Raw genomic sequence first — 57,418 nt, forward strand, 5'->3', positions numbered from 1 at the left:
TGAGCTTGATGTCAGGATGCTGGGCTTCGAAAGTCTTGGACAACCGCTGCATGCGGATCATGTCACTGTTGTTGACGGTTGCGATGGTTACGGTCCCGGCGCTGACCAAGCCGCTGAGCGTCAGGCAGGTGCTTGCAAGTAGCAGTTTTGCTGAGGTCTTCATCGATCACTCCTCTTCTTCGCCCAGAGAGCTGCAGAAGGTCGGTTATTGTTTTTGTCTCTTCCGGAGGCAAGGAAGATGTGTACTGATTACAACGGGACGCAGGCGCAATGACAAATCCTGCGCCGCACTGCAACTGATACTATTTTGCACTCGCTGATCGCGACGAAAGCTTTCCCCACCACGCTGCAACAGCCAACAGCGCTGTTTGAGCGTAGACGATGAGGATCGGGGAGGGGTGAATCAGTACAGGTTCTGCTCGGTCAGGCGCTGAACGGCCAGACGGCGATAATGGGAAGGCGTCATGCCTTTGAGCTGCTGAAAGCGTCGGTTGAAGTTGGAAATATTGTTGAAACCGGACTCGAAACACACATCAGTGACCGGTTTGTCGCCGTCGGCCAGCAGCTCGCAGGATTTGCTGATCCGCAGGCGATTGACGAACTCGACGAAACAGCGCCCGGTCGCCTGCTTGAAGACCCGCGAGAAGTACGCTGGTTTCATGCCCAAGTAATCGGCAACTTCCTCCAGCGGCAGTTCCCGCGCGTAGTGGGCAAAAATATAGTCAACGGCGCGGTTGGTGCGATCGATACTGTGCTCGTCGGCCATTTGCGCGCAGGTGCTGCCGGACAACAGCTGGTAGTCGTCGCTGGCAGCCAATAATTCCAGGAGGATAAAGAAGTGCCCGAGGCGACTGATGCCCTTGGCGTCGGCGATTTTCTGCATCAGCTTCATGGCCTGGGCAATGGTGCGCCGGCAGCGGAATTCGATGCCCGACTGCGCGCGTTCCAACAGGGGCGCCAGGGTTTTGAGTTCGGCGAAGACCTGGTTGCCGCTCTCGAACAGCTCGTCGGTGAAATTTACCAGCATGTCGCGCTTGGGGATGACTTGATCTTCCTCAATCTGGCTGATCCAGTTGTGTGGCAGATTCGGGCCGGTCAGGAACAGGCTTTCAGGGTAAAAATTGCCAATGTAATCGCCGACGAAGACTTTGCCCGAGCTGGCGACGATCAGGTGCAGCTCATACTCTTTATGAAAGTGCCAGCGCACCAGCGGACACGGGAAGCCGTGTTCGCGATAGATAATCGACAACCCGTTGTGATCGTCCATCAGTTCGTAGGAAGGATCGGTGACTCTTGTTGTTTTTGTCATGCGGCGGCCGTTCAAGGAGTTGCCAAGTGACTAATGTGCCTTCGCCAGCGGCGGTAGGCAATGCCTGTCCATTTGCGGGATGCATGCAATGAAAACTGTCCTTCTGATCGGCATCGGCGCAGGCCATCCCGAACACATCACTGTTCAGGCCATCAACGCGCTGAATAGTGCCAAGGTGTTTTTTATTCTGGATAAAGGTTACGCCGACGATGACTTGCTGCGGCTAAGGAAAGAGATCTGCCAGCGTTACATCACCGATCCCGACTATCGGATGGTCGTCGTCCGGGACCCGCAGCGTGAAACTGATCCCGCATCCTATGAAGCCGGGGTCGAGCGCTGGCACGAGCAGCGCGCGGTGTTGTTCGAGCAGCTGATCGACGACGAACTCAAGGCTGATGAAGTCGGCGGGTTCCTGGTGTGGGGCGATCCGTCGATTTACGACAGTACGCTGCGCATTCTTGAGCGAGTGCTGAGCCGGGGGAAAATCGAATTCGATTACGCGGTCATTCCGGGCATATCCAGTGTTCAGGTGCTGGCGGCGCAACATCGCGTGGCGCTGAACCGGATCGGCGAGCCTATCCACATCACCACCGGCCGACGCCTGGCAGCGGAGCAGGGCGCGAGTGTGGACAACGTGCTGGTAATGCTCGACGCCCATTGCACCTTCGAGCAGTTTGTCGGCCAGGGCCTGCATATTTATTGGGGCGCCTACCTGGGCACTGCTGACGAGGTTCTGATTGGTGGCGAGCTGGACGACGTTTGCGAACGCATCAAGGACGTCAGGCAGAGGGCGCGTCAGGACAAAGGCTGGATCATGGATACGTATCTGCTGCGCAGGCTGGAATCTCTGAAATAGATAGACCGCTTCGCGAGCACGCTCGCTCCAACCGCTGCTATTCACGGCAGGCGATTCTTCGCTTCAATCCACTGCGCCATGTACTTGGTGCTTTTGTGGTGATGGTGGCGCAGCATCGCCCCCGTGAAATTTGCGGTTCGGTGTTCCTGCAGGTTTTGCCGCAGGTCGCTGATGTGCTCGATCAGGCTCGCGCAATGTTGTCGATGCTGATAGCGCGCTTCAAGCAGGTCCCAGCCGGCCTGCTGTGCTTCCTGCCATAGATTCCGGTGTTGATACAAGCGAATGGCTGCATCGGCCATCGCTGTGGCGCTGTTGGCGATGGTGCCGGGCCAGGGCATTTCGCCGTGCATGGCCTCGGCGCCGATTGGCGTGGTGACCGTTGGTGTTCCGCACAACATGGCATCGACAATTTTGCCCTTGATGCCCGCGCCGAAACGCAAAGGCGCCAGACAGACTCGGGCCTGGGACATGACCTGCAAGGCGTCCTCAGCCCAATTCATGATGTGGAAACCCTGAGCGGGATTGTGCAGCGCGGTGGCCTTGGGTGGCGTGTAAGCGCCGTAAATGTGCAGTTGCGCCTTGGGCAATTGCTGGCGAATCAGAGGCCAGACGGCGCTCTTGAGCCACAACACCGCGTCCCAGTTGGGGGCGTGACGGAAGTTGCCAATGCTGAGGAAGTTAGCCCGCTCCTCAAACGAAGGAGGGGCATCGATTCGCCCGTCGACCATCAGCGGACACCAATGCAACAGCGCCCCAGGCATGCCAAACCGGCCCGTGAGCAACTGGATTTCCACATCCGAGGTCATCAGGTTCAGATCGCAACGATACAGCGCTGCCACCTCCCGTTGCGCCAGGTCACTGATTGCCATTGCGGAATAGATCGTGGCTTCTGATGATGCAAAATAATCCGTTAAATCATCAGCTTGCGTACTGTTCTCAATAAACTGCTTGAGCTGTAAGTGACGGGTATTGCGCAGGCTTTGCAGGTCCGAAGTTTCCAGAATGCGAAGGGCGTCGGGACAATGCTTTTCGACGCGCCAGCCGAATTGCTCTTCGATCATGAATTGATCGAACAACACGATATTCGGGGCCAGTTCGCTGACAAAGGCGTCGAAGCTGCTGTTATTGAGCTCGATGCGTACGCGTGCAATACCCAGGGCGGTCAGATCCGCCACATGCTCGCCCTCTGTTGCCGGACTGGCGAAGGTAATGTCCCAGCCTTGTTCGAGAAAACAGTGGATCAGCTGCATCATGTGGCCGCTGGCAGCCGAAGATCGTGGTTCCGGCCAGACGTAGCCAATAATCAGGACGCGGACAGCTTCGGCGTTGTGGGCAGCCACTGATTGACGTGGATCAGGCTTGTTCAAGGATGTTTTTAACCTTGTCACGCAGCTGATCAATGGAAAACGGCTTGCCAATCGAATGCATGCCAGCCGGCACCTCAATGATTTCCGAGTAGCCGCTGGCGAATAACACGGGCAGCGCGGGGCGGAGCTTGCGAGCCTCGACCGCCAGTTCGGTACCAGTCATGCCAGGCAAGCCCTGATCGGTCATCATCAGATGGATTTTCTGATCTTCGTTTCCAAGAAACGTTAGCGCCTTGTCTCCATCTTCAGCTTCCAGCACTTTGTATTCCAGCTCCTCAAGAACGTCGACGATCAGCATGCGCACAATGTTGTCGTCTTCGACGACGAGAATGGTGCTGGCAGACATGATGGGTTTCCTTGAAAAAATGACGGTGGTCGAGGCGGAATAGTGTCGCCCGTTTATGAGTAAGTGAAACGCCTCCGGAAGTTCCCGCTGGCTATCAGAAACCTTCATTTGAGGGGGGGCACCCGTCTAATGGTGACATTCCTTGGCCATCAAGGGATGAAATCGTTACAAAAGTTCTGAAATTTCAACCCGATGTATCAGAAATGAGAGTCTTTTACTAAAGATTGCGGCAAACTCCCACGTTTTGATAAAACGCTTGGGACTTCTCATGATCCATTCGTCTACCGTCGATGAGCAACGTTTCCGTAAACTGCTGAGCCGCAATGTCAGTTTGCCGCTGGCCGTCGGTGCAATCAGCGCGGTGTTCTTTATCGGCTTGATCACCTATCTGTTATCCGTGATTCAGTGGGTTGAACATACTGACCGGGTGATCAACAACACCAACCGCGCGCTCAAGCTGTCCATCGACATGGAAACCGGTATGCGCGGGTATTTGCTGACCGGTGATGATCATTTCCTGGACCCTTACGAAGTTGCCAAGCCCGGAATCGCCGCCGAACTCAAGGGGCTGGAAGCGCTGGTCGCCGATAACCCGTCTCAGGTTGACCGTCTCAAGCGTCTGACCGCGCTGCAGGATGAGTGGAACAGATACGCGCTGGAAATGATCGCGCTTCGGCGCCAGAACGGCGACTACTCAGCGGCTGTACAAGCCGGGCGCGGCAAGCGCCTGACCGATGAAATTCGCAACGAATATGAGCAGTTTGTCGCGACCGAGCAACAACTGCGCCTGACCCGCAACGACGACGTCACGCGGACCACGATCCTTTCTACCGCGCTGTATCTGATATTTGTCTTGAGCGTCAGTGGCCTGCTGGCGTTTGTCGGCCGCAGGGACATGGTCGCCTTGTCCACCAGTTATGCCAACAACCTCAAGCTTCAGGAAACCAACGCCGAGCGCCTGCAGAAAGTCGCCTGGCTGCGAAACGGTCAGAGTGAGCTGGCCGAGCAAGTGCTGGGGCAGCTGACCTTGGGCATGCTCGGCTCCAACGTGTTGCAGTTTTTTGCGCAGTACCTGGGCGCTGTGGTGTCGGCGGTATATGTCAGTCAGGAACACGGCGGGCTCAAACGCGTGGCGTGCTACGGTTTTTCCCGGGAGCAGGAAAACAACGAGCATTCGATTTACAGCGGCGAGGGCATCGTCGGTCAGGCCGCTCTGCAAAAGCAGATCATCAAGCTTGAAGACGTTCCCGTTGATTACTTCAAAGTCACCTCCGGTTTGGGCGAGGGCTCGCCGCGCAGCGTGGTTGTGATTCCTACCAGCAACGATGATCACGTCAATGGCGTCATCGAACTGGGGTTCCTGCGTCCGTTGACTGAACAGGACCTTGAGTTCATGGAGCTGATCGCCGGCAACGTTGGCACTTCCATTGAAGCGGCGCGGTATCGTCAGCGTCTTCAGGAGGTCCTGGCCGAAACCCAGCAGCTCAATGAAGAACTGCAAGTGCAGCAAGAAGAGTTGCGCACCGCCAACGAAGAGCTTGAAGAGCAGTCGCGAATCCTCAAGGAATCCCAGACGCATCTTGAAACCCAGCAGGCCGAGCTTGAGCAGACTAATGAGCAGCTGGCCGAGCAAGGCCAGGCGTTGTCGGATCAGCGTGACGCGCTGGATCGTAATAACGAAGAGTTGCACATCGCACAGATCGAGCTTGAAGCCCGTGCCGATGAATTGCAGCGCTCCAGCAAGTACAAGTCTGAATTCCTCGCCAACATGTCCCATGAGTTGCGCACGCCGCTCAACAGCTCGCTGATCCTGGCCAAACTACTGGCCGAGAACCCGGCGGAAAACCTCACGGCCGAGCAGGTCAAGTTCGCCGAGTCGATCTATTCGGCGGGCAACGACCTGCTCAACCTGATCAATGACATTCTGGATATTTCCAAAGTCGAGGCCGGCAAACTCGATATGCGGCCGGAAAACAGCAGCGTGGCGCGTCTGGTTGAAGGTCTGCGCTCCATGTTCGAGCCGCTGGCGAACGACAAGAAGCTGGACTTCCATGTGGAGTTGCAGGCGGGCGCGCCGACGTTGTTGTACACCGACCGCCAGCGTCTGGAACAGATTCTGAAAAACCTGCTTTCCAATGCCATCAAGTTCACCGAAACCGGCATGGTCAGCATGATCGTGTCCCGGCAGCCCGGCGCCGGCATTGCCTTTACCGTGCGCGATTCCGGGATTGGGATCGCCGAAGAGCAACAGCAGAGCATCTTCGAGGCATTCCGTCAGGCTGACGGGACGACCAATCGCCGTTACGGCGGCACCGGGCTGGGGCTGTCGATTTCCCGGGACCTGGCCGCTTTGCTAGGCGGCTCGATCAGCGTGACCAGTGCACCGGGGCAGGGCAGCATTTTCACCCTGGTGCTGCCGGAGCAGTACGTTGAGCAGGTTCAGCTGGAATATGGCCAGGAACCTGTTGCGGTTGTGGCCTCGCCGCCCGTGGCCTGGGTTGCGCCGGTTCCGGCTGCGCCAGTCGCCGTGGCAGTGCCAGTGACACCGGTTGCCAGCTTTGCCGATGACCGCGACAAGGGCCCGTTCACCAAGCGCTGTATCCTGGTGATTGAAGACGAGGTGGCGTTCGCGCAGATCCTCTTCGATCTGGCCCATGAATTGGGTTATCACTGCCTCGTCGCTCACGCAGCCGACGACGGCTTCAATCTGGCGGCGCAATTCGTACCGGACGCGATTTTGCTGGACATGCGCTTGCCGGATCACTCAGGCCTCACTGTTTTGCAACGTCTCAAGGAATTGGCCTCGACCCGACATATTCCGGTCCATGTCATTTCTGTCGAGGATCGCCAGGAAGCGGCGATGCACATGGGCGCGGTGGGTTACGCCGTCAAACCGACCACCCGCGAAGAACTCAAGGATGTCTTTGCCAAGCTCGAAGCCAAGCTGACCCAGAAGGTCAAACGCATCCTGTTGGTCGAAGACGACGCCTTGCAGCGTGACAGCATCGCGCGCTTGATCGGCGATGACGATATTGAAATCACCGCAGTGGGCTTTGCCCAGGATGCCCTCGATCTGCTGCGCGACAATGTCTATGACTGCATGATCATCGACCTCAAGCTGCCGGACATGCTCGGCAACGACCTGCTCAAACGCATGTCCACCGAGGAAATCTGCGCCTTCCCACCCGTCATCGTCTACACCGGACGCAACCTGACCCGGGATGAAGAAGCCGAGCTGATGAAGTATTCGCGCTCGATCATCATCAAGGGCGCACGCTCGCCGGAGCGCCTGCTCGATGAAGTGACGCTGTTCCTGCACAAGGTCGAGTCGCAGCTTTCTAACGAGCGGCAAAAAATGCTCAAGACCGCCCGTAGCCGGGACAAAGTGTTTGAAGGTCGCAAGATCCTTGTGGTCGATGACGACGTGCGCAACATCTTTGCCCTGACCAGCGCGCTGGAACACAAGGGCGCGGTGGTGGAAATCGCCAGAAATGGCATCGAGGCAATCAGCAAGCTCAATGAAGTCGAAGATATCGATCTGGTCCTGATGGACGTGATGATGCCCGAAATGGATGGCTATGAAGCGACCACCGAGATCCGCAAGGACCCGCGCTGGCGCAAACTGCCGATTATCGCGGTGACTGCCAAAGCCATGAAGGACGATCAGGAGCGCTGCCTGCAGTCCGGCTCCAATGATTATCTGGCCAAGCCTATCGACCTGGATCGGCTGTTTTCGCTGATCCGCGTCTGGTTGCCGAAAATGGAACGTATTTGAGTTCCCGCGGCCAAATTTGAGCTTTCGACTTCATCACCAGGCTGGCCTATGCATCAGGATCGAGACACAGAGATAGAATTACGCCTGCTTATCGAGGCGATTTATCTCAAATACAGCTACGACTTTCGCGATTATTCCGGCGCGTCGGTCAAGCGACGGGTCAACCACGCGTTGCGTCAGTTCGACTGCTCGACCATTTCTGCCTTGCAGGAACGGGTGTTGCACGATCCCGCGGCGTTCATGCAGTTGCTGCAATTTCTGACCATTCCAGTCAGCGAGATGTTTCGCGACCCCGGGCATTTTCTGGCAATCCGTCAGGAAGTCGTGCCGTTGCTCAGAACCTACCCGTCGATCAAAATCTGGATCGCCGGCTGCAGCACGGGGGAAGAGGTCTATTCGATGGCCATTCTGCTGCGTGAAGAAGGCCTGCTGGATCGCACGATTATCTACGCCACTGACATAAACCCCACCTCTCTGGAGAAGGCTAAACAGGGCATCTTTTCTCTGGAGAACGTGCGCGCCTATAACCAGAATTATCTTAAGGCGGGCGGGCAGCGGGCGTTTTCCGATTATTACACTGGCGCCTATGAGTACGCGATTTTCGACAAGACCCTGCGTGAGAACGTGACATTCGCCGACCACAGTCTTGCAACCGACAGCGTATTCTCTGAAACTCAACTGATTTCATGCCGCAATGTATTGATTTATTTCAATAAAAAGCTTCAGGACCGAGCGTTCGGGTTGTTCCATGATTCGCTTTGTCATCGCGGCTTTCTGGTATTGGGCAGCAAGGAAACCCTGGATTTTTCTGCTTACAGCAAAAGTTTCGAAGCTTTGGTGAAACAGGAACGGATCTATCGCAAGTCATGAAGACAACTTTCAGCAGCGGCGAATCGACTGAACAAGTGTTACCCGTGGTTGACGCGATTGTCGTGGGCGCGTCGGCGGGTGGCGTGGAAGCCTTGTTGAAGATTTTCAGCGCAATCAAACCCGGTTTTCGCTTGCCGATTCTGACGGTATTGCATGTGCCCGAAGAGCGCCGCAGCCAACTGGCCCAGGTGTTCCAGGCGCGCTTGCCGATTCCGGTCAAGGAAGCCGATGACAAGGAAAGTATCGTGCCCGGCACGTTGTATTTCGCGCCACCGGGTTATCACTTGTCGGTGGAGGCTGATCTGAGCCTTTCGCTCAGTCAGGAAGATCGGGTGTTTTATTCGCGACCCAGCATCGACATTTTGTTCAGTTCGGCCGGCGATGCCTTCGGCGCCCGGCTCGCGGGTATTTTGCTGACCGGTGCCAATCCCGACGGCGCCGCAAGCCTGGCGTACATCAAGCAGGGAGGGGGGATGACCGTGGTACAGGATCCGAATCAGGCTCAGGCGCGCACCATGCCTGAAGCGGCGCTGGCACTGCACGAGCCTGACTATTTGCTGCCTTTGCATGACATCGGCGAACTATTGACCGAGCTGGAAAGAATCGCATGTTGAGTCATATTCAGGCCAAGCTGCTGATCGTCGATGACCTGCCAGAAAACCTGTTGGCGCTCGAAGCCTTGATCAAGCGTGAAGATCGCGCCGTATTCAAGGCGCTGTCAGCGGATGAAGCACTGTCTCTGCTGCTGCAACATGAGTTCGCCCTGGCGATCCTCGACGTGCAGATGCCGGGAATGAATGGTTTTGAGCTGGCAGAATTGATGCGCAGCACCGAGCGCACCAAGAGCATTCCCATCGTGTTCGTCAGTGCGGCCGGTCGTGAGCTCAACTACGCGTTCAAGGGTTACGAAAGCGGCGCGGTGGATTTCCTGCATAAGCCCCTGGATATCCACGCGGTCAAAAGCAAGGTCAACGTGTTTGTCGATCTCTATCGCCAGCGCAAGGCCATGAAGGAGCAGGTCGAGGAGCTTGAACAAAGCCGCCAGGAACAGGAGGCGTTGCTCAAGCAATTGCAGGTCACGCAGAACGAGCTCGAACGTGCGGTGCGCATGCGCGATGACTTCATGTCGATCGTCTCCCACGAAGTGCGCACGCCGTTGAACGGGCTGATCCTGGAAACCCAGCTGCGCAAACTGCATCTGGCCAAGGACAACATGGCCGCGTTCACGCTGGAGAAGCTGCGGGCTATGGTTGATCGTGACGAGCGGCAGATCCAGAGTCTGATTCGTCTGATTGAAGACATGCTTGATGTTTCCCGCATCCGCACGGGCAAGTTATCGATTCGTACCAGCCCATTCGATCTGGTGGAACTGGTCAGCAATCTTCTGGAGAGTTTTTCCGCGCAAATCGCTGCAGCCGGCTCGACCGTGAGTTTCACCGCTGACGATCCGGTAATCGGCGTCTGGGACGAGTTTCGCATTGAGCAAGTGGTCGCCAACCTGCTGACCAACGCCTTGCGCTACGGCGCCCGTAAACCGATCCGCGTTCGGGTGTACAGCGAGGAGGGTCAGGCCCGGGTTGATGTGCGCGATGAAGGTATCGGTGTCAGTCCGGAAAACCAGAAACGCATCTTCCAGCAATTCGAGCGGGTTTCCGCCAATCATGCGGTTCATGGACTGGGCCTGGGATTGTTCATCTCTGATCAAATCGTCGCGGCTCACGGCGGGACGATCAGCGTCGAGAGCGAGGAAGGCCAGGGCTCGCTGTTCCGCGTCTGTCTGCCGCTTTGAGGAATCAAGGCGTTGGGCAGATTAATCCGATATCCGCGCAACCTACGAGACGCTGCACGGTCGTAATGGCAGCTATTTATAGATCGAAGGCAATCCAATGAGCTCTGATGCAGAAAATGTCGTACTCATCGTCGAAGACGAACCGCTGATTTTAATGCTGCTCGCTGATTATCTATCAGGCGAGGGCTATCGCGTGTTGCAGGCGGAAAATGGCGAGCAAGCATTTGAAATACTGGCGACCAAGCCCCACCTCGATCTGATGATTACCGATTATCGGCTGCCAGGCGGGATTTCCGGCGTGATGATTGCCGAGCCGGCGGTCAAACTGCGGCCTGAACTGAAGGTCATTTTTATCAGCGGTTATCCCGCGGAAATTCTTGATTCCGGCAGCCCGATTGCGCTCAAGGCTCCGATCCTCGCCAAGCCGTTCACCATGGACAGTTTGCATTCCCAGATTCAAAGCCTGCTTTCCTGAGAAACTGTGTCGTGATGACGCCACTGACGGTCAGGTCAATGGCGTCGAAAGGCCCGCGTGTCAGGCTTCAATCATTTCCCGAACCTTGGCCGTCAAATGATCGAAGGCGAACGGTTTGGTGATCATTTGCATGCCGTCATCGAGGAAGCCTGCACGCACGGCGGCGTGCTCGGCATAGCCGGTAATGAACAGCACCTTGAGCCCCGGTCGCAGTTGGCGCCCGATTTCAGCCAGCTGCCGCCCGTTCATGCCGGGAAGGCCGACGTCACTGATCAATAGATCGATGCGCTGCGCGGACTCCAGGATAGGCACTGCGGCATCAGCCGCCCCGGCAACCACGAACTGATAACCCAACTCGCTGAGCACCTCACTGACCAGCGCACGGACCGCCGGATCATCTTCGACGATCAATACCGTCTCGCCAGCATTTGCCTGGGTGGCGTTGGGTTCAAAAGCAAGATCATCCTGGATTTGCTCGCCCTTGAAACGCGGCAGGAACAACTGCACCGTCGTGCCTTTGCCTACTTCACTCTTGATCGACACGTGACCATGGGACTGCTTGCTGAACCCGTAGATCATCGACAGCCCAAGCCCGGTGCCCTGACCGATGGGCTTGGTGGTGAAGAACGGGTCGAAGGCGCGGCTGATGACTGTCTCCGGCATGCCGTAACCGGTGTCGCTGACGCTGAGCACCACGTAGTCGCCGGGCAGCAGATTCTCATGGGCATCGGTAAACGACCGGTCCAGGCGCTGATTGAAGGTTTCGACCAACAGCAGGCCACCGTCGGGCATGGCGTCACGCGCGTTCAACACCAGGTTGAGCAGGGCGCTTTCCAGTTGATTCGGGTCAGCCTCGGCGGTCCACAATTGTTCATTGAGGCGCATTTCCAGGCGGATGCTTTCATTGAGGCTGCGGTGGATCAGCTCGCCCATGGAGTTGACCAGCTGATTCATTTGTACCGGCTTGGAATCCAGTGACTGCCGACGGGAAAAGGCCAGCAAGCGGTGGGTCAGGGCGGCGGCACGGTTGGCCGAGGTCACACCCAGATCGATCAGGCTGTCCAGGTCTTCGGTGCGCCCTCGGGCCAGGCGCCTGCGCAGCAACTCCAGACTGCCGATGATCCCGGTCAGCATGTTGTTGAAGTCGTGAGCAATACCGCCAGTCAGCTGCCCGACTGCTTCCATCTTTTGCGACTGGCGCAGCACTTCTTCGTTATGGCGCAGTTGCGAGGTGCGCTCTTCAACCTGCTGTTCCAGTGTTTCGTTCAGGCGTCGCAACTCGGCTTCGGCCTGCTTGCGCTCAGTGATGTCAGACGTCACGCCCGCCAGTGAACTGACCCTGCCGTTTTTGGCCCGGATTGCTCTGGCGCGGACATCAACCCAATTCAAGGAACCATCAGGCCACACGTTGCGATACTCGATGATGAAGTCGTCGCCTGAATCGAGACTGCGCTGCAGGGCCGACTGCATGCGCGGTTGATCTTCGGCGTAAACCGAGTCCAGCCAATCGGCATAAGCGAAAGTGTCCCCTTCGTCCCGGCCATAATGCGACCTGCTGATGGCCGAGCAGGTCAGGGTCAGAAACTCCGCTTCCAGCTGCCATGAACCTAACCTGCCCGCTTTCAGGGCGTTTTGCAGGCGTTGCTCGCTTTCCAGCAGGTCTTCCATGCGTGCCCGGGCTTCGTACTGACGACGACGGCCTCGAACCGCCGTCGTGACCAGGCTGACCAGGGTTGCGGGGTGGAAAGGGCGTTCAAGGAAGGTTACGTTGCCCAGCAGCGCACCCAGATACGCCGACGAGTTATGTTCAGGCCCGCCATGGTGCGTCAGCAGGACAATAGGAATGTCGGACCAGGCAGGCTGGCACTTGAGCGTTTCAAGCAGCATGCTGATGTCGGCGCCGCGCAGCGCCTCGTCGGCAATGATCGCCATGCCTGCCCCCGAACTGAGTTCCTTGCTCAGTTCGACAAGATTAGGGGTCGCCATCGCGGGAAATCCGGCTTCCTGCAACAGCGCCAATGCGATCTGGCTGTCACGTCCACGCGGGGCGAGAATGATCGCCCGCTCCGAAAATAGACCTGGCGTACTCACACCTCATCGTCCGGCAATAACGGCTTGTTCTCGCCAAAGTAGTGAGGAACACCGCGCAACACACCCTGGAAGGCCTCGAGCGGAGCGCCGATTTTAAGGCCGTTGCTGCTGATGCGGTATTCGCGGATGGTCGATTCGTGAGTGCCGGTGCGTTTCTTGATGATTGAAATCGCGCGGCGTACCTGCCCCGTGGCTTCGAAATAACGCAGCAGAATCACGGTGTCGGCCAGATAAGTGATGTCGACCGGTGCGCGCATGTCGCCCACCAGCCCATGTTGTGCCACGGTCATGAACGTCGATGCACCCTGACGGTTGAGATAGAGCAACAGCTCATGCATGTGCAGCACCAGTGCGTTCTCTTCAGGCATCGCCGCCTGATAGCCGTTGATGCTATCGATCACAACGGTCTTGATCTGCTTCTTGTCCACGCAGCTGCGCACCCGATGGGCGAACTCGCCTGGCGACAGTTCAGCCGCATCCACTTGTTCGATCAGCAGATTGCCGGTTTCCTGCAAGGCAACCAGGTCGATACCCAGCTTGTTCATGCGGTTGAACAGCAAGCCCATTTCTTCATCGAAGATAAACAGGCCGACACGTTCGCCCCGCGCTACCGCAGCCGCAGCGAAGACCATGGAGATAAGCGATTTACCGGTACCGGCCGGGCCGAGGATCAAGGTACTGGAGCCGCTGTCGATGCCGCCACCCAGCAGCGAATCCAGTTCGACGATGCCGCTGGAGACGACTTCTCGCTTGTACTGGTTGCGATGCTCGGCAGCCACCAGCCTTGGAAACACGTGAATGCCGTCGGCCATGATCGTGAAATCGTGGAACCCGCCTCGGTACTTCTGCCCGCGATATTTCACGACGCGCAAACGACGACGTTCGGCGCCGTAGTTGGGATTGAGTTCTTCAAGGCGAATCACGCCGTGGGCAACACTGTGCACAGTCTTGTCCAGTGCTTCAGTGGTCAGGTCGTCGAGCAGCAAGACAGTTGCGTCAAAGCGCGCGAAGTAATGTTTGATGGAAAGAATCTGCCGACGGTAGCGCAAGGAGCTCTGCGCCAACAGGCGAATCTCCGACAGGCTGTCAATCACCACCCGGGTCGGCTTGACGCGTTCGACCACTTCGAAAATCTGCCGCGTGGCTTCGCCCAATTCCAGGTCCGAAGAATACAGCAGACTCTGATGATTCTCTGCGTTGAGCAGGCTTTCCGGTGGCGTCAGTTCGAAAATGACAATGTTTTTACCCAGCTCCCAGCCGTGGGACATTGCGCCTTCACGCAACTCACGGTCGGTTTCCGAAAGCGTGATGTACAGGCAAACTTCGCCCGCTAGCGCACCTGCCTGAAGAAAATGCAACGCTACGGTGGTCTTACCTGTTCCGGGTTCTCCTTCGAGGAGAAACACATGACGTCGAGACAGACCTCCAGAAAGAATGTCGTCCAGACCCACGATGCCGGTTGCTGCTTTTGATGTGATCAAAAATCGCCCTCTCGCGACCTGAGAAAATTTAGCGCGATGCTGCAGGGTGCCGGTTGGCTGGCAGGACCGCGTACTGCTTGTAGCGTGAAGATCGGCTACTTGATACTGGACCGCTGCGGGAATCGGCGGTTCACAATTTCGCCTGATAGCTTCGCCTTTTTCCACGCAACCAACGCCGCTGCAGGTCCTGGAAATGGCGCAACCACCGCCTTACGAGCGGTCATTAACCCTTGTTATAGTCTGTCGGCTGACGCTGCGCCGTCGGCAACAATAAAAATCACCCTTCAAGGAGTCACTCGTGCCCGACTATCAAGCATTTGTCGTTGAGGTCAACGAGCACATCGCTCATGTGCAGATCAATCGACCGGACAAGGTCAATGCCATGGACGCGGCGTTCTGGTCCGAAATCATCGAGATATTCCAGTGGGTCGACGACACCGATGACGTACGGGTGGTAGTGCTCAGCGGTGCGGGAAAACACTTTTCCTCAGGCATCGACTTGATGATGCTCGCGTCGCTGGCCAACGAGCTGGGCAAAGACGTCGGGCGTAACGCGCGCACCCTGCGACGCACGATCCTGCGGCTACAGGCATCCTTCAGCGCCGTCGATAACTGCCGCAAACCCGTGTTGGCAGCGATTCAGGGCTACTGCCTGGGCGGGGCCATCGACCTGATTTCCGCGTGCGATATGCGCTATGCAGCTGAAGATGCGAAATTCGCCATTCGTGAGATAGACATGGGCATGGCGGCGGATGTCGGCACCTTGCAACGTCTGCCGCGCATCATCGGCGACGGCATGATGCGTGAACTCGCCTATACCGGGCGCACCGTTCTGGCCCAGGAAGCGCAGCGCATCGGCCTGGTCAATAAAACCTTCGAGGATCTGCCGGCGTTGCTGGAAGGCGTGTTCGCCATCGCCCGTGAAATAGCCTCCAAGTCCCCGATTGCAATTGCCGGTACCAAGGAAATGATCACCTACATGCGCGACCACCGGATCGATGACGGTCTCGAACACGTTGCTATCTGGAACGCTGCCATGCTGCAATCAGCGGATCTGAAGCTGGCCATGGTTGCGCACATGAGCAAGCAGAAACCGATATTCGAGAATTGAGTGAAGGGAGGGTTCCATGACAAGCCTTAAACGCTGGAGTACCGCTGTGCTGGATACCGAGGTAACGGGCGGCTGGGCGGTGGTCAATGGCGAGCAAGGTTTCCTGCTGGACGACAACGGCGTGATGTTTCCCCGCGCATGGCTGAAAAGCCAGGACCTGCCGGTGATTGGCGAACACGGTATTGGTCACTTTGATGGCGAACCGGTGTTCGTCCTGGTGCTCAAGGGCACGGTGGAAATCGACGGTTGTCGCTGGCAGGGGCTTCGGCAGTTCATGCTGGAGGGCGATTTCGCTGTCTTTCAGAAGCTCGGCTATGCGGCGCAGATCAGCACCTGGGCGCGTGAGCATCGTTATTGCGGGAGTTGCGGGCGGCCCACGCAGCAAGTGCCGGGCGAGCGAGCAATGTACTGCGAGCATGACAACCTGCGGTTCTATCCGCGCATCTCACCGAGCATGATCGTCTTGATCACGCGAGGTGACGAAGTGCTCCTGGCGCGTTCGCCGCGCTTCGTTACCGGCGTCTATAGCACCCTGGCGGGTTTTGCCGAACCGGGAGAGTCGGTGGAAGACTGCGTGCATCGGGAGGTCATGGAAGAGGTGCAGCTCAAGATCAAGGACATCGTTTATATGGGCAGCCAATGCTGGCCGTTTCCCCATTCGATGATGCTGGGTTTCCACGCGCAATACGAAAGCGGCGACATCGTGCCTCAGGCCGACGAAATCGAAGATGCCCGCTGGTTCAGCATCCACGATCTGCCGGCGCTGCCCGCCAGCCGCTCTATCGCCCGCTACCTGATCGATTCGTATGTGGCGCGGCGTTTAGGCACCGCCGAACCAGTGTTGCCAGGCTAGGCGAACGGTCAACCCCAGGACGACGGTGATGAATACCGGGCGGATGAATTTTGCACCGCCCTTGATCGCACTTTTGGCCCCGAAATGGGCACCTGCCATGACTGCCACGCCCATCGTCAGGCCTATCGGCCAATCCACCTGACCGGAAAAGATGAATACCGACAGCGCGGCGGCGTTGCTGACGAAGTTCATGCTGCGCGCCACGCCGCTGGCCTTGACCAGATCCAGCGGGTAGATCAACAAACTGCTGACCGTCCAGAAAGCGCCGGTGCCGGGGCCAGCCACGCCGTCGTAGAAGCCCAGACCCAGGCCTTGGGGCAGCTGCCACTTCTTTTTGATCGGGGCATTGCTGTCCAGCGGCGCCTTGGGCGTACCACCGAACAGAAGATACAAGCCGCAGCCGAACACGATCACCGGCAGCATCTGGTTCAACCATTCAGCGGGCAAGTAATGCGCCACCACCGCGCCGATCACTGCGCCGACAGCAGTCCCCACCAAGGCATGCACCCATTGGCGGGGATCGAACAGGTTGCGCCGATAAAACGTGAAGCTGGCGACACCTGAACCAAAAGTGGAACTGAGTTTGTTGGTGCCCAAGACCAGATGCGGCGGCAAACCGGCGGTCATTAGCGCCGGCACGGTCAGCAGGCCACCGCCACCGGCGATGGCGTCAATGAATCCGGCAACAAAGGCAACAACGGCGAGCACCGCCAGGGTAGTCAGGTCAACACTGAATTCAAATGGCATGGGGAAGGGCTTATAGGGCAGTTGGCGCAGAAAAGGCTGCGTCAGAAGCCGCGCATCTTAACCCCAAGCCGTTTCCATGTCAGGTTGCGTTCGGGCTCAGGACAGAAATCCGCCGTCCACATTCAGCGCGACGCCTGTGGTGTAACTGGACGCCTCGCTGGCCAGGTACAGCACTGCGCCCGCCATTTCGCTGGGCGCGGCCACTCGTTTGAGCGGGATCTGCTGCAAGGCCATATTCAGGATCGCATCGTTCTTGACCAGTGCCGAAGCAAATTTGGTATCGGTAAGACCGGGCAGCAGCGCATTGCAGCGAATGCCAAACGGCGCGCATTCCTTGGCGAACACCTTGGTCATGTTGATGACGGCGGCCTTGGTCACCGAATAGATGCCCTGGAACACACCGGGAGAAACCCCGTTGATCGAGGCGACATTGATAATGCTGCCGCCGCCACCTTCGCGCATCAATTTTCCCGCTTCGACCGACATGAAAAAATAGCCGCGAATATTCACGTCTACAGTCTTCTGGAAGGCACTCAGGTCAGTGTCCAGCACATTGCAGAACTGCGGATTGGTCGCCGCATTGTTGACCAGAATGTCCAGGCGCCCGAACTGTTCGCGTATTTGAGCAAACACTGCGTTGATCTGCTCCATTTCGCCGATGTGGCAGGCAATCGCTGTGGCCTGGCCGCCATCGGCAATGATCGCATCGGCAACTTGCTGGCAGCCGTCGATCTTGCGACTGGAGACGATGACGTGGGCGCCTTGCTGGGCGAGCAGTTTGGCGATGGCCTCGCCGATGCCTCGGCTGGCGCCGGAAACAAAGGCGATCTTGCCGTCGAGGTCGAACAGTTGGGTCTTGGACATGTCGTGTTCCTGTCAGCGGGTGGCTGTCAAAGTGTGGAGCGGCTAATGACCTGCAGGCTCATCTGCTCCAGCAGCTTGTTCATGTGGATGAACTGCGCGAAACGTTTGTCCTGAGTCTGGCCATGGAAGAAACGGTAGTAAATCTGCTGGACGATACCGGCCAGGCGGAACAGGCCGTAGGTGTAATAGAAATCGAAGTTGTCGATGGGGATGCCGGCGCGTTCGGCGTAATAGTCGACAAACTCCTGGCGTGTGAGCATGCCGGGGGCGTGGCTGGGCTGACGCCGCATGAGCTGGACCGCTGCCGGGTCGCCAGCTTCGATCCAGTACGCCAGGGTATTGCCCAGGTCCATTAACGGATCGCCCAGCGTCGTGAGTTCCCAATCCAGCACGCCAATGATGTTCATCGGGTTGGTGGGATCCAGCAGCACGTTATCGAAGCGATAATCGTTGTGCACGATGGCCGGGACGGGATGGTCCGCCGGCATTTTGTCGACCAGCCAGGCCTTGACCACGTCCCATTGCGGCGCGTCGGGGGTGCGGGCCTTGTCATAGCGTTCGCTCCAGCCGTGGATCTGGCGCTGCACGTAACCCTGAGGCTTGCCCAGGTCGCCCAGACCGCACGCCTGATAATCAACGCGATGCAATTGCACCAGCCTGTCGATGAAATTCTTGCACAGGGCTTGGGTCTGTCCGGCATCCAGGCCCAGCTCTGGCGGCAGATCCGAGCGTAGAATGATGCCGTCGATGCGCTCCATCACGTAAAACTCAGAGCCGATCAGCGACTCATCGGTGCAATGTACGTACGCTTTAGGGCAGTAGGGAAAGGCGTCCTTGAGTTGATTGATAATGCGGTACTCGCGCCCCATGTCGTGGGCTGACCTGGCCTTTTGCCCGAAGGGCGGGCGTCGTAATACGAGTTCCTGCTCAGGGTATCGGATCAGATACGTGAGATTGGAGGCTCCGCCAGGAAACTGGCTGATCTTCGCGGTGCCGCTGAGGCCGGGGATCTGCGCCTTCAGATAGGAATCGATCAGCGCGGCGTCGAGTTCTTCACCGGGGCGGATGTCTGTGGACTGGTCAGTAAGCGCCATGTTTATCCCTTGTGCTTATTATGGTGCGGGCAAATCATTGACTAAACGAATGTAGCTCACAAGCCGAAAACCGTCTTATCTACCTGGGTGTTGCTGCCCGATCATTGGTTTTGATTGCCCGCTCAGCAGGGCATGGGAAAGCAGCAGGCATAAAAAAACCGAAGCCTTTCGGCTCCGGTTTTGGGCATGGTGCGGCAATCAGGCCGGGAACAGCTCGCTCAGCTTCATTGCCAACATCATGTCGCCTTCAGCGCGCAGCTTGCCGCCCATGAAAGCCTGCATGCCATCGGTCTCGCCGCTGACGATGCCTTGCAGGGTTTCGCCGTCCATGACCAGTGTGACTTGGGCGTCCGGGTTTTCGCCTTCCTGCAGCTCGCAGGTGCTGTCCTTGACGATCAGCGAAAAATTCTTGGTGTCGTCGATACGGAAACCGAAAACCAGGTCCAGGCCTGCAGCGGCAGCAGGGTTGAACTTGGCTTTCATTGCTTGTACGGCGTCGGCTACAGAGGTCATGGTTCGATCCTTATTGTGTTGATATCGGTGTCCCGAAGAACAGGTTTGACCGGGCTCAGCGGTAAGTGATGAGTTCCGGCGTGTTCAACAGTTGCAAATGAGCATGGCTGTTGAAAGAAGCCAAAGCCACCTCGCGGCCACGAAACTTGAGCTGGTTGAGCGAGGTGTTGACGATTTGCCAGTTGAGTTCAAATGCCTGCGGCGCAGGTATCTGGGTAATCAGATGCAGCAGGGCGGTAATGGTGCCGCCGGAAGTGAAGACTGCGATGCGCTGGTTCGGTCCGGCGCTTTCAAGAATGGCCAGCAGCCCGGCCTCGACCTGGGCGACGAAAGCCCACCAGCTTTGCAGGCCGTCAACGTCGTAGTTGCCACTGAGCCAGCGGCCGATAATCAGCGCAAACAATCGTTGAAACTCACTGCGGTGCCCGGCGGGATTGCGCATCACAGACAACGCTTCGGGTTCGTCAGCAAGCATGGCCGGGAGCAGGGCGCGAATCACCGCATTGGCATCGAATTCATCGAATGCGCGGTCAATTTCCAGGCGCGGGATCGGCAAATCAAGCGCCGTGAACTGAGCCAGCGCAGCTTCTGCGGTGTGCTGTTGTCGACGCAGGCCACCCGCTATGCAGCGGTCGAAACTCACACCCGTTTGAGCGAGATGCTTGCCCAGAACCTGAGCCTGATGAATTCCGATGGGCGACAGCACGTCATAGTCGTCTGCGCCGAACGAAGCCTGGCCATGTCGTATCAAATAGATGCTGCCCACGTCCGCTTCGTCCCGGTACGTTGAAAGTTTTGCGAGGTTATGAGGATGCCCAGAGCGTGTCAATAAAAAAACATACGCTTGTTTGAATGAGTGTGTCGTGCGCGGTCACAACGTCCGGCTGGTCGGCGCCTGACTGCGCCGGTATGCTTGAACGATCCGCCGCCCTTGCTTGGAAAGGGCGCAATCCATGTGAGGAGTATCTGTGGAGTTTCTAGCCGATTACGCCAGTTTCCTGGCCAAAACGGTCACCCTGGTCGTCGCTATCGTTGTGGTTCTGGTCGCCATCGCTTCCATGCGCGGCAAAGGTCGACGCCGTTCTGCCGGGCAGCTGCAAGTCACCAAACTCAATGATTTCTACAAAGGCCTGCGTGAGCGCCTTGAGCAATCGCTGCTCGACAAAGAGCGGGTCAAGGCTTTGCGCAAGGAGCAGGCCAAGGCACTCAAGAAAGACAAGAAGGGCCAGAAGTCGAGCGAACCCAAGCCTCGGGTCTACGTCATGGATTTCGACGGCGACATCAAGGCTTCGGCTACGGAAAGCATGCGTCATGAGATCACCGCGCTGCTCACCCTGGCCACTGACAAGGACGAAGTCGTCCTGCGTCTGGAAAGCGGCGGCGGCATGGTCCACAGCTACGGGCTGGCGTCCTCGCAACTGGCGCGTATCCGTCAGGCAGGTATTCCGCTGACCATCTGTATCGATAAAGTCGCTGCCAGCGGCGGCTACATGATGGCGTGCATCGGTAACAAGATCATCAGCGCCCCGTTCGCGATTCTGGGCTCCATCGGCGTGGTGGCCCAACTGCCTAACGTCAATCGTTTGCTGAAGAAACACGATATCGATTTTGAAGTCCTGACGGCGGGCGAGTACAAACGCACCTTGACCGTGTTCGGCGAAAACACCGAGAAAGGCCGTGAAAAGTTCCAGGAAGACCTGGACATCACCCACGACCTGTTCAAGAACTTCGTGGCGCGCTATCGCCCGCAACTGGCTATTGATGAAGTGGCTACTGGTGAAGTCTGGCTGGGTATGGCAGCGCTGGATAATCAGCTGGTCGATGAACTGAAGACCAGTGACGAGTATCTTTCCGAGCGTGCCAAAACCGCCGAGGTGTTCCACCTGCACTATGTGCAGCGCAAAAGCTTGCAGGAGCGCGTCGGTCTCGCGGCGACCGGGTCGGTAGACCGCTTGCTGTTGAGCTGGTGGAGTCGCCTGACTCAGCAGCGCTTCTGGTAATACCTGTTGGTTGTACGCGTCACATCCAGCGCTTGTTGTCGTTACTGACAGCAGGCGTTTTTTTATGAGCCGGATGCGGTAATTATTAGGGCTTTTTACCGGAAGGGCGTTGATAGGCTGTCAGCCATTTTTTGCAATAAGGAGATTGCAGCCCATGTCTGACGCCGCTATTGACCCGTATCTCAATCCTCTTCTGGATGCATTTGTTACCGCCCACGGCGCGATTGCCAAAAGCCCGGCAACGTATGCGCGGCAAGTGATCAAAGCCTATATAAAAGACAGATATCAGCAGGATATTGAACCTGATGATGTTCGACTCAATACCTTCATTTATTCTGACGTGCGCGGCTCAGGCTCGTATCCCGCAATATTGCACAGGTCGTTGTCGCTGACTGACGCGTTACTGGGCAAATGGCATGAACATCTCTCCGGATTCAGCGGCCTTGGTGCTGTGCGGCACTACCGTCCTGGTGGCATAGCCCTGCATCTTGTCCCGTCGTTGAGTATGTATTTCACCCCATTGGTCTACGAAGGGTTATACCGGCGACGTGAGCCGCAGACCTATGACGCGGACACTCATGTCAATATCAATCCCGCCGAAATAAAGCAATTTATCTGGGCCACTGATCTGCGACATCAGTACATGGCCAACCTGAACACCTTCATCGACGCCCACTCGCGGCACTATCCGGTATTGGCAAAAGCAGCCTTTCTCAAAGCGGCATTTTTGCAACGGGGCGAAAACAGCCTGTTGGAAATGGATAAACAGCTGGTACTTGAAAGTCTCGGGTTGCCGGTTTCACAGCAGTGGCAGGCGCTGACGCCGGAGTTACTGGAAGCGGCGGTGCCCATTCATAAAAACGTAGTTATCGCGCCGCTCAAGGTCCATCGCTATAGCGCCACCGACGCATTGGTCATCAAGGACGTACAGACTGGCCGCGTGGTGCTCTACGTGCCCGGTAACTCTTCACCTCTTCACGGTTTCGAGAATGAGCGGCAACTTGCACAGTGGGTGGCAGAGCAGTGCCGCGATGTGCTCAAACGCAGGTCATTCGAAGGTCATTTTCCGGAAATGAACGACTCGGACGGTGTTTTTCTGACCGGTCTGCACAATGCCCTTGAAGGCATTGCGCGGTATCCGCGATGGCTCAACTACGCAACCGGTCTCTGGTCCCCCGAACACTGCGTTCATTCGGGCAGCAAAATCCATGGCGATCCGTTTGTATTTCTGCGCGATCGTGTGATGCAGCGATTGCGCTCCGATGCGAAGTTCAGCATCCATACCCGAGGCGACGCTCGTCTCGAAGGGTTTGCCGAAGGACTGAACAGAAGCCTGATTTTTACCGGAGTGGTGGCCTTGATCGTCCCTGAAGCAATCCCCTTGGTGGCAGCGCTGTCTGTTTCCTTGATCGGGGTTGGCACTGCGCAGGTGACAGGCGGCAGAACGTTGCACGAGCGGCAATTAGGCGGACAGCGTTTGGTTTTCGGGTTGTTGAATGCAGTGCCGCTGGCCGTTGAAAAGCTGGCAGCGGCAATTGGCGATGCGACAGCGGCCGCCGAAGACGTCGAGGTGCTCAGACCGCAACCGTGGCTTGAGACGGAGCAGACTTCCAATGCAAGGCTCGACAGAGTTATCCGCCCCAGATTCGAATACGCGCCGACGAACCTGCGATCACTGGACGCGCGGCTGCGTAAATCATTAAGGAGTTTCGAAGCTCCGACAGCCTCAGTGCAAGGTCAGCCAACCATTCACGGGCCGAACGGGATGCTCGACATCTACCACCGCGACGGCCGTTATTTCGTGGCTTTGCACGACAAGGCCTACGAAGTCCGCTGGGAGCAGCCTGCGCGGCAATGGCGAATCACTGACGCAAACGGCAAGTCAGGTCCTTTTGTTAAACAACAGGAAAATGACCAATGGGATATCGATATAGGCGGACTGAAAGGCGGAATGGACGGTGATCAGGTCGTTCCAGGCGGCCCGGCGGCGGCGACAGGGCCGTCACTGCATGAGCAAGTCGGCAGGCTGTATCCCGGATTTACACCGGATCAGAGCGCAGAGTTTCTTGCAGAGCTTCGTGCCAATGGCACGTCCCTCGAAATTCAGCTCGAGCGTTTGTCCATGGAATTCAAGTCCCTTGAGCGCGTCCTGGAGCGCTGGGCCAAAGGACCGGTGACGTGGCGAGCGGTGACCGACACTCATTCGGTGCCTATTTCAGAGCTGGCCCGGCGGCAAGCGGCCGATATCATCAAGCGCTGCTGGCTACGACAGACCCCGGTGGACGGTCCGGTAGCGCTGCGCCTGGAAGGGTATGTGCTCGACCTGCATGGCATCGCCATGGGTGATCTGCCGTATCTGCCAGCGAATTTCAGCCATGTCACGGCGGTCAATCTGTCGCGCACTTATATCTCCCAGCAAAGTGCCAGCGAACTGCTCGGCAAGACCCCGAATCTGCGCTGGCTGAACATCGAAAACAATTTTTTGCGCGATGTGCCGACCGGTGTCGCAGGCTTGAGACACCTTACGCGTCTGACCCTGGCCAATAACCGAATCGTCCTTACGCCATTCACGCGGGACCTGTTGCGGCCCCTGCGAACATTGCGCCTGCTGAATCTGGAGCGTAACCCGCTAGGTGAGTTACTGGATGTGAGATCGATGACGCAACTGGTCAATCTGTTTCTGCGCAGTACCGGTATCGAACAGGTGCCGGCGGGCGTTTTCAACCTCCCAGAGCTGGTGGCGATTGATCTGAGGAACAACCGACTTGTCGCGCTCCCTGACGAGTTTTTCGACAACCCGGGCGCGGCGCACCATACGCTGCTTGATGGCAACCCGCTGTCCGTGGGTACGCGGGCGCGTATTGCCCAGATAGGCGGGCCGTCGGTTGCCGTCCAGCCCACCGAAGGGGTGGATGTGTGGCTGCAGCGCACGCCTGCGCTGGGCCGAGTACACAGGCGGGGCTTGTGGCAGCTATTCGAGGCTGAAGAAAATGTTGATGATTTCTTCGAGTTGCTGGCGCGCTTGCGTAGTTCTGCCGACTTCAACCTGACCCCCGAAGCCGTGACCGAGCGTGTCTGGCAGCTTATGGAAGCGGGGGCTGAAGATCAGGCCCTGCGCAGCCGGTTGGTAGGCATGGCCGCCAACCCGCAAACCTGCGTGGATGGCGTCACTGTGATGTTCAGCAACATGGAACTCGAAGTCATGGTCACCAAGGCCCGTGCGCTGGCGGTGAACGGGCATGAGGGGCCACAACTGCTGAAGTTGCTGCGCGGTTTGTTTCGTCTGGAAGAAGTGGACGGTATTGCCCGGCTCGATGCGGCAGGTCGAGCCGGGTTTACCGAGGACGTTGAGGTATTGCTGGCATACCGCGTAGGACTGGTCAGCCGCCTGGAACTGCCGTTAAGCACGCGAACGATGCAATTTTCAACGTCGGCTGGAGTTACCGAAGAAATGCTTAACCGGGCGGCGCAGCGCGTACTCGCCAGCGAAAGTCCGGCAGCGCTGGTGAGTTTCGCCCTGAAGCGGGAATTCTGGGTGAAGTACCTGGAAGAACGCTACCCAGCCGAGTTTGTGGCATGCCGAAGACCCACCGAGTTGCGCATGGATGCTCTGGATGATTTGCAAAGCGAAGGAAGGATGACCGACGGGGCCTACAAGAGTGCTGCTGATGACATTCTGCGGCAGCGTAAGGCCGACGAACACGCCTTGATGCAGCAGTTGACCCAGACCGAGCTGGCTGAAACTCCTGGGGCGAATAGCGTATAACCGTCAGCAAAAAGCCCGGGCCAGTGTTCCTGGTCCGGGCTCTTTATCGGCGGTATCCCGAGTTGTCTACAAGCTTATCGTCTGCGGAACAGCGGCAATGGCTCGTCGGCTGCTGCCTGATACGTCACCGAGAAATCCTTCAGGCCTTCCAGGGCTTCGTAAGGATCTTTATCGGCACGAATCGCGAAGGCATCGAAGCCGCAGCGGCGCATGTAAAACAATTGGTCGCGCAACACATCGCCAATTGCGCGCAGCTCGCCCTTGAAGCCGTAGCGATCACGCAGCAAACGTGCGTTGGAGAAGTTGCGACCGTCGGTAAACGCCGGGAAGTTCAGGGCGATGACTTGGAACTCATTGACGTCATCGCCGATTTCTTCAGCTTCTTCATCGCTGTCCAGCCACACACCCAGGCCGCCATCACGGGCTTTGAGCGCATGGGCGTGCTCACGCCACAACGCCAGCGGCACGATCAGGTCATCGCAGTTGGACAGACCATCCAAGGTCGTGTCCTTGGGCAGCAAGTGCCAGGTTTCGTCGATGACTTCGTTGTTCTTAATGATTCGCTGCATAGACGCGCTCCTTGAAAGGGTCGATACCGATACGCTGGTAGGTATCGATGAATCGCTCGTCTTCGTTACGTTTTTCAACATAGACGTCGATCAGCTTCTCGATCACATCCGGCATCACGTCCTGGGCGAATGACGGGCCGAGAATCTTGCCCAGGCTGGCGTCGCGGCTTGCGCTGCCACCCAATGAAACCTGATAGAACTCTTCGCCTTTCTTGTCCACGCCCAAAATGCCGATATGGCCGACGTGGTGGTGACCACAGGCATTCATGCAACCGGAAATGTTCAGGTCCAGCTCACCGATGTCGAACAGGTAATCCAGGTCGTCGAAACGGCGTTGAATGGATTCGGCAATCGGGATCGACTTGGCATTGGCCAGCGAGCAGAAATCGCCGCCAGGGCAGCAGATGATGTCGGTCAGCAAGCCGATGTTCGGCGTGGCAAAGCCCTGCTCGCGCAGCTCATTCCACATCGTGAACAGTTGCGCCTGCTCGACGTCAGCCAGAATGATGTTCTGCTCGTGGGAAGTGCGCAGCTGGCCGAAGCTGTAGCGGTCGGCCAGATCGGCGATGCCGTCCAGTTGCTTGTCAGTCACGTCACCGGGTGCGACGCCGGTTGGCTTGAGCGACAGGGTTACGGCGGCATAGCCAGGCTTTTTGTGGGCAAGGACGTTACGGGTACGCCAGCGGGCAAAACCGGGATGCTGTTGATCCAGTGCAGCCAGCTCGGCGGATTGATCGCTCAGCGCCTTGTATTCAGGATCAACGAAGTGTTTGGCAACGCGATGCACTTCAGCGTCGGTCAAAGTCGTCTGGCCACCGCGCAGGTGTGCCATTTCCGCGTCGACCTTCTCGGCGAACACCTCAGGCGTCAAGGCCTTGACCAGAATCTTGATCCGAGCCTTGTACTTGTTATCACGACGGCCGTAGCGGTTATAGACCCGCAGGATGGCGTCGAGATAGCTCAGCAGATCCTGCCACGGCAGGAACTCATTGATAAATGCGCCGACAACCGGCGTACGGCCCAGGCCGCCGCCGACCAGAACGCGAAAGCCCAGCTCGCCGGCAGCGTTCAGCACCGGCTCAAGGCCGATATCGTGCACTTCAATGGCAGCGCGGTCAGTGCTGGAACCATTGATGGCGATTTTGAATTTGCGTGGCAAATAAGCGAATTCCGGGTGGAAGGTCGTCCATTGACGGACGATTTCGCACCACGGACGCGGATCCACTACTTCGTCGGCAGCGACGCCAGCGAACTGATCAGTGGTCACGTTGCGCAGGCAGTTGCCGCTGGTCTGGATGGCGTGCATCTGCACAGTGGCCAGTTCAGCCAGGATATCGGGAATGTCTTCCAGCGCCGGCCAGTTGAACTGAACGTTCTGACGGGTGCTGATGTGCGCGTAGCCCTTGTCATAGTCACGGGCTATCTTCGCCATCATGCGCGCCTGACGGGAAGTGAGTTGCCCGTAAGGCACGGCGACACGCAACATCGGCGCAAAGCGCTGGATATAAAGCCCATTTTGCAGGCGCAGCGGACGAAACTCTTCTTCGCTGAGTTCCCCCGCCAGGTAGCGTCGGGTCTGATCACGGAACTGCTTGACGCGGTCCTCGATGATCCGCTGATCGTACTCGTCGTATACGTACATATAGGTCCTGTTCTCAGGCAATAACGGCAAATCTGCGCGCACGGCCGCGCACTCCCAACGGAGCCGAGGGAAGATACCAGTTTGCAGTTATGCGCAAAAGTGAAGTTTGAATATATGCACAGAACCAAAAGTACTAAGCCGTTCGTCTGGCCTGGATAACCCTGCTTGTCATATGGGCATACGTCAACTTTACTGAGGGCGAGCCGCCAGTCCATACGACTGCGTGCTCTTTTTTTGCAGCCACCCAAATAAGACAGACAAGAGGGATGCAATGAGCAATCACCCGAAGATCACCAAGCCCGACAGCCATGTGGATGCGTGGGCCATTTTTTTCATCATCATGCTGGTCGTGGGGGCCGCCGTATTCTGGGTCAGTCACCAGTAGCTCAATCCTTATACTTTTAAATGTAACGGTACAGAGAATCGGGTCAGCAGCCGATACGTATTCATAGCCATTTAGCGGCGGGAATATGTCTGGCTACAGCAAGGGCTCGTTTATTGGTCTGAAGCGGCTTGTCCGCAGCGTGCTGTTCACAGCGGGTTGCTTATGGGCAAGTCAGTCTATGGCTGTCTCCGTGGTTTTTCTCAACCCCGGCCCTGCCTCGGATGTCTATTGGCAGGCCTACGCCAGATTCATGCAGGCGGCGGCGGAAAAATTCGAGATGTCCCTTGAGGTGATTTACACCGACCGGGACACTCGCAAGCTGCTGACATTCGCCCGCGAGGCGCTGCAGGGCACTCATCGCCCAGATTATCTGGTGTTCTCCAATGAATTGAACGTCGCGCCGGAAATTCTGCGACTGTCCACGGGCAGCGGCGTGAAACTGTTCGCGGTCAACAATACCCTGACGCCCAACCAGATCGCCATTCTCGGTGATCTGACGCAAAGCTATCCGGACTTTATCGGCAGTCTGGTCGGCAACGATGAAGAGGCGGGTTACCTCACCGCGAGTCAGTTATTCCACCTGGGTTCAGCGACTGCAAAAGGCCAGCCGATGGACCTGTTGGCGTTTGCCGGCACCAATAACACGCCCGTGTCGCTCAAGCGCGAGCAAGGGATGTATCGCGCTCTGGCGGAACACCCGGAGGTTCATCTGCGCCAGATAGTCCTGGGTGGCTGGCGCAAGGATCGTGCATTGGAGCAGGCAAGGATTTTGCTCAGGCGCTATCCCGATACACGGCTGGTCTGGACGGCCAACGACCAGATGGCGTTTGGCGTGATGGCCGCTGTGGCCGAGACCGGCAGACAGCCAGGCAAGGACGTCCTGTTCAGTTCTATCAATTGGGCACCGGCTTCGCTGGACGCGGTTCTCGACGGACGTCTTAACGTGACTGCAGGCGGCCATTTCATGCTGGGCGGCCTGGCCATGGTGTTACTGCACGACTACGAAGCGACCGACCCGGCAGCTCGGAAAAACATGGGCGCGCGCGAAGCGCAGTTGATGCGGCTGTTGGTGGTCGGTGACATACCGAGAATTCGTAGCGCCAGTCAACGCGACGACTTCGGCATTGATGTCCGAAACCTCAGCCTTGTCGGCAAGCCCGCTGGCACCGAGTATGAATTCATCCGAAAACCCTGATGCACGCCGGACTTAGCCCACGGCAAAGTGCATGACCAGCTGCACCACGCCGAATAACATCGCAGCGAAAATAATCGTGAACAGCAGGCCCAGCACAACAAAGTGCACCGGCTTACCGTGGGTGAAATCTCGTTCGCGATTTTTGCCACTCTGGACACCGAAAGCTGCTGCCATGACGCTGTGCAGCATTTGCCAGAAGCTCGGCGCCTTGCCATTTGGCGAGTCGTTGAGTGGATCGTCCATACCGCCTCGCAGTTTTTTTGTTGAAGAGGTCGCACAAAGCTTAGGCGAAAAAAAGGAGCGCATCCTCGCGCCCCTTCAGTTAATGCATGACAACCTGCTGCAGCGTTACTCGTCGTAGCCCAGGTTTGGTGCCAGCCAGCGTTCGGTGACGCTCAACTCCTGGCCTTTACGGGCGGTGTAGCTTTCGACCTGATCCTTGTCGACCTTGCCCACGGCAAAATACTGCGCTTGCGGGTGGGCGAAGTACCAGCCGCTGACCGCTGCTGCCGGGAACATCGCGTAGTGCTCGGTAAGGAACACGCCGCTTTTGCCAGGCTGGCCCTCGGGCATTGGATCCAGCAGTTGGAACAGCGTGCCTTTTTCCGTGTGGTCCGGGCAGGCTGGATAACCCGGGGCAGGGCGGATGCCAACGTATTGTTCCTTGATCAACTCGTCATTGCCCAGCTGCTCGTCCCTGGCGTAACCCCAGTATTCCTTTCGGACCTGTTGGTGCAGCCATTCAGCGCACGCTTCGGCGAGACGGTCGGCCAGGGCCTTGACCATGATCGCGTTGTAATCGTCGCCCTTGTCCTGATAAGCCTTGGAGACCTCTTCAGCGCCGATGCCGGCGGTGGTGATGAAACCACCGACATAATCCGTCACACCGCTGCTCTTGGGCGCCACGAAGTCGGCCAGGGAGAAGTTCGGCTTGCCGTCGGTCTTGATGATCTGCTGACGCAAGTGGTGCAGTTTGGCAATTGCCTTGCCGTCGTCGCCATAAACTTCCAGGTCATCTTCATCCACCTGATTCGCCGGCCAGAAGCCGAACACCGCACGGGCGCTGATCAGTTTCTCGTCGATCAACTTGCGCAGCAGTTCCTGAGCGTCGGCGAACAGCGACGTTGCCGCTTCGCCCACCACTTCGTCGGTGAGGATGCGCGGGTATTTACCCGCCAGGTCCCAGGAGATGAAGAACGGCGTCCAGTCGATGTATTCGGCCAGGACGTCGAGGTCGATGTTTTCCAGCACTTTGGCACCGGTAAACGTCGGCTTTACCGGGCTATAGGTTTCCCAGTCGAACTGTGGCTTCTTGGCGACCGCGGCGCCGTAGCTCAGGCGCTCGGTACGGGCACTGCGCGCCGAGGTGCGTTCGCGGACTTCAATGTATTCCAGGCGGGTCTTCTCGATGAACGCCGGTTTGAGTTCCCTGGACAGCAACTGCGTCGCCACACCCACCGCGCGGGAAGCGTCAGTGACGTAGATGACCGCGTCATTGCTGTATTTCGGTTCGATCTTCACCGCCGTGTGCGCCTTGGACGTCGTGGCGCCGCCAATCATCAGCGGCAGGTGGAAGTCCTGACGCTGCATTTCCCGGGCGACATGGACCATTTCGTCCAGCGAAGGCGTGATCAAGCCGGAAAGACCGATGATGTCGCACTTCTGTTCTTTGGCGACCTGCAGGATCTTTTCCGCCGGGACCATGACGCCCAGATCGACGACGTCGTAACCATTACAGCCAAGTACCACGCCGACGATATTCTTGCCGATATCGTGAACGTCGCCCTTGACCGTTGCCATGAGGATCTTGCCCTTGGCTTCCGGCTTGTCGCCTTTTTCCAGTTCAATGAACGGAATCAAGTGGGCCACAGCCTGTTTCATCACCCGGGCGGACTTCACCACCTGGGGCAGGAACATTTTTCCCGAGCCGAACAGATCGCCGACGATATTCATGCCGGACATCAGCGGGCCTTCGATCACCTCGATAGGGCGCGCGAACGACTGGCGGGATTCTTCGGTGTCTTCAACGATGTGCGTGGTAATGCCTTTGACCAGCGCGTGTTCCAGGCGCTTGTTGACAGGCCAGCCACGCCACTCTTCGGTTTCAGCTTCCTTGACGCTGCCGTCGCCCTTGAACTTGTCGGCAATCGCCAGCAGCGCATCGGTGCCTTCCGGGTTGCGGTTGAGCACCACATCTTCAACGCAATTGCGCAGTTCGGCCGGGATCTGGTCGTAGATTTCCAGCTGGCCGGCGTTGACGATGCCCATGGTCAGGCCGTTGCGAATCGCGTGCAGCAGGAACACCGAGTGAATCGCCTCGCGCACCGGGTTGTTGCCCCGGAACGAGAACGACACGTTGGACACGCCGCCCGAGGTCAGTGCGTGGGGCAGGTTGTCGCGGATATACGCACAGGCATTGATGAAGTCGACGGCGTAGTTGTTGTGCTCCTCGATCCCGGTAGCGATGGCGAAGATGTTCGGGTCGAAGATGATGTCTTCCGGCGGGAAACCCACTTCATTGACGAGGATGTCGTAAGAGCGCTTGCAGATTTCCTTCTTGCGCGTTTCGGTGTCGGCCTGGCCTTTCTCGTCAAACGCCATCACCACCACGGCCGCGCCATAGCGCTTGCACAGTTTGGCGTGATGAATAAACTGCTCGACGCCTTCCTTCATGCTGATGGAGTTGACGATGCCTTTGCCCTGAATGCACTTGAGGCCGGCTTCGATCACTTCCCATTTCGACGAGTCGATCATGATCGGCACGCGGGAGATATCCGGCTCGCCCGCGATCAGGTTGAGGAAGGTCACCATGGCCTTCTTCGAATCCAGCATGCCTTCGTCCATGTTGATGTCGATCACCTGGGCACCGGCTTCCACCTGTTGCAGGGCGACTTCCAGGGCTTCGGTGTAGTTGTCTTCGCGGATCAGGCGGGCAAAACGGGCGGAGCCAGTGATGTTGGTACGCTCGCCGACGTTGATGAACAGCGATTGGCGATCGATGGTAAACGGCTCAAGGCCCGACAGGCGGCAAGCTTTGGGAATGTCCGGGATGACCCGTGGCGCATATTTGCTGACGGCTTCGGCGATGGCCTTGATGTGGCCCGGCGTCGTACCACAGCAACCGCCGACGATATTGAGAAAACCGCTCTGGGCGAATTCTTCGATCACCAGCGCGGTTTGTGCCGGAGTTTCGTCGTATTCGCCGAACTCGTTGGGCAGGCCGGCATTGGGGTGCGCCGAAATCCGCGTGCTGGCCTTGTTGGACAGCTCTTGCAGATAAGGTCGCAGCTCACTGGCGCCCAAGGCGCAGTTCAAGCCTACGGAAATCGGTTTGGCGTGGCTGACCGAGTTCCAGAAGGCTTCAGTGGTCTGCCCGGAAAGCGTGCGGCCCGAGGCGTCGGTGATGGTGCCGGAAATCATGATCGGCAATTCGAAGCCGAGTTCTTCGAACACGCCCTGTACGGCGAAGATCGCCGCCTTGGCATTGAGCGTGTCGAAGATGGTCTCGATCAGGATCAGGTCAGCGCCGCCCTCGATCAGGCCTTTGGTGGCTTCGGTGTAGTTTTCCACCAGTTCGTCGAAGGTGACGTTGCGATAGCCAGGATTGTTCACATCCGGTGACAGCGAGCAGGTGCGGCTGGTGGGGCCGAGCACGCCCGCGACAAAGCGCGGCTTGTCCGGGGTTTCCAGCGTTTTCGCATCGGCTACTTTACGAGCCAGGCGCGCACCTTCGACGTTCAGCTCATACACCAGCTCTTCCATGCCGTAATCAGCCTGGGAAACCTGGGTGGCGTTAAAGGTGTTGGTCTCCAGAATGTCCGCGCCGGCATCCAGGTAGGCTTTTTCGATGGCACCGATGACATCAGGACGAGTCAGGATCAGCAGGTCGTTATTACCTTTGACATCGCTTGGCCAGTCGGCGAAACGTTTGCCTCGGTAATCCTGCTCTTCAAGGCGGTAGCTCTGGATCATGGTGCCCATGCCGCCGTCGAGGACCAGAATCCTCTGTTGAAGAGCTTGCTGGAGAGCGTGATGGCGAGCGGTGCGGTCAGACATAGGGCTACCTGAAAAAGGTCGATACAGAAAGGCCGAGATGATATCAAACCCGAACACTTTTAGTGTTGATTACCCTTTTGCATGAATATCGCTCATGTTGCCGGGTCTTCGGCAGCAGCGGGGCGGGCATATGGCTGTCAGCATTTCAAGGCCGTCAAATGCTGTCTGAAATCATCGCAAGCCTTATAAGACATGGCTTGCGGCCATCTTTTGAATTGCCGCCTTTAGTCAGTTTCTCCGATCTTTTCCTCAAAAACGTGGTCCGACTTCACGAGTGTTCGGGGCGCGCTTCTGGTTTGACTCCCCGGGCTGCGATTCAAAAGTCAGGCGACAGAGGTTGTTTATAGATGTTGATTTCGGTTCAAGCCTTGCGGGCACTCGCCGCCTGGGCAGTGGTGTGTCATCACTTCATGCAAATTTTTTTCGACTTCCATGCGTCGGGGCCGATAGGTCAGTTTTTTGTTTCCAAGGGTGCCGTCGGCGTCGATATTTTTTTCGTCATCAGCGGCCTGGTGATTTTTCTTTCAACACAGAACACCGACATGCCTGCCGGTCGCTTCATGCTCAACCGCATTATCCGCATTGTTCCCGCCTATTGGTTTTACACCGCCGTCATGGGGCTGCTTCTGGTTTTTGCCGCGCCCTTGCTGCCGCATCAGGTGATCAGCTGGCAGAACTTCCTGCTGTCGCTGCTGTTCATTCCCTCTGAAAACCCTGGCGGATATGGTCTTTATCCCACGTTGAACGTCGGCTGGACGCTGAACTATGAAATGCTCTTTTACCTGCTTTTTTCGACGGTGTTCCTGTTTCAGCAGCGTCATCGCCCGTTGATCGTAGCCGCCGCGCTGTTCGCCGTCAGCGAAGTGCTGGCCCGATCCGGGCTGATCAGCCGCTTCTATGGCAATGACATCGTTTACGAGTTTTTGCTGGGGATCGGTATTGGGATCATTTATCGCAAGGGCTGGATCAAGGAGGGCGTCTGGTTGCCGTTGCTCGGCATCGCCACCGGTCTGGTCACCATCTATCATCTGACCCCAGCGGAGCGGCTGCTTAACTGGGGCTTGCCCAGTGCGTTGATTGTCTTGTCGTGCATTTCCCTGGAACCCTGTTTCCGAGGCAGTCGGCTGCTCAAGATCCTTGGCGATTGTTCGTACTCGGTGTATCTGTTGCACGTGTTGGTGCTGTATGCCGGCTGGCTGGCGGCCGAACATTTCGCGCTGAATCCGTATCTGGTATTCGCTGTGTGCGTGCCGATCATCGGGCTGGGCGCATGGGGCAGCTATGAATGGCTGGAAAAAGGCCTGTATCGCCGGATGAAGGGTTGGCTGGACAAGCGGCGCAGTGCTGACACCGCGCAGGTTCTTTCCTGATCGGTTTTTCCGACCGGCTCTTTTCCGACAAGAATACTAGGACTTTGTATGACGCAGCCGATTGGCGTAAACTGCCGGCACGTCTGCGAGGAATTTTCATGACCGCTATCATTATTACCGATGCTGCCCACGACTATCTGGCCGATCTGCTCGAAAAGCAGAACACCCCGGGCATCGGCATCCGCGTGTTTATTACCCAACCTGGCACCCAATACGCTGAAACCTGCATTGCTTATTGCAAGCCGGGCGAAGAAAAGCCTGAAGACAAGGCCATTGGCCTGAAGAACTTCACGGCCTGGATCGATAACTTCAGCGAAGCGTTTCTCGACGATGCCGTCGTTGATTACGCCACTGACCGCATGGGCGGCCAGCTGACCATCAAGGCGCCAAACGCCAAAGTCCCGATGGTCAATGCCGACAGCCCGATCAACGAGCGCATCAGCTATTACCTGCAAACCGAGATCAACCCCGGTCTTGCCAGCCACGGCGGCCAGGTGACACTGATCGATGTCGTCGAAGAAGAAGACAAGAATATCGCTGTCCTGCAATTCGGTGGCGGTTGCCAGGGTTGCGGTCAGGCCGATGTGACGCTCAAGGAAGGCATCGAGCGCACCTTGCTCGAACGCATTCCTGAGCTGAGCGGTGTGCGAGATGTCACTGACCACACTCAGAAAGAGAACGCTTACTACTGAGTGAGCGGTCTGCGCAGCAAAAAAAACCCCGACGTGTTCGGGGTTTTTTGTGTCTGAGGTACGCGGCTGATTTCCCTGTAGGAGCGAGGCTTGCCCGCGAAAACGTCTTCTTCAACGATGGAATTGTCGCCTGAGACTGCGCTTCGCGGGCAAGCCTCCAATATGAGGTTCGGAATCACGGCCTGAACAAATGCGCATGCCCGGCACGATACAGCGACGACTCGCCAAAGCTATCGTCTGCCAGAACGCGTCCCACCAGAATCAGCGCCGTACGCCGAAAGCCCTTCTCACGCACTTTGTCCTCGATGTCCGCCAATGTGCCCAGTGCCCAGTCCTGATCCGGCCAGCTGGCGCGATGCACCACGGCAATCGGGCAGTCGCTGCCATAATGAGGCAGCAGCTCGCCGACGATCTTGTGCAAGTTGTTGACCCCAAGGTGAATCGCCATGGTGGCGCGGTGTTGCGCCAGGCTGGCCAGTTCTTCGCCAGCTGGCATTGTGGTCTTGTCGGCGAAGCGAGTGAGAATCACGCTTTGTGAAATGTCCGGTAGTGTCAGTTCGGCGCCGAGCAGGGCGGCGCAAGCGGCGGTAGCGGTTACCCCCGGAATAATCTCGAACGGAATGTTCAACTCGCGCAAATGGCGGATTTGCTCGCCAATGGCGCCATACAGGCTTGGATCGCCTGAATGAACCCGAGCCACATCCTGGCCCTGTTCATGAGCGGATTTCATCAAGGCGATGATTTGTTCGAGGTGCAACTCGGCGCTATTGCTGACCTGAACCGCGTTATGGCCTTCCAGCACGGCAGTCGGCACCAGCGAGCCCGCATAGATGATGACCGGGCAACTACGGATCAGCCGCTGCCCCTTGACCGTGATCAACTCCGGATCGCCAGGGCCTGCGCCGATGAAAAAAACGGTCATGAAAACTCCAGATTTTTGAGTGGATGCGGTGTGAGAGGCGGGATTATCGGCTATCGAGCAGGGTACTGGCCAAAGCAAATGTTGCCTGCCGATTATTGGTTCGAGGGATAAGCAAGCGTGCGGGGCCTGAACGACTGGCCAGCGCCAACGCCGCGCTCTCCGCAACCCCATAACAGCCGGTGTGCTCAAAGGCGGTCAGCGAACGATGCGTCAATTGCGCTTCGTAGGAGCTGAGCTGTTGTGCGCTGAAAGCGGTCAGGGGCAAGCGCAGCCGCCGCGCCAACTCCAGCAAGCCGGGCTCATTGTTTTTCAGGTCGATGGAGGCGAGGGCGCAGAGGTCTTGCAGCTCCAGGCCATGAACCCGAAGGCTGGACTCGATCAACTCAAGCATCACGTCAGCAGGGCATCCGCGCTGGCAGCCGAGCCCGGCCACCAGCGTCGCCCGCATTTGCTCAGGCTTGATCAAGGTCAGCATTGTTACGGCGGAACAGCCAGGCGCTGATCACGCCCATGGCAATCCAGAACAGAGCATTGGTCAGCAGCGAAGCGATCTGGAACTGCGACTCCAACGCTTCAGGCGCCAGACTCTCATGCACCGGCGGTTGTGGCGCGCCGATGACATGGGGCACGACCAGAATCGCCACGCCCAGCACCTTGAGCAGCCAGTTCTTGCCGAACACAATCAAGGCAAGGGCGACAGCAGTGGACGCTGCGGTGCCGATCCACCAGATTTGCCGTTGGGTCAGGTCCGCTGCAGCAGTACCCGGCAGTTCCGGCGGCAGGCCAAGGGTCGGCGCGAGGGTGAACACCGCGAAGCCTGCCAATCCCCAGAGCACGCCTTGGGACGTCTTGCCGGGAGCGCGCAAGGTATAAAGACCGGCCAGCATCAGCGCGAAACCTACTGCAACAACCAGATTGCCACCGGTCGTGGACAGAATGCGCTGCCAGCCATCTTGCGGTGACCAGGCTTCGTCGTCATGCACATGACCGGCCGGGGCGTTTTCGGCGTGCTCGTGAACCTGTTCGGTCGGAGCGTTCTCGTAGGTTTCCGCTTGCAGAATCAGCGGCACGACCCAGAAACTTTGCAGCAGGGTCAGGAACAGGGCGGCGATCAGGCCTGTGAAGCCCGCCGTCTGAGCAATTCGCTTGAACATGGCGTCAGGTCTCAATGGCAAGGAAAGGCAGAGCTGTGACGGGTGTCATGCGCCGCGTTGTGCACGGCGTCGATGTGCGAGAAACCGGCGAAATACACCAGGCACGCGCCGAGAATGGCAGCGCTGATGGCGGCTGTCAGACGCTGAGTCTGGGTGGCAGTGGTCGTACTGGCGGAATGGCTGGTTGTACTGATCGACATGGCGCTTCCCTCTTGGATGTCGGCAAGGTGAGGGGAACGCATGAGAGCTCCGCTGACAGGCGTCAGAAGAGATCAACAGCGCCCGCCCACCGCGGGTTTGTCAGAAGTTTCATGTCGGGCCGGTCTCCGGGCTTGCGAGGGGTCGATTGCTCAACCTGAAAAAGTCACCTTCCCATGCCGTTGCCGGCCACAGTGGATCTGACTCTTCACTCGCTTACCGTTGCGGGGGCAGCGCCGGACTTGCACAAGCCATGAGGCTTGAACGCACCGGTTTCCCGTTTCACCCTGTGAAGGGCACCCGAACAAGGCGTACAGGAGAGCATGGGCCGGCGCTGAACGTCAATCAGTTCGCGTCGGCGACCGGCTGGTGATTGACCTGCCGATGGTCACTGCGTAGCCTTGCGGATTCGAGGTTCTGTGCCCTGCACCCGCTGCCATGCAGCCGGACAGCGCACAGCTAAGATGGGAACGCGGTCAATGCCGCGGCTGCCCCCGCAACTGTAAGCGGTCAGGTTCATTGCACAGCCACTGCGCCAAGCGGGAAGGCGCCATGAATTGCAGGTGGCATGCCCACCCGTAACCGCAAGCCAGGAGACCTGCCTCGACCTGGGCATCATGCCCTGCAAATTCTCACTACAACCGGGCGGGGTGATCCGGTGGCGAATCCAGTCCTGTGCCTGATCACCGGGTTTTCGTCCTGTTTGCCCGCCGCTTTGCCAAAGGGCACCTGATGAAAACGCTGACCAAACTTCCCGTCACTATCGTTACCGGCTTTCTCGGCTCGGGCAAAACCACGCTGTTGCGCCACATGCTCGACAATGCCGAGGGGCGACGCATCGCGGTGATCGTCAATGAATTCGGCGAGCTGGGCATCGACGGCGAAATTCTCAAGCAATGCACCATCGGTTGCACCGAAGAAGAAGCCAATGGCCGGGTTTACGAGCTGGCTAATGGCTGCTTGTGCTGCACCGTTCAGGAAGAATTCTTCCCTGTCATGCGTGAACTGGTAGCGCGGCGTGGCGATCTGGATCACATCCTCATCGAAACGTCCGGTCTGGCGTTGCCCAAGCCTTTGGTGCAAGCCTTCCAATGGCCGGAAATCCGCAATGCTTGCACCGTGGATGCGGTTATTACCGTAGTCGATAGCCCGGCCGTGCTGGCGGGTACTTTTGCTGCGTTTCCTGATCAGGTCGACGCCCAGCGCAAGCTTGATCCGAACCTGGATCACGAGTCGCCGCTGCACGAGCTGTTTGCCGACCAACTGGCCAGCGCTGACCTCGTCATCCTCAACAAAGCCGACATGATCGATGCCGCAGGTCTGGCGGCGGTGCGTGCCGAAGTCTCCGAAGAGTTGCCGCCAGCGGTCAAGGTCATCGAAGCCAGCAGTGGTCGTTTGCCGATCAGCGTATTGCTCGGTCTGGGTGCCGAATCCGAGCTGCATATCGATGCGCGCAAGACCCACCACGATCACCATGAAGGCGACGACCATGACGATCACGATCATGATGCTTTCGACTCGATTTCCATCAAGCTGCCACAGGCCGACGAAAGCCTGCTGCTCGACGCGCTGACGCAACTGGTGGTTGAGCATGGCGTATTGCGCGTCAAGGGTTTCGCGGCCATTCCCGGCAAGCCAATGCGCCTGCTGATCCAAGGCGTGGGCACGCGCTTTGACAAGCACTTCGACCGCGCCTGGGTTGCTGACGAAGAACGCGCAACCCATCTGGTGCTGATCGGCCAGAAACTGGACGCGGCGGTACTTGAAGCGCAGTTGCGTGCTGCGGTTGCCGGCTGACCCATGCATTTACTGAGAACCCAGCCCGGTGGTTTCGTACCGGACGACAGCATCGCCGATTTGGGACAAACCCCCGCCGAGCTGGTGATTCTCTGTAGCGGCGACTCAAGCCTAGCCTTGCTCGCCGAAGCTGCGCAGCAATTGCCCGACGACTACCCAAGCGTGCGTTTGGCCAACCCGATGCAGGTGCAGAATCATGCTTCGGTTGACCTCTATGTCGACCAGGTGCTGCGCCACGCGAAAGTCATCCTGATTTCCTTGCATGGCGGGATTGGCTACTGGCGCTACGGCGTCGAGCGCCTGATGGAGCTGACCGGGCGAGGCGTGCAGGTCATCCTGGTGCCGGGCTGCGACAACGCCGACCCGGAATTGACCGCTTTGAGTACCGTCAGCGCCGAGGACTGTCAGCGGCTTTGGCAGTTCTTGCGTCAGGGCGGCATGCACAATGCGCTGCAACTGTATCGCTGTCTTGCGAGTGGTTGGCTGGGGCGGAATTATTCCTGGTCCGAACCCCAGCCTTTGCCGCGCACGGCGGTTTATCACCCCAACACTTCCCGCGCTGAACTCAGTGATTGGCAGGCCGACTGGCAGGCCGGTCAGCCGGTTGTGGCACTGCTGTTTTATCGCTCGCATCTGCAGGCAGCCAATACCGCCTTTATTGATGAGTTTTGTGTGCGTTTGCAGGCACAAGGTCTGAATCCTCTGCCGATTGCGGTGGCCAGCCTTAAAGAAGCGGGCTGCATGACGCTGGTGGAAGATTGGCTGGACGAGGTTGAGGCTGAGTTGATCCTCAATACCACCGGCTTCGCCCAGTCCAGCCCGGAAGCCCCGCATTTACGACCCTTCCGTCGCAACATCCCGGTCATTCAGGCTATCTGTGCCCAGGACAACGAACCGGGCTGGCGCGCCAGCGAACAAGGCCTCGGCGCCCGGGATCTGGCGATGCACATTGCCTTGCCGGAACTGGATGGGCGGATCATCAGTCGGCCGATCAGCTTCAAGGACCTGGCCTGGCACAGTGAGCGCAGCCAGTCGGACGTGGTTTGCTATCGCGCTCAGCCGGAACGCATGGACTTTGTCGCCGAACTGGCGCGGCGCTGGATCCTGCTGGCGCGTTTGCCCAATGCCGACAAGCGCGTGGCCCTGATTCTGGCCAATTACCCGACCCGCGACGGGCGCATTGGCAACGGCGTAGGCCTCGACACTCCAGCAGCGGCGCTGAATATTCTGCGTGCGATGCAGGCCGAAGGTTACCCGTTGGCGCCGTTGCCTGAAACAGGCACGGCGCTGATCCACCAGTTGCTCGGTGGCGTTACCAATGACCTGGACAGTCTGGATTTGCGGCCTTGTCAGCAAAGCATGGCGCTGGATGAATACCTTGCCGCCTTCAACGCAATGCCAGCGGCCAATCGAGAGGCGGTCAACGCCCGGTGGGGTGCGCCGGACGCAGACCCCATGTTCCGCGCCGGGCGCATGATGATCGCCGGGCTGCGCTTCGGTCTGACTTTCATTGGCATACAGCCAGCCCGGGGTTACCAGGTTGACCACAGCGCGGTCTATCACGATCCGGATTTGGTGCCGCCCCATGGCTATCTGGCGTTCTACTTCTGGTTGCGCAACGTCTATGGCGCCCATGCACTGATCCATGTGGGCAAGCACGGCAATCTGGAGTGGTTGCCGGGCAAAGGCGTCGGTTTGTCTGAGAGTTGCTGGCCGGATGTAGCGCTGGGCGCGATGCCGAATATCTATCCGTTCATCGTCAATGACCCGGGCGAGGGCGCTCAGGCCAAGCGACGCACCCAGGCGGTGATAATCGATCACCTGATGCCGCCGCTGACCCGCGCTGAAACTTACGGGCCGCTGCGTAACCTTGAATTGCTCGCCGACGAATACTACGAGGCCCAGCTCCTCGACCCGCGTCGCGCCCTGGAACTGCAACGTGACATCCTCAAGCTGGTACGCGAGACCCATATCGACCGTGAGTTGGCGCTTGAGTCGGTCAGTGACAGCGACACTGCAACCTGGCTGCCGCGTCTGGACACCTATTTATGCGACCTGAAGGAATCGCAGATTCGCGACGGGCTGCATATCTTCGGCGAGTCCCCAAGTGGGCGTCTGCGCATCGATACATTGCTGGCTCTACTTCGCATTCCCCGGGGTGATGGGCGAGGTGCGCAATCCAGTCTGTTGCGAGTCTTGAGCAAAGCCTTCGAACTGGGTTTTGATCCGCTGGACTGTGAATTGGCCCAGCCTTGGGGCGGACCTAAACCTCAGGTTTTACTTGAAGTCAGCACTGATCCCTGGCGCACAGCGGGAGATACGCGGGAACGACTTGAGCTCTATGCCGCTTGGCTGATCGAGCAGGTTATTGCAGATTCATATTTCGAAATATCGATTGATAACAACGATTTGAAGTTGATTGTTAAGAATCTTAGAGAGGTTGTGGCGCCGCGACTGGATGCTTGCGGATCCGGAGAAATTCAGGGCCTGCTGGACGCGTTAAGCGGGCGTTTTGTCCCCGCCGGCCCCAGCGGTGCGCCCAGTCGCGGTCGCCTTGATGTGCTGCCAACCGGGCGTAACTTCTTCTCCGTGGACGTGCGTAACCTGCCAACCACGACGGCCTGGCGTATCGGTTTCCAGTCGGCAAACTTGTTGCTGGAGAGACACTTGCAAGACAATGGTGATCATTTACGTCAACTTGGCCTCTCGGTCTGGGGCACGGCCACGATGCGCACCGGCGGGGATGATATCGCTCAGGCCATGGCGTTGATGGGCGTGCGTCCGGTCTGGGCAACGGGCAGTCAACGGGTTGATGATTTCGAGATTCTGCCGTTGAGTCTGCTGGATCGGCCGCGAGTGGATGTCACGCTGCGGGTGTCCGGGTTCTTCCGGGATGCGTTTTCTAACCTGATTCGTTTGTTCGACGCGGCGGTACAGGCGGTCGCAGACCTGAACGAACCCGATGACATGAATCCATTGGCCGCCAAGGTTCGCCAGGAGCGCCTTGATCTGCAAGGTTCCGGCCTGAGCCAAGAAGAAGCTGAACGACAGGCGGGCTGGCGAATCTTCGGCGCCAAGCCGGGCGCGTATGGCGCTGGGGTACAGGGCGCCATTGACGGACGTTTGTGGCAGAGCCGCGATGATCTGGCCGAGGTCTACCTGAATTGGGGTGGCTACGCCTATGGCGGTAAGGACGAGGGCACCCCGGCCCGAGAGCGTTTCGCTCAGCGCTTGTCGCAAGTCCAGGCGGTTCTGCAAAATCAGGACAATCGCGAGCACGACTTGCTCGATTCCAACGACTATTACCAGTTTCAGGGCGGGATGCTCGCGGCCGCCGAAAGCCTGAGCGGAGCCAAGACCGCCAGCTATCACGGCGATCACAGCCAGCCGGATTTGCCGAAGATTCGCACGCTCAAGGAAGAATTGAATCGAGTGATACGCTCCCGGGCAGCCAATCCGAAATGGATCGACGGAGTGAAACGCCACGGCTACAAGGGCGCATTCGAGATGGCCGCGACGGTGGACTTCCTCTTCGCGTTCGATGCCACCACCGAACTGATCGATGATCATCAATACGCGCTGCTGGCGGACGCCTATCTGCTTGATCCATCGACCCGTGATTTCATCCAGCAACACAACCCGGACGCCTTGCGCGATATGACCGAACGTATGCTTGAAGCCCAGCAGCGCGGCCTCTGGCAAGAGCCCGGCGATTATCGTGAGGCACTGGAAGCCCTGTTGCTGGACATAGAAGAGAACTGATGACGGTGCCTGAGACAACCATGAGCGAGATCCCTCATTTCCCACTGGCGGCGGTAGTCGGCGCCGATGCGCTGAAACTGGCGTTATGCCTGACCGCCATCGACCCAAGGATTGGTGGCGTGCTCATTGAAGGGCCGCGCGGTATGGCCAAGTCGACGTTGGCCCGAGGTCTGGCTGATCTGCTGGCCAGCGGCCAATTCGTCACCTTGCCGTTGGGCGCCACGGAAGAGCGCCTGGTGGGAACGCTGGACCTGGACGCGGCGCTGAGCGAGGGCCGGGCGCAGTTTTCCCCCGGCGTGCTGGCCAAAGCCAATGGTGGGGTTCTGTATGTCGATGAAGTCAACCTGCTGCCGGATCATCTGGTCGATTTGCTGCTGGACGTCGCCGCCAGCGGCATCAATCTGGTGGAGCGTGACGGTATTTCCCATCGCCATCCCGCACGCTTTGTCCTGATCGGCACGATGAACCCTGAGGAAGGTGAGCTACGTCCGCAACTGCTGGATCGCTTTGGTCTGAATGTCGCATTGAGCGGGCAAACCTTGCCGGTGGAGCGTGGGCAGATCATCCGTCGCCGACTGGATTTTGACAGTGATCCTCAGGGGTTCTGCGCGCAGTGGCAAACTCGGCAGGACGCGTTACGCCAGCGTTGCGAGCAGGCGCGCCAGTTGCTGGATAGCATCGCCCTGGACGATCAGACCTTGCAGACCATCACCGAGCGCTGCTTCGCTGCCGGCGTGGACGGGATGCGTGCCGATCTGGTGTGGTTGAGAGCGGCCCGCGCCCATGCGGCGTGGCGTGGCGTGGCCGTTATAGAAGAGCAGGATATCGACGCCGTTGCCGAGTTCGCCTTGCGTCATCGGCGGCGACAGGTTCCGCCGTCTGAGGCGCAAAGTCCGGCACCACAGAACCCGCAGCCCAAGCCTCAAGACTCGTCGGAAAAGCAGTCGGAGCAAGGGCAAGGCAGTTGGGGTGAGCTTGCATCGCAGCCAATGCCGGTGGGCGCTCGGCGCACAGTGCCGAGCTGGCCAAAAAAGCCTTAGGCATCCGCTCCCGGGCAACGTTGGGGGCGGATGCCAAGCCTCGCCCCGGAACGCTGAGCGGCGGCAAATGCGGTGCGCTGCGCAGCACTGGCGACGGTCACATTGCCTGGATTCCAACGTTGTTGCGTGGGCGGCCCCGGGTGCACAGCGATCTGGTGCGTCAGCCGCGCAGCAGTCACCCCGCTGAAATGTGGCTGATCATCGTCGATGCGTCGGCTTCTACCCGACGTCATCAGGCATTGAGCCTGGCCAAAGGTGTGCTCACTCAAGTATTCGATGACGCCTATCGTCGCCGGGTGCGACTGGCGCTGCTGACGGCCACTGGCGGTTCGCCCCGCTGGCAACAGCAGGGCCTGAAGGCATCGAAAGCGCTGCAACCCTGGCTGGATGGCCTCGGTGCCGGCGGTGGAACGCCATTGTTCGCCGCGTTTGACCAGGCTGCCCAGTGGCTGGCCTTGCGGCAGAAGCGGTATCCAGCCGAGCAGCATAGATTGCTGGTGCTGACTGACGGTCGGGTGAAGGATCAAGCGCCGCTGGGAACATTCAGTTGCCCAGGATTATTGATCGATATCGAGTGCGGACCTATTCGGCTGGGTCGTGCCGAGCAACTGGCTGCCCGGCTCGGGATCGAGTATCGGCATATCGAAAGCCTGGCTGATGCCGACCTTTGATTCAGCTTTGATTCAAGCCGGCATGGTCCACGGCTCGAGGCGATAACCTTCATTGCTGATGGCGGCGCGCGCTTGTTCGAGCAGGCTTGCCAGTTGCGCAGGGTCGGAATAGGCGCTGCGTGGGATCTGGCTGTGACCAATGCGGGTGCTGGTCCGGTCGATGACACTCAGACTCAGTTCGCCGTTTCCATCTTGTGGCGCCCACGCCACACACTTGAAGGGCTCAAAGGCGTGTCCAGCGATCAGCAATGCATCGTTGAAGCGCAGTGGGGCGTTCATGATCAATTCCTCAAATGGCCGGTAGCAAGTTCGTCGCCGTCGGTGGGCTTACCGTTCGGCTGGTTACTTGTGTTGATGCCGATTAACAGGGGTTGAGTCACATCACGCGCCTATATTTTTTGAATTTTTTACAGGTGCCACGTATTTCGCTGCCTCCAGACAAGTCGTCAACGCCAACTAACGGGCAACTAAGCCTATTGGATAACCGTTGCATTAATGAAAATCCACGCGTTCAGTCGCCTAATTACATTTTGATCTTAGGCTTATAGTTAAACGGTACAAGTGCGTGTCAAATTTTTGCTAATGTAAGGATCGTGCACGCCAACTGTCTGTTTATACGAAACTTTCTTCTTTAATTTTGGAATCAGGGCGCCAGGGAATTCTTATGCATGAATCGGCACCACCGCGACGTCTATTAATTGTTGATCCATGCGATGACTGTCACCAGCTCATTCCGGTTCTGCGCGCTGCAGGCTGGGACGTCGACAGCAGCACTCTAGAGTCTGCCATCGGCCGCAGCTGTGATGTGGGCCTGATTCGCTTGATGCCTTATCACTTCGACCACCCCGAGTTGGTCAAGGAGCTTATTACACGCAGCCACACTGAGTGGATCGCTGTGCTTACACCCGATGATCTGCGCCGGGAAAAAATCGGAGACTTTGTCTGCGAATGGTTCTTCGACTTCCATACGCTGCCCTTTGATGTGGCCCGCATGCAGGTAACCTTGGGCCGTGCATTCGGTATGGCGCGGTTGCGGTCTCAGGGCAGTACTTATGTGTCGGGTCAGGAACACGAGATGCTCGGCGAAAGTCGGCCAATTCGTGAATTGCGCAGATTGTTGAGCAAACTGGCACCCACTGAATCGCCGGTGCTGATTCGTGGTGAAAGTGGAACCGGCAAAGAGCTGATCGCGCGCACGCTGCACATGCAGTCGCATCGCCGGCATAAACCTTTCGTTGCGATCAATTGCGGCGCCATTCCGGAGCATTTGATGCATGCGGAGTTGTTTGGCTACGAACAGGGGGCATTCGAAGGGGCTACCGAGCGCAAGATTGGTCAGATTGAAGCGGCTGATGGCGGAACGTTGTTTCTCGATGACATCGGCGATTTGCCCATGGACCTGCAGGCCAATTTGCTGAGGTTCCTGCAGGAGAGGCATATCGAGCGTATCGGTGGTGGTGAACCGATCCCGGTTGATATCCGGGTGCTGGCGGCAACGCATGTCGACCTTGAAGCGGCCATTCGCAAAAAGCGTTTTCGCGAAGATCTGTACTACCGGCTTAATGTCTTGCAGGTCGGAACGGCGCCGTTGCGCGAGCGGCATGGCGACCTCGCGTTGTTGGCCAACCATTTCGCCCATTTCTACAGCCAGGAAACCGGCCGTCGGGCGCGCAACTTCAGTCAGGACGCATTGATTGCCATGGGCAAGCATGACTGGCCAGGCAATGTGCGGGAACTGGCAAATCGGGTGCGGCGCGGCCTGGTCCTGGCCGAAGGTCGGCAGATCGAAGCCTCTGATCTGGGCTTGATGGGTGAAGACGAAGCAGTGACCAGCATGGGCACCCTGGATGACTACAAATCCCGGGCTGAGCGTCAGGCGCTGTGTGACGTGCTGACCCGCCACAGCGACAACCTCAGCGTTGCGGCCAAGGTTCTGGGCGTATCGCGTCCAACGTTTTACCGATTGCTGCACAAACACCAGATTCGATGATGCGTTGGGGTATTTACGCCGGGCAATCAGTCGCCAGCGAGCAGTCCCCGAACAGCTGCGAAAGCCTGTATCCGCCGATTGACCCAATCTCCGCTAATCACTTCGTAAGGCTGCTCATGCGCTTGCAGCCATTGCTGGCTGAGTGAAAAGAACGCCTGGCGTGACGCAAGCTCTGGCTGACAGCGTTGGCCGTCGCTGATCCAGTCGACTCCTTCGGGTGCCAGCAACAGATGAAGGTCGTAACGGCGTTGCAGTAATTGCTGCTCTATCCAGGCCGGACAATCCCCGAACAACGCGTGACTCCAAAGCATATTGCTCAGCAGGTGCGTGTCGAGAATGACCAGCGCGCAGGCGGTAGCGCGGGCGGCATCTTCTCGGTCCAGTTGTCCTTGAGCGATAGCCGGGATATCTGCGTAAACCGTGTCGCGCTGCTGTTCTTCAATAAAGTCACGGACGTACTCGTCCACCACAACACCGCCAAAGTGGCGCTGTATTTCGGCGGCCAGCCAGCTTTTGCCACTGGATTCGGGGCCGGCAAGCACCAGAACCTTCATTGAGCAAGCGCCGGAGTGCGATGCCATTCGCGCCAACCCTGGATCGCCAGGAGCAGGAACATCCCGTAGAGCGCAGCGGTCACGTACAGCTCCTTGTAGACGAACAGACCGACAAAAATGACATCGATGACAATCCACAATGGCCAGCATTGCACGCGCTTTTGTGCCATCCAGACCTGAGCCACCAGGCTAAAACCCGTCAGCGCCGCATCCAGCCAGGGTTGTGCCGCATCGGTGAAGTTTGCCATGAGCGCGCCCAATACCAGGCTCACGACCACCCCCAAACCCAGGCCGATGAAAACGCTGCCCGATGGCAGCCAGGTTATCGCTCGTATCTGGAGTGTAGGGCCACGGCGGGTCCATTGCAGCCAGCCGTAGACTTGCAGCGCGGCATAGATCACTTGCAGCAGCACGTTGGAATACAGCTTGATGTCATAAAAAATCCAGCTGTAGATCAATACCATCACCAGACCGATAGGCCAGCACCATGCATTCTGTTTGACTGTCAGCCAGACAGCGATTACGCCCAAGGCTGCGGCGAACAGTTCAAGAGGGGACATTGGTACTCCTTGGCGATGAAGAAAAACGCGGGGGATTGTAAGCGGATATCGAACGATCAGGCAGACTTTGCTGCGCGGGACACAGGTCGCAAGCCAGGAATGCGGCATCGATAGACTCCGCCACACATTGAGCCGCAAAACGTCAACGCCTGTGCGCCAGGTTTCAATGCAAGCGCAGCGGCCATAAGGTCTGCTAGCATCGCCACGCCTCGCACCGGAAGCAACGCCAAGTTCCGGTTTTTACGGGGTTTTCACATTGAACCGGGCATATTCGCGACCGGATTGAATTCGACAATTTTTAGAGGCCTGCTTCGAGCATTGCTTCACTGGGGGAATGATGGATCTTTGGACCGCCGCGCAGGCATTGATTCTCGGGGTAGTGGAGGGTTTGACAGAGTTTCTGCCCATTTCCAGCACTGGACATCAGATCATTGTCGCTGACTTGATCGACTTCGGTGGTGAGCGGGCCATGGCGTTCAACATCATCATTCAGCTCGGCGCAATTCTGGCGGTGGTCTGGGAGTTCCGGCGCAAGATTCTTGATGTGATCATCGGTTTGCCCAAGCAACGCGAGGCGCAGCGTTTCACCCTCAATCTGTTCATCGCATTCCTGCCTGCGGTGGTGCTGGGGGTGATTTTCGCGGATCTGATTCATGAATATCTGTTTAACCCCATCACTGTTGCCACGGCGCTGGTAATAGGCGGCGTGATCATGCTGTGGGCTGAACGCCGGGAGCATGTCATCCGCGCCTACAGCGTGGACGAAATGACCTGGGTCGACGCCCTGAAAGTCGGGATGGCCCAGTGTCTGGCGATGATTCCAGGGACTTCGCGCTCAGGGTCGACGATCATCGGTGGCCTGTTGTTCGGCTTGTCGCGCAAGACCGCCACCGAGTTTTCGTTCTTCCTGGCGATGCCGACGATGGTCGGCGCTGCGGTGTATTCGGCATACAAGTACCGCGACCTGTTCCGCCCGGATGACTTCCCGGTGTTCGCCATCGGATTCATCACCTCGTTTGTCTTCGCCATGATCGCTGTGCGCGGTTTGCTGAAATTCATCGCCAGTCACAGCTATGCCGTGTTTGCATGGTATCGAATCGCTTTCGGTCTGCTGATTCTGGCTACCTGGCAGTTCGGTTGGGTGGACTGGACTTCGGTCAAAGGCTGATAACCACAATGCAAGCGCCTAACCCGCCAGGAAACAGGAACAACGCCGAAGCCGCTCGGGCCAGGCGTTCCATGCAGTTCCCGAAACTCAAGCTGATTATTTTGATCCTGGTCTGCGCGGTACCGTTTTTCGGTGCCCTGTCGATGCTGCTGCAGGGATCGTGGCTACCTTCGGCTGTCTATCTGGGCATGAGCCTGCTGACGTTCGGCCTGTATTGGCGCGACAAGCGTCAAGCCCGGCTGGATGGCTGGCGCACGCCCGAGAAAGTCCTCCATGGCGCCGAGTTGCTGGGCGGTTGGCCGGGTGCACTGTTGGCGCAGCAGGTGTTCCGGCACAAGACGCGCAAGATCAGTTACCAACTGGTGTTCTGGCTGATCATCCTCCTGCATCAAGTGGTGTGGATCGACCGGGTATTCCTGGGCGGTAATTTCCTGGCCAGGCACTTTTACTGATCAGCGATCAGAACTTCAGTGCGACTTGCAGACGCTTGGGCAGCCGGCTCACCACCAACTGGTGCGAACGCGTCAGCAAGTCCTGCAGTTCGGCGTCGCTGAGGGAGTAGGGCACCGCCACGCTGATCCAGTAGGCCCGTGCCAGGTAGGGCGCCGGACGAATGCCTGGACGGTCGACGTAGCCCAGGAACAGTTCCGGCGCGACCTTGAATGACAGACCTTTGCCTGCAAGGTCCATGACTGCGAACATCTTGTTCTCGGCTATCGAGAACACTCGTGTCCCGCCCCATTTGTAATCTTCGCGAGCGCCTGGCAGCTGCAGGCAAAATTGCGCGACTTCTTCTATCTGCATAACGATCTCCGGCGCACGCGGGCTCAAGCGCAGCCTGTCTCTTGGGTGAAGGACTCAGTGACGTGATCGATCCAGGCCCGAACCGCAGGCAGCATGCCACGTCGCTGAGTGTAAGCGGCCTGGAGATTGCCGCCCGGGAGCGACCAGTCGGGCAGCAACCGGATCAACTGCCCGCTGGCCAACTCCTCGTGGCAATTCATCATCGGCAACATCGTTATCCCGAGTCCGCGTAATGCAGCGCTTTTGCGAATCGGAAAATCATCGACGACCAGACGTGGTTCCAGGGCAATTTCGACGCGTTGGCCGTCCAGGTGTTGCAACCGGAAGTGAACCCTGCGGTCCGCTTCGACAGCGCCCAGCACCGGCAGGCTGGCGAGATCCGCCGGGACGTGAATGGCGATGCCCTCCAGCAGCGCGGGGGAAGCGACCAGCGCGACATGAGCGACTGACAACTGGCGAACGATCAGGCTTGGGTCTTCATCACCGATATCGCGTACGCGCAACGCCACATCGATAGCTTCGTTGACCAGGTCGACGCGCCGATTGACCAGCAGCATTTCGAGCTGGACATGGGGGTGTCGCAACAGAAACTCATCGATCACCGAAGCCAGGTTCCAGTGAACCATGCCCACCGGGCAGGAAACCCGCAATCGCCCGCGTGGCTCCGCAGACAGGGATGCGACCGCTTCATCGGCCATTTCCGCCTCCAGCAGCATTGCCTGGCAATGGCTCAAATAGCGTTCGCCCACCGCAGTAAGCGCCAGTTTGCGGGTGGTGCGTTGTAGCAGACTGACATTCAGGCGGGTTTCCAGCTCGGCAATGCGCCGTGACAATCGCGACTTTGGAATACCTAATAGGCGCCCGGCGGCCGCAAAACCGCCAGCCTCGACCACTTTAACGAAGTAATAAAGATCATTGAGATCCTGCATGTGCGTTCCGATTGTTCTATAGATGGGACGAACTATCGCATTTATGCCGACTAATCAGCCATTGGTTTGCGCTGTAGGATTATCCCACTTGATCGCCAAGCGGCGATTCTCCACTTGGGAAGCACGTTATGAAACTTTTGCACATCGACTCCAGCATCCTCGGCGATCACTCCGCTTCGCGTCAGCTCAGCCGCGCCGTTGTTGAGGCCTTCCAGGCCGGTGAAGCCGACACCCAGGTCACTTATCGTGATCTGGCCAGTGATGCCCTGAACCATTTTTCCGCTTCGAGCCTCGCTGCCGCCGGCACGCCGCTGGAAGGCCGTGACGTCGCGCAGAAACAGGAAGTGGATGGCAACGAAGCCACGTTGCAGGAATTTATCGACGCTGACGTCGTAGTCATCGGCGCACCGATGTACAACTTCACCATTCCAAGCCAGCTCAAAGCCTGGATCGACCGCATCAGCGTCGCCGGCCGTACTTTCCGTTACAGCGAAGCCGGCCCGGAAGGCCTGTGCGGCGGCAAGCAGGTGATCATTGTTTCCACGGCAGGTGGCCTGCATCAGGGTCAGCCTAGCAGCGTCGGTCATGAAGACTACCTGCGTTTGCTGTTCGGTTTCATCGGCGTCACCGACCTCAAATTCGTGTTTGCCCATGGTCTGGCCTACGGCGACGAGCCGCGCGCGAATGCTATCAGCAGCGCCCGGAAGCTGATTGCTGAAGAGTTGTTCGCAGTCGCCTGATCGCTGAGCTGAAAAAAACCCCAACGATCACATCGGGCGTTGGGGTTTTTTGTTGCGCGATAACCGGGACGGTTGGAGACTCATGGTCGCGACTGGCACAAGGCTGTTGTGGGAGAGGACTTGTCCTCGATCGAGCCCGGATCCACCTCGTAATCATTCTCGCGAGCGAGCCTCCAACGGGTAGCTGCGAGGTTATTTGCGGCTTCAAGTTTATTTCCATTTCGTTGGCCCGGCTTATGCACTATTTCCCCTAAAGCGACTCTCATTCGTATATACGCCAACAGGCGTGGGTCGATGTAGAGCCAAGGTAGGGTGTTGTCATGGTGCGTCTATGTGCACTGCTGCTGATTTGTTTGTTCGACGGCTTGATTTCGGTGCAGATACAGGCGGCCGAAACCTGGAGCGTTGGCTTTCATCAGATCGATTTTCCCGATCCACTGGATTCACAACCGATGCACGCCATCGCCTTTTATCCGTCGACCGACGAGGAGCAGGTGAGCAAGGTCCAGGGCTACGCCATTGAAGCCGCCCAGGACGCACACATTGCAATGGGCCGCTTTCCACTTCTGGTGCTCTCTCACGGCAACACCGGCACACCGCTCGCGCTGCACGATCTGGCGACGTCGCTGGCTCGGCAAGGCTTTGTCGTCGTCGCGGTGATCCATCCGGGCGACAATTATCTCGACCACAGCCGCCTCGGCAGCCTGAGCAACCTTTATGGGCGACCCTTGCAGGTTTCGGAAGCGATCAGTGCGGCGCTGCTTGACCCCATGCTGGCGCCTTACCTGAGTGCCAATCAGGTCGGCGTCATTGGCTATTCGGCCGGCGGCGAAACGGCATTGATCCTCGCCGGCGCGCAACCGGACCTGCAGCGTCTGCGCAAATATTGCCTGGACCGCCCGCAGGATCGAGACGCCTGCAAGACTCAGGGTGAACTGCTGGCCGACCGGGATGATCTCAGCCCGCAGGCCGATCCCCGGGTTGGCGCACTGATGTTGATGGCACCGCTCAGTCTGATGTTTGGCCGTACCACACTGGGCGATGTTCATGTGCCGGTATTGATGTACAGCGGCGACGGCGACGAATTGCTGGCCATCGACATGAACGCCGATGCCCTGGCGCGCAAGTTGCCGCAAACCCCGGATTACAAGCTATTGGCCGGGGCAGGGCACTTTGTGTTCATGGCGCCTTGCACAGACGAACAGCGAGCGACCATGCCGATCGTCTGTACCGATCGGGAAGGCGTGGATCGGGAAGATATCCATCGCAACCTGAGCGCCGAAGCCGTGCGTTTTTTTGAAGAGGTGCTGGGCATGCCTGAGCTTGCTCACACCGGCATGCAGACCGCGCATCAGCAATGATATTCAGACAGCGATGATTTGATGTCGCGGCCAGCAGGCTGCCGGATCAAGCCGGACTGCTACTCAGCGTTCGCAAGTAATCACCAAAACCGCCCTGGGCGCGAGCATTGAGTCGCATGCTGGTGGTCACACGCGGGCGGCAACTCCAGGCGATACGTGCGCCGCTCATCTCCAACTGACGGATCAGTTGAACGTCTTCGTGACAGGCCAGCGGCGGAAATCCTCCGGCGCGCAGGTACGCTGCGGCACTCACGCCCAGATTGGCACCGTGGATATGCCGGTGGTCGTCGCGATGCTCATAATGCTGTTGGTAGCGGATTTGCGCGTGTTCAGGAATATCCTTGTCCCACTGGCCCGGGGTAACGGTGCCGCACACCGCATCGGCGTCCAGCGCCAGCTGTTCCACCAGCCAGTCTTCGGCAACGGTGCTGTCGCCATCGGTGCAGGCGATCCACCGAGCGCCAAGGTCCAGTAGATACTGCGCGCCGGCCGCACGGGTCTGGCCGACGTTACGCGCCAGGACTTCGAGGATCGCGACCGGATAGCCACGAGCAATCTCGGCCGAGGCATCGGAGCAGCTGTCGAGCACGGCCAGGACTACCACCTGTTCGCCGGCGAGGGTTGGATGCTGACCCGCTCGCAGCACGGTTTCCAGACATGCGCCCAGCAGCTGCTCCTCGTTATGCACGGGAATGAGTACGCCAATCATCGAAGATGCTCCCTTTGCGCGACTGACGTAGCGTCTCGGCTCCACACATCGAGCAGGAAGTCAGGTTCCTGATGATTGAAAATCGGTAGCATGCCCAGACGATCCTGAAGGACTGCGTGCACCTGCTCGGCGTTCATCGGGCAGCCGTCTATCTGCGGCCGCCAGTGGCAAGCGAGCAGTTGGCCGTCCTGAGTCAGTGATTGCAACGCGCGATCAATCCAGAGCTGCAGGTCACGCTCATCCAGGTAGTAACCCAATTCGCTGAGCACGATCAGGTCGAACTGACCTGTCGGCCACTGTTGCGGCAGACGGCCATGCATCACGCTGGCATGGCTGAAACCGGCAAGGCGTTCTCGTGCCAGCTCGACCGCTGGCATGCAGGTGTCACAACAGACCAGACGCTCGCACCGCGTGGCCAGAGCCGCGCTGAGTTCGCCGTTGGCGCACCCAGGTTCAAAAATATGTTGGTAACGTTCTTTGGGCAGGGCAGCGAGGGTCAACGCGCGCTTGCGGCGTTCATACCAGCGTTTTTTAAACGCCCACGGGTCGTCGTTGCCGTTAAACAGTGCGTCGAAATAATCATCATCGACACTTGAGGATTGACGATTCACAGGAACACCACTTCAAAGGGGCGTAGCAGTCGTTCCAATACCGAGGGTGGCAAAACCGGCGGCAAGCCGATCAGTGGATCGCCCTCAAGCTGACTGGCGAAGGCATGCGCCGCATGACGCTTGCGTGCGGTCGTCATCGGGTCGAGGAGGATCTTGCGCGCCCGATCCCAAGGCAGACGTTCGTCTTCGGGATCCGCCCAATGCCAGGCCCAGATGGGCACCTCATGAAATTGCGCGCCCACTGCGGCGGCGGCGCGAGCACTGGCACGCCCAACGGCTTCATGATCGGTATGCCCATCCATGGCCCATGTCGCAAACACCACGTCGGTGGGGCGCAGGTAGCGTTCAAGAAAGGCAACCAGTTCGTCCTCCTGTTCGGCGACCGCGCTATCGCTGAACCCACCGCGAATCCATTGCAGGCTGTGCAAAGGAACATCCAGGCGACGCAAGGCCTCGGCGCTTTCCTGAGGGCGAATAACGCTCAGGCGCTCGGTTGTCCATGTTTGCGAGCCAGGATGGCTGCCACTGCCGTCGGTGATGGAGATCAGCTTCAACTGGCGATCCAGTTGGGCAAGCTGGCGCATCAGGCCACCGCAGCCGAGGATTTCATCATCCGGATGCGGTGCAATGATGACTGCACGGGAATTGACAGGCACCAGGGCATCCACCGTGATCACGGGCAACTGAGCGAGTTTGTGCGAATTATTCCAGGCTTGCAGCGACGTTCCGCTGCCCACGATGGGATTCTCTTTCATAACAGCCACGTCCTTGATGGCGGGACCGACCCAAGACGGGCGGTCAGCTGACCCAACGCCGCCAAGTCTCGTTCTGCGTGACTTTGGCGAAGAAAGACCGGCAGATCAGCGATCAACCGGGCGAAATGCGCGTCCTTGCAATAGGGGCCAGCCCCCATCGCACGACCCACATGAGAAATAATCTGTTCAGCGCTGTTCTCGATAACCGCACGACAGCGCCGAGCCATTAGCTCGGCATTGTCGTGCGGGTTTGAATCGAGGCTGACAGCTGCTGTTTGAAGCACCGTTGACGCGCCGTGCAGCGCAACATCCACCGCACCCAGATGCGCCATCGCATGGGGTTCATCCTGCTTGATTGCCTGTTGCAGTAAACGCTGGGCAATCGCACGGGACGCGCCGTACCAGCAGGCGGCAATTCCAATGCCGCCTTGCCAGAATCCCGGCCTGGCCAAATAAGCGCCGGGTTCCCCAACCGCCATCGCCTGAGCATTCTCGAACAGCACTTCCACGCTGCCGGTAGCGCCCATTCCAATGGCACGCCAACCGTCATTGCTGACGGTGACGCCTGCCTGATCCAGCTTGACCGCCACCAGTTGCTGGCGATCCTGCTCGTCCCAGGTCGTGATCAGTGCATGACTCAGTACCGCTGCGCCAGAACACCAGGCCTTGCGACCGTTGAGGCCCAGCGAACCCGCGTCGCGACGAACGTTGACCCTGGCCTGCGGTGGCTCGGCAGCCCACATGCCCCAGGTGCTGCCCGTGTCGGGCAGGGGAGCCTGAAGCTCATGCATGATCGCCAGAGCATCCGTATGACCTTCGAACAGTTTGCACAACCCGAGGTCGTGCCCGGCAACACAGGCCAATGCCTGCCAGCGCTCAAGTGTCTGACCGCCGGCGGGAAGTGGCAGCTGATCCAGCCGTTCATTCACCAGCGCCTGCAAGCACTCGCCCAGCGCGCGGGTATCGGCATAGCCGTGCCTGCGCCAATCGAGAAACTCGCTCAGCGCCTGGCTCATGGCTGCTCGTCGCGCTGCAATTCAAACAGCAGCAGGGAACGCGCCGTGACTGTGTATTCAGCACCAAAGACGAACTCTTCTTTCAGGCGTGCATCCGGCTGATTAGTGTCGAGCAGGCACGTCCAGTGAGCGCCTTCCGGCACCTGCGGCAGGGTGAAATTGACCCCGTCGTGGTGAGAGTTGACCACCAGCAGCAATGTGGCGTCGGCGCCTGGGCGACGAATACCGGTTTCCTGCGCGCGGCCATCCATCAGCATGCCCAGGCAACGCGCGTTGGCGTCTTCCCACTGGTCGATGCCCATTTCGCTGCCGTCCGGAGACAGCCAGGTCACGTCTTTGACGCCGATTTCTTCGTTGTAATCGCCCACCAGGAAGCGGCTACGACGCAGGATCGGATAAGTCTGGCGCAGCTTGATCAGGCGTTTGACGAACTTGAGCAGCGCTTTACCGTCTTCGTCCAGATCCCAGTTGACCCAGCCAATTTCACTGTCTTGACAATAGGCGTTGTTGTTGCCATGCTGGGTACGGGCGAATTCGTCACCGGCCACCACCATCGGTGTGCCTTGAGCCAGCAGCAGCGTGGCGAAGAAGTTACGCATCTGACGCAGGCGCAGCGCGTTGATTTCCGGATCGTCAGTCGGGCCCTCGACACCATGGTTCCAGGACAGATTGTTGTTGCTGCCGTCCTGATTATTTTCGTCGTTGGCTTCGTTGTGCTTGTCGTTGTACGACACCAGGTCGTGCAGCGTGAACCCATCGTGAGCCGTGATGAAGTTCACCGAGGCCTGTGGGCGACGGCCCCGCTGATTGAACATGTTGCCCGACGCGGTCATACGGCCGGCGAAGTCGGCCAGCTGGGCTTCGTCGCCTTTCCAGAACGCCCGGACGGTGTCGCGGAATTTGTCGTTCCACTCCATCCAGCCTGGTGGGAAACCGCCGACCTGATAACCGCCTGGGCCGCAATCCCACGGCTCGGCAATCAGCTTCACCTGGCGCAATACAGGATCCTGACGGCAGGCAACCAGGAAGCTATGGCGCTCGTCGAAACCATCGTGGTAACGGCCGAGAATAGTCGCCAGGTCGAAACGGAAGCCGTCGACATGCATTTCCGTGGCCCAATAGCGCAACGAATCCGTGACCATCTGCAGTACGCAAGGGTGGCTCAGATCCAGTGTGTTGCCGGTGCCGGAATCGTTGATGTAGAAGCGTTTGTCATCAGGCATCAGGCGATAGTACGAAGCGTTGTCGATCCCGCGCATGGACAGGGTCGGGCCGAGCTCGTTACCTTCAGCGGTGTGGTTGTAGACCACATCAAGGATGACTTCCAGACCGGCGTGGTGCATGTGCGCAATCATTTCCTTGAACTCGGCGATTTTGCCGTGGGCAAGGTAGCGCGGGTCCGGAGCAAAGAAGGCAATGCTGTTGTAGCCCCAATAGTTGGTCATGCCTTTTTGCAGCAGA

Annotated in this window: 51 protein-coding genes and 2 riboswitches (2 of these 53 only partly in view); of the genes, 22 read left to right on the top strand and 29 right to left on the bottom strand. The window is 58.3% G+C overall.

All coding sequences use genetic code 11. The annotated features are described in order from the left end of the window. On the bottom strand, positions 1-163 hold the 5' end (the start) of the coding sequence (locus CFII64_RS25855; protein ID WP_020293821.1) for a sugar ABC transporter substrate-binding protein. Its footprint begins 1,148 nt before the window's first position; 163 of the gene's 1,311 nt are visible here — the first part of the coding sequence; it begins with the start codon at positions 161-163; its stop codon lies beyond the left edge, outside the window. A gap of 240 nt (positions 164-403) precedes the next feature. Beyond that, a complete protein-coding gene (locus CFII64_RS25860) occupies positions 404-1,309 on the bottom strand; it encodes an AraC family transcriptional regulator (RefSeq protein WP_020293822.1) in 906 nt (301 codons plus the stop codon). A gap of 88 nt (positions 1,310-1,397) precedes the next feature. Here CFII64_RS25860 and cobF point away from each other — a divergent pair, with 88 nt between their 5' ends. Further along, the gene (cobF, locus tag CFII64_RS25865) at positions 1,398-2,165 is read left to right on the top strand and encodes a precorrin-6A synthase (deacetylating) (RefSeq protein WP_020293823.1); all 768 of its coding nucleotides are present in this window, start codon (positions 1,398-1,400) and stop codon (positions 2,163-2,165) included. A gap of 41 nt (positions 2,166-2,206) precedes the next feature. Here cobF and CFII64_RS25870 read toward each other — a convergent pair whose 3' ends face one another. Together CFII64_RS25870 and CFII64_RS25875 are read right to left on the bottom strand one after the other, a co-directional pair. Beyond that, on the bottom strand, positions 2,207-3,532 hold the full coding sequence (locus CFII64_RS25870) for a glycosyltransferase (protein WP_020293824.1): 1,326 nt from the start codon (positions 3,530-3,532) through the stop codon (positions 2,207-2,209). Beyond that, a complete protein-coding gene (locus CFII64_RS25875; protein WP_020293825.1) occupies positions 3,519-3,878 on the bottom strand; it encodes a response regulator in 360 nt (119 codons plus the stop codon). Before CFII64_RS25875 ends, CFII64_RS25870 begins: the two co-directional genes overlap by 14 nt. A gap of 268 nt (positions 3,879-4,146) precedes the next feature. On the opposite strand from CFII64_RS25875, the gene CFII64_RS25880 reads away from it, so the two are divergent. The 5 genes from CFII64_RS25880 to CFII64_RS25900 all read left to right on the top strand — a co-directional run bounded on the left by CFII64_RS25880 (position 4,147) and on the right by CFII64_RS25900 (position 10,787). Then, entirely contained in the window at positions 4,147-7,653 is a 3,507-nt protein-coding gene (locus CFII64_RS25880; protein WP_020293826.1) for a response regulator, read from the top strand. Between the two features lie 48 nt (positions 7,654-7,701). Continuing rightward, a complete protein-coding gene (locus CFII64_RS25885) occupies positions 7,702-8,523 on the top strand; it encodes a protein-glutamate O-methyltransferase CheR (protein WP_020293827.1) in 822 nt (273 codons plus the stop codon). Next, complete coding sequence (locus CFII64_RS25890) at positions 8,520-9,137, top strand: chemotaxis protein CheB (RefSeq protein ID WP_020293828.1); 618 nt, start codon at positions 8,520-8,522, stop codon at positions 9,135-9,137. Before CFII64_RS25885 ends, CFII64_RS25890 begins: the two co-directional genes overlap by 4 nt. Further along, positions 9,131-10,312, top strand: coding sequence for a hybrid sensor histidine kinase/response regulator (locus tag CFII64_RS25895; protein ID WP_020293829.1), 1,182 nt, complete (start codon positions 9,131-9,133; stop codon positions 10,310-10,312). Before CFII64_RS25890 ends, CFII64_RS25895 begins: the two co-directional genes overlap by 7 nt. A 97-nt stretch (positions 10,313-10,409) precedes the next feature. Further along, positions 10,410-10,787: a response regulator gene (locus CFII64_RS25900; protein ID WP_020293830.1), complete on the top strand. Its 378-nt coding sequence runs from the start codon at positions 10,410-10,412 to the stop codon at positions 10,785-10,787. Between the two features lie 60 nt (positions 10,788-10,847). Here CFII64_RS25900 and CFII64_RS25905 read toward each other — a convergent pair whose 3' ends face one another. Both CFII64_RS25905 and CFII64_RS25910 read right to left on the bottom strand, forming a co-directional pair. Continuing rightward, positions 10,848-12,878 (bottom strand): response regulator, encoded by a 2,031-nt coding sequence (locus CFII64_RS25905; protein WP_020293831.1) that lies wholly within the window; start codon positions 12,876-12,878, stop codon positions 10,848-10,850. Next, positions 12,875-14,359: an ATPase domain-containing protein gene (locus tag CFII64_RS25910; RefSeq protein ID WP_044901698.1), complete on the bottom strand. Its 1,485-nt coding sequence runs from the start codon at positions 14,357-14,359 to the stop codon at positions 12,875-12,877. The genes CFII64_RS25905 and CFII64_RS25910 overlap by 4 nt, the downstream gene beginning before the upstream one ends. Positions 14,360-14,657: 298 nt before the next feature. Here CFII64_RS25910 and CFII64_RS25915 point away from each other — a divergent pair, with 298 nt between their 5' ends. Both CFII64_RS25915 and nudC read left to right on the top strand, forming a co-directional pair. Then, positions 14,658-15,470: a crotonase/enoyl-CoA hydratase family protein gene (locus CFII64_RS25915; RefSeq protein ID WP_020293833.1), complete on the top strand. Its 813-nt coding sequence runs from the start codon at positions 14,658-14,660 to the stop codon at positions 15,468-15,470. A 16-nt stretch (positions 15,471-15,486) separates the two neighbouring features. Further along, a complete protein-coding gene (nudC, locus tag CFII64_RS25920; protein ID WP_044901699.1) occupies positions 15,487-16,323 on the top strand; it encodes an NAD(+) diphosphatase in 837 nt (278 codons plus the stop codon). On the opposite strand, the gene CFII64_RS25925 is transcribed toward nudC, so the two are convergent. From CFII64_RS25925 to CFII64_RS25945, 5 genes are all read right to left on the bottom strand, one after another. After that, positions 16,291-17,070, bottom strand: coding sequence for a TSUP family transporter (locus CFII64_RS25925; RefSeq protein ID WP_020293835.1), 780 nt, complete (start codon positions 17,068-17,070; stop codon positions 16,291-16,293). The two genes, nudC and CFII64_RS25925, sit on opposite strands and share 33 nt — an antisense overlap. Positions 17,071-17,166: 96 nt before the next feature. Beyond that, a complete protein-coding gene (locus tag CFII64_RS25930) occupies positions 17,167-17,934 on the bottom strand; it encodes an SDR family oxidoreductase (RefSeq protein WP_020293836.1) in 768 nt (255 codons plus the stop codon). A gap of 26 nt (positions 17,935-17,960) precedes the next feature. Continuing rightward, a complete protein-coding gene (locus tag CFII64_RS25935; protein WP_020293837.1) occupies positions 17,961-19,028 on the bottom strand; it encodes a phosphotransferase family protein in 1,068 nt (355 codons plus the stop codon). 198 nt (positions 19,029-19,226) lie between these two features. Next, on the bottom strand, positions 19,227-19,541 hold the full coding sequence (locus CFII64_RS25940; protein WP_020293838.1) for an SCP2 sterol-binding domain-containing protein: 315 nt from the start codon (positions 19,539-19,541) through the stop codon (positions 19,227-19,229). 55 nt (positions 19,542-19,596) lie between these two features. Then, positions 19,597-20,307: a histidine phosphatase family protein gene (locus tag CFII64_RS25945; RefSeq protein ID WP_020293839.1), complete on the bottom strand. Its 711-nt coding sequence runs from the start codon at positions 20,305-20,307 to the stop codon at positions 19,597-19,599. A gap of 202 nt (positions 20,308-20,509) precedes the next feature. Here CFII64_RS25945 and sohB point away from each other — a divergent pair, with 202 nt between their 5' ends. Next, complete coding sequence (sohB, locus tag CFII64_RS25950) at positions 20,510-21,541, top strand: protease SohB (RefSeq protein WP_020293840.1); 1,032 nt, start codon at positions 20,510-20,512, stop codon at positions 21,539-21,541. A 154-nt stretch (positions 21,542-21,695) separates the two neighbouring features. Then, entirely contained in the window at positions 21,696-25,307 is a 3,612-nt protein-coding gene (locus tag CFII64_RS25955) for an NEL-type E3 ubiquitin ligase domain-containing protein (RefSeq protein WP_020293841.1), read from the top strand. A 74-nt stretch (positions 25,308-25,381) separates the two neighbouring features. On the opposite strand, the gene CFII64_RS25960 is transcribed toward CFII64_RS25955, so the two are convergent. Together CFII64_RS25960 and CFII64_RS25965 are read right to left on the bottom strand one after the other, a co-directional pair. Continuing rightward, positions 25,382-25,876 carry a DUF934 domain-containing protein gene (locus CFII64_RS25960; RefSeq protein WP_020293842.1) on the bottom strand — a complete coding sequence of 165 codons (495 nt, stop codon included), beginning with the start codon at positions 25,874-25,876 and terminating at the stop codon, positions 25,382-25,384. Next, positions 25,860-27,518: a nitrite/sulfite reductase gene (locus CFII64_RS25965; protein WP_020293843.1), complete on the bottom strand. Its 1,659-nt coding sequence runs from the start codon at positions 27,516-27,518 to the stop codon at positions 25,860-25,862. The genes CFII64_RS25960 and CFII64_RS25965 overlap by 17 nt, the downstream gene beginning before the upstream one ends. Before the next feature lie 503 nt (positions 27,519-28,021). Here CFII64_RS25965 and CFII64_RS25970 point away from each other — a divergent pair. Further along, positions 28,022-29,098 (top strand): ABC transporter substrate-binding protein, encoded by a 1,077-nt coding sequence (locus CFII64_RS25970; RefSeq protein WP_371106472.1) that lies wholly within the window; start codon positions 28,022-28,024, stop codon positions 29,096-29,098. Positions 29,099-29,110: 12 nt separating this feature from the next. Here the strand turns inward: CFII64_RS25970 and CFII64_RS25975 are convergent, their stop codons facing one another. Then, on the bottom strand, positions 29,111-29,341 hold the full coding sequence (locus CFII64_RS25975) for a DUF2970 domain-containing protein (RefSeq protein ID WP_020293846.1): 231 nt from the start codon (positions 29,339-29,341) through the stop codon (positions 29,111-29,113). 105 nt (positions 29,342-29,446) lie between these two features. Then, on the bottom strand, positions 29,447-33,154 hold the full coding sequence (gene metH, locus CFII64_RS25980; RefSeq protein WP_020293847.1) for a methionine synthase: 3,708 nt from the start codon (positions 33,152-33,154) through the stop codon (positions 29,447-29,449). 347 nt (positions 33,155-33,501) lie between these two features. Between metH and CFII64_RS25985 the strand changes: the two genes are divergently transcribed. Together CFII64_RS25985 and nfuA are read left to right on the top strand one after the other, a co-directional pair. Next, on the top strand, positions 33,502-34,524 hold the full coding sequence (locus CFII64_RS25985; RefSeq protein WP_020293848.1) for an acyltransferase: 1,023 nt from the start codon (positions 33,502-33,504) through the stop codon (positions 34,522-34,524). 98 nt (positions 34,525-34,622) lie between these two features. Next, positions 34,623-35,216, top strand: a complete 594-nt coding sequence (nfuA, locus tag CFII64_RS25990) for a Fe-S biogenesis protein NfuA (RefSeq protein ID WP_020293849.1) — start codon at positions 34,623-34,625, stop codon at positions 35,214-35,216. A gap of 175 nt (positions 35,217-35,391) precedes the next feature. On the opposite strand, the gene cobM is transcribed toward nfuA, so the two are convergent. Genes cobM through CFII64_RS26010 form a run of 4 tightly spaced genes read right to left on the bottom strand, consistent with a single transcriptional unit; the run spans position 35,392 to position 37,492 of the window. Beyond that, positions 35,392-36,138, bottom strand: a complete 747-nt coding sequence (cobM, locus tag CFII64_RS25995) for a precorrin-4 C(11)-methyltransferase (protein WP_020293850.1) — start codon at positions 36,136-36,138, stop codon at positions 35,392-35,394. A 43-nt stretch (positions 36,139-36,181) separates the two neighbouring features. Next, a complete protein-coding gene (locus CFII64_RS26000) occupies positions 36,182-36,613 on the bottom strand; it encodes a cobalamin biosynthesis protein (protein WP_020293851.1) in 432 nt (143 codons plus the stop codon). Next, positions 36,591-37,292 (bottom strand): CbtA family protein, encoded by a 702-nt coding sequence (locus CFII64_RS26005; protein ID WP_020293852.1) that lies wholly within the window; start codon positions 37,290-37,292, stop codon positions 36,591-36,593. Before CFII64_RS26005 ends, CFII64_RS26000 begins: the two co-directional genes overlap by 23 nt. Before the next feature lie 11 nt (positions 37,293-37,303). Beyond that, complete coding sequence (locus CFII64_RS26010) at positions 37,304-37,492, bottom strand: CbtB-domain containing protein (protein ID WP_020293853.1); 189 nt, start codon at positions 37,490-37,492, stop codon at positions 37,304-37,306. Between the two features lie 99 nt (positions 37,493-37,591). Further along, a riboswitch (cobalamin riboswitch) is annotated at positions 37,592-37,809 on the bottom strand. Between the two features lie 76 nt (positions 37,810-37,885). Further along, a riboswitch (cobalamin riboswitch) is annotated at positions 37,886-38,111 on the top strand. Between the two features lie 111 nt (positions 38,112-38,222). On the opposite strand from CFII64_RS26010, the gene cobW reads away from it, so the two are divergent. From cobW to CFII64_RS26030, 4 genes are all read left to right on the top strand, one after another. After that, positions 38,223-39,287, top strand: coding sequence for a cobalamin biosynthesis protein CobW (cobW, locus tag CFII64_RS26015; protein WP_020293854.1), 1,065 nt, complete (start codon positions 38,223-38,225; stop codon positions 39,285-39,287). A 3-nt stretch (positions 39,288-39,290) separates the two neighbouring features. Then, positions 39,291-43,049 (top strand): cobaltochelatase subunit CobN, encoded by a 3,759-nt coding sequence (gene cobN / locus CFII64_RS26020; RefSeq protein WP_020293855.1) that lies wholly within the window; start codon positions 39,291-39,293, stop codon positions 43,047-43,049. Between the two features lie 20 nt (positions 43,050-43,069). Next, positions 43,070-44,089 (top strand): ATP-binding protein, encoded by a 1,020-nt coding sequence (locus CFII64_RS26025; RefSeq protein ID WP_044901728.1) that lies wholly within the window; start codon positions 43,070-43,072, stop codon positions 44,087-44,089. Positions 44,090-44,166: 77 nt separating this feature from the next. Beyond that, a complete protein-coding gene (locus CFII64_RS26030; protein WP_371106473.1) occupies positions 44,167-44,760 on the top strand; it encodes a VWA domain-containing protein in 594 nt (197 codons plus the stop codon). A gap of 12 nt (positions 44,761-44,772) precedes the next feature. On the opposite strand, the gene CFII64_RS26035 is transcribed toward CFII64_RS26030, so the two are convergent. After that, on the bottom strand, positions 44,773-45,039 hold the full coding sequence (locus CFII64_RS26035) for a hypothetical protein (RefSeq protein ID WP_020293858.1): 267 nt from the start codon (positions 45,037-45,039) through the stop codon (positions 44,773-44,775). A gap of 385 nt (positions 45,040-45,424) precedes the next feature. On the opposite strand from CFII64_RS26035, the gene CFII64_RS26040 reads away from it, so the two are divergent. After that, entirely contained in the window at positions 45,425-46,750 is a 1,326-nt protein-coding gene (locus CFII64_RS26040) for a sigma-54 dependent transcriptional regulator (protein ID WP_020293859.1), read from the top strand. A 26-nt stretch (positions 46,751-46,776) separates the two neighbouring features. On the opposite strand, the gene CFII64_RS26045 is transcribed toward CFII64_RS26040, so the two are convergent. Both CFII64_RS26045 and pnuC read right to left on the bottom strand, forming a co-directional pair. After that, complete coding sequence (locus CFII64_RS26045) at positions 46,777-47,304, bottom strand: AAA family ATPase (protein WP_020293860.1); 528 nt, start codon at positions 47,302-47,304, stop codon at positions 46,777-46,779. Next, complete coding sequence (gene pnuC / locus CFII64_RS26050) at positions 47,301-47,864, bottom strand: nicotinamide riboside transporter PnuC (RefSeq protein ID WP_020293861.1); 564 nt, start codon at positions 47,862-47,864, stop codon at positions 47,301-47,303. The genes CFII64_RS26045 and pnuC overlap by 4 nt, the downstream gene beginning before the upstream one ends. Before the next feature lie 337 nt (positions 47,865-48,201). Between pnuC and CFII64_RS26055 the strand changes: the two genes are divergently transcribed. Together CFII64_RS26055 and CFII64_RS26060 are read left to right on the top strand one after the other, a co-directional pair. Continuing rightward, positions 48,202-49,032: an undecaprenyl-diphosphate phosphatase gene (locus CFII64_RS26055; RefSeq protein WP_020293862.1), complete on the top strand. Its 831-nt coding sequence runs from the start codon at positions 48,202-48,204 to the stop codon at positions 49,030-49,032. 71 nt (positions 49,033-49,103) lie between these two features. Beyond that, positions 49,104-49,484 (top strand): DUF1294 domain-containing protein, encoded by a 381-nt coding sequence (locus CFII64_RS26060; protein WP_020293863.1) that lies wholly within the window; start codon positions 49,104-49,106, stop codon positions 49,482-49,484. A gap of 7 nt (positions 49,485-49,491) precedes the next feature. Here the strand turns inward: CFII64_RS26060 and CFII64_RS26065 are convergent, their stop codons facing one another. Beyond that, entirely contained in the window at positions 49,492-49,836 is a 345-nt protein-coding gene (locus CFII64_RS26065; protein ID WP_020293864.1) for an MmcQ/YjbR family DNA-binding protein, read from the bottom strand. Between the two features lie 23 nt (positions 49,837-49,859). Then, entirely contained in the window at positions 49,860-50,765 is a 906-nt protein-coding gene (locus tag CFII64_RS26070) for a LysR substrate-binding domain-containing protein (protein ID WP_020293865.1), read from the bottom strand. A gap of 128 nt (positions 50,766-50,893) precedes the next feature. On the opposite strand from CFII64_RS26070, the gene CFII64_RS26075 reads away from it, so the two are divergent. Both CFII64_RS26075 and CFII64_RS26080 read left to right on the top strand, forming a co-directional pair. Next, positions 50,894-51,505, top strand: coding sequence for an FMN-dependent NADH-azoreductase (locus CFII64_RS26075; RefSeq protein WP_020293866.1), 612 nt, complete (start codon positions 50,894-50,896; stop codon positions 51,503-51,505). A 320-nt stretch (positions 51,506-51,825) separates the two neighbouring features. Continuing rightward, positions 51,826-52,866 carry a hypothetical protein gene (locus tag CFII64_RS26080; RefSeq protein WP_020293867.1) on the top strand — a complete coding sequence of 347 codons (1,041 nt, stop codon included), beginning with the start codon at positions 51,826-51,828 and terminating at the stop codon, positions 52,864-52,866. 46 nt (positions 52,867-52,912) lie between these two features. Here CFII64_RS26080 and CFII64_RS26085 read toward each other — a convergent pair whose 3' ends face one another. The 5 genes in view from CFII64_RS26085 to glgX are tightly spaced (each overlapping or abutting the next) and all read right to left on the bottom strand, a layout consistent with a single transcriptional unit that may run on beyond the window. Next, positions 52,913-53,575 (bottom strand): glycosyltransferase family 2 protein, encoded by a 663-nt coding sequence (locus tag CFII64_RS26085; protein ID WP_020293868.1) that lies wholly within the window; start codon positions 53,573-53,575, stop codon positions 52,913-52,915. Next, the gene (locus CFII64_RS26090) at positions 53,572-54,186 is read right to left on the bottom strand and encodes an SAM-dependent methyltransferase (protein ID WP_020293869.1); all 615 of its coding nucleotides are present in this window, start codon (positions 54,184-54,186) and stop codon (positions 53,572-53,574) included. Before CFII64_RS26090 ends, CFII64_RS26085 begins: the two co-directional genes overlap by 4 nt. Then, complete coding sequence (locus CFII64_RS26095; RefSeq protein WP_020293870.1) at positions 54,183-54,941, bottom strand: PIG-L deacetylase family protein; 759 nt, start codon at positions 54,939-54,941, stop codon at positions 54,183-54,185. The genes CFII64_RS26090 and CFII64_RS26095 overlap by 4 nt, the downstream gene beginning before the upstream one ends. Next, complete coding sequence (locus CFII64_RS26100) at positions 54,938-55,957, bottom strand: acyl-CoA dehydrogenase family protein (protein WP_020293871.1); 1,020 nt, start codon at positions 55,955-55,957, stop codon at positions 54,938-54,940. The genes CFII64_RS26095 and CFII64_RS26100 overlap by 4 nt, the downstream gene beginning before the upstream one ends. Beyond that, on the bottom strand, positions 55,954-57,418 hold the 3' portion of the coding sequence (glgX, locus tag CFII64_RS26105) for a glycogen debranching protein GlgX (RefSeq protein WP_020293872.1). The gene runs 740 nt beyond the window's last position; 1,465 of the gene's 2,205 nt are visible here — the last part of the coding sequence; the start codon falls outside the window, past its right edge — the gene reads right to left on this strand; its stop codon occupies positions 55,954-55,956. The genes CFII64_RS26100 and glgX overlap by 4 nt, the downstream gene beginning before the upstream one ends.

The organism is Pseudomonas sp. CFII64 (assembly GCF_000416235.1).
Classification (GTDB): domain Bacteria; phylum Pseudomonadota; class Gammaproteobacteria; order Pseudomonadales; family Pseudomonadaceae; genus Aquipseudomonas.

Excerpts from the sequence above, each read along its gene's own strand:
- CFII64_RS26055 (WP_020293862.1), top strand. The coding sequence starts at position 48,202 with ATGGATCTTTGGACCGCCGCGCAGGCATTGATTCTCGGGGTAGTGGAG.
- CFII64_RS26095 (WP_020293870.1), bottom strand. The coding sequence starts at position 54,941 with ATGAAAGAGAATCCCATCGTGGGCAGCGGAACGTCGCTGCAAGCCTGG.
- CFII64_RS25940 (WP_020293838.1), bottom strand. The coding sequence starts at position 19,541 with ATGACCTCTGTAGCCGACGCCGTACAAGCAATGAAAGCCAAGTTCAAC.
- CFII64_RS25960 (WP_020293842.1), bottom strand. The coding sequence starts at position 25,876 with ATGCAGCGAATCATTAAGAACAACGAAGTCATCGACGAAACCTGGCAC.
- CFII64_RS26005 (WP_020293852.1), bottom strand. The coding sequence starts at position 37,292 with ATGTTCAAGCGAATTGCTCAGACGGCGGGCTTCACAGGCCTGATCGCC.
- CFII64_RS25875 (WP_020293825.1), bottom strand. The coding sequence starts at position 3,878 with ATGTCTGCCAGCACCATTCTCGTCGTCGAAGACGACAACATTGTGCGC.
- CFII64_RS26100 (WP_020293871.1), bottom strand. The coding sequence starts at position 55,957 with ATGAGCCAGGCGCTGAGCGAGTTTCTCGATTGGCGCAGGCACGGCTAT.
- CFII64_RS25935 (WP_020293837.1), bottom strand. The coding sequence starts at position 19,028 with ATGGCGCTTACTGACCAGTCCACAGACATCCGCCCCGGTGAAGAACTC.
- CFII64_RS25880 (WP_020293826.1), top strand. The coding sequence starts at position 4,147 with ATGATCCATTCGTCTACCGTCGATGAGCAACGTTTCCGTAAACTGCTG.
- nudC (WP_044901699.1), top strand. The coding sequence starts at position 15,487 with ATGACAAGCCTTAAACGCTGGAGTACCGCTGTGCTGGATACCGAGGTA.
- cobW (WP_020293854.1), top strand. The coding sequence starts at position 38,223 with ATGAAAACGCTGACCAAACTTCCCGTCACTATCGTTACCGGCTTTCTC.
- CFII64_RS25955 (WP_020293841.1), top strand. The coding sequence starts at position 21,696 with ATGTCTGACGCCGCTATTGACCCGTATCTCAATCCTCTTCTGGATGCA.
- metH (WP_020293847.1), bottom strand. The coding sequence starts at position 33,154 with ATGTCTGACCGCACCGCTCGCCATCACGCTCTCCAGCAAGCTCTTCAA.
- CFII64_RS26000 (WP_020293851.1), bottom strand. The coding sequence starts at position 36,613 with ATGCTGACCTTGATCAAGCCTGAGCAAATGCGGGCGACGCTGGTGGCC.
- pnuC (WP_020293861.1), bottom strand. The coding sequence starts at position 47,864 with ATGTCCCCTCTTGAACTGTTCGCCGCAGCCTTGGGCGTAATCGCTGTC.
- CFII64_RS25895 (WP_020293829.1), top strand. The coding sequence starts at position 9,131 with ATGTTGAGTCATATTCAGGCCAAGCTGCTGATCGTCGATGACCTGCCA.
- CFII64_RS26060 (WP_020293863.1), top strand. The coding sequence starts at position 49,104 with ATGCAGTTCCCGAAACTCAAGCTGATTATTTTGATCCTGGTCTGCGCG.
- CFII64_RS26085 (WP_020293868.1), bottom strand. The coding sequence starts at position 53,575 with ATGATTGGCGTACTCATTCCCGTGCATAACGAGGAGCAGCTGCTGGGC.
- CFII64_RS26080 (WP_020293867.1), top strand. The coding sequence starts at position 51,826 with ATGGTGCGTCTATGTGCACTGCTGCTGATTTGTTTGTTCGACGGCTTG.
- CFII64_RS25860 (WP_020293822.1), bottom strand. The coding sequence starts at position 1,309 with ATGACAAAAACAACAAGAGTCACCGATCCTTCCTACGAACTGATGGAC.
- CFII64_RS25965 (WP_020293843.1), bottom strand. The coding sequence starts at position 27,518 with ATGTACGTATACGACGAGTACGATCAGCGGATCATCGAGGACCGCGTC.
- CFII64_RS25930 (WP_020293836.1), bottom strand. The coding sequence starts at position 17,934 with ATGTCCAAGACCCAACTGTTCGACCTCGACGGCAAGATCGCCTTTGTT.
- nfuA (WP_020293849.1), top strand. The coding sequence starts at position 34,623 with ATGACCGCTATCATTATTACCGATGCTGCCCACGACTATCTGGCCGAT.
- CFII64_RS26045 (WP_020293860.1), bottom strand. The coding sequence starts at position 47,304 with ATGAAGGTTCTGGTGCTTGCCGGCCCCGAATCCAGTGGCAAAAGCTGG.
- CFII64_RS26010 (WP_020293853.1), bottom strand. The coding sequence starts at position 37,492 with ATGTCGATCAGTACAACCAGCCATTCCGCCAGTACGACCACTGCCACC.
- CFII64_RS26040 (WP_020293859.1), top strand. The coding sequence starts at position 45,425 with ATGCATGAATCGGCACCACCGCGACGTCTATTAATTGTTGATCCATGC.
- cobM (WP_020293850.1), bottom strand. The coding sequence starts at position 36,138 with ATGACCGTTTTTTTCATCGGCGCAGGCCCTGGCGATCCGGAGTTGATC.
- CFII64_RS26065 (WP_020293864.1), bottom strand. The coding sequence starts at position 49,836 with ATGCAGATAGAAGAAGTCGCGCAATTTTGCCTGCAGCTGCCAGGCGCT.
- CFII64_RS25900 (WP_020293830.1), top strand. The coding sequence starts at position 10,410 with ATGAGCTCTGATGCAGAAAATGTCGTACTCATCGTCGAAGACGAACCG.
- CFII64_RS25925 (WP_020293835.1), bottom strand. The coding sequence starts at position 17,070 with ATGCCATTTGAATTCAGTGTTGACCTGACTACCCTGGCGGTGCTCGCC.
- CFII64_RS26070 (WP_020293865.1), bottom strand. The coding sequence starts at position 50,765 with ATGCAGGATCTCAATGATCTTTATTACTTCGTTAAAGTGGTCGAGGCT.
- CFII64_RS25985 (WP_020293848.1), top strand. The coding sequence starts at position 33,502 with ATGTTGATTTCGGTTCAAGCCTTGCGGGCACTCGCCGCCTGGGCAGTG.
- cobN (WP_020293855.1), top strand. The coding sequence starts at position 39,291 with ATGCATTTACTGAGAACCCAGCCCGGTGGTTTCGTACCGGACGACAGC.
- CFII64_RS26075 (WP_020293866.1), top strand. The coding sequence starts at position 50,894 with ATGAAACTTTTGCACATCGACTCCAGCATCCTCGGCGATCACTCCGCT.
- CFII64_RS26025 (WP_044901728.1), top strand. The coding sequence starts at position 43,070 with ATGAGCGAGATCCCTCATTTCCCACTGGCGGCGGTAGTCGGCGCCGAT.
- CFII64_RS25885 (WP_020293827.1), top strand. The coding sequence starts at position 7,702 with ATGCATCAGGATCGAGACACAGAGATAGAATTACGCCTGCTTATCGAG.
- cobF (WP_020293823.1), top strand. The coding sequence starts at position 1,398 with ATGAAAACTGTCCTTCTGATCGGCATCGGCGCAGGCCATCCCGAACAC.
- CFII64_RS25975 (WP_020293846.1), bottom strand. The coding sequence starts at position 29,341 with ATGGACGATCCACTCAACGACTCGCCAAATGGCAAGGCGCCGAGCTTC.
- CFII64_RS26035 (WP_020293858.1), bottom strand. The coding sequence starts at position 45,039 with ATGAACGCCCCACTGCGCTTCAACGATGCATTGCTGATCGCTGGACAC.
- CFII64_RS25890 (WP_020293828.1), top strand. The coding sequence starts at position 8,520 with ATGAAGACAACTTTCAGCAGCGGCGAATCGACTGAACAAGTGTTACCC.